This window comes from Erwinia sp. AK-PDG3-5, from assembly GCF_056821705.1.
In genome coordinates, this window is the sequence record NZ_CM165967.1 from 3,213,653 (window position 1) to 3,270,080 (window position 56,428).

Below are 56,428 nucleotides of genomic sequence, written 5' to 3' on the forward strand. Positions count from 1 at the left end.
TCTAACGGGGTATTTCGCCCAGGCGGACGGCGAGTTTTTTGAATGTACGCCCGAAGAAGGCAGCAAAGCTTTCCTGCATCGCTTTGCCGCAGCGGGTGCAGCCGTGCGCTATCACGCGGTGCATCATGATGAAGTGGAGGATATTCTGGCGCTGGATATCGCGCTGCGCCGTAACGATCGCGACTGGTTTGAACGTTTACCGGCAGAATTCGATGATGTGCTTGTGCACCGCCTCTATTACGGCCACTTCTTCTGCCATGTTTTCCATCAGGATTACATAGTCAAAAAAGGGGTGGATGTCCATGCGCTGAAAGAGAAGATGTTGGCGATGCTGGCCGATCGCGGTGCGGAGTACCCGGCTGAACATAACGTCGGGCATTTGTATGCCGCCAAACCGCAGCTTAAAGCGTTTTATCAGCAGTTGGATCCGACCAACAGCTTTAACCCGGGGATTGGGAAAACCACTAAAGCGAAATACTGGGGAGAATGTGGATGCGGTGCGCCGTCGGCTGTTCACAGCGGCGCACCGGACGAGGTTACTCCTCAGGATCCTTAACCACCAGATTGCCGTTACGTTGCTCGACAATCATGGTTTGCGGCGTGGATAACACCACGCCCTCTTTGCGCAGTCGGGTCAGGATATCAAACAGCAGATCGCTCTTCGCGCCGGACACCTGGCGCGGACTGGCGACGTTACCGGTGACTGACAGCACGATGCCCGCCGACGTCAGATCCTTGAACGAGACGGACGGTTCCGGGTTTTCCAGAATACGTTCGTTTTCGTTATAGACTTCCAGCAACAGATCGCGCACCTGCTCAGGATTGATATCCAGCGGGAAGGTTAGCGTAATGGTCGCCACCCCCTGCGCATTGCCCATGGTGGCGTTACGCACGTTCTGCGAGATCAGCTGCGAGTTCGGCACAATCACCGTCGATTTATCGCTCAGCTGAATTTCGGTGGCACGCACGTTGATACGGCGAATATCCCCTTCAATGCCGCTGATGCTGACCAGATCGCCGACCTTCACCGGACGTTCGGTCAACAGGATCAGACCGGAGATAAAGTTCTTCACAATCTCCTGCAAGCCAAAACCGATACCGACCGACAAGGCGCTGACGATCCAGGCCAGCTTGTTCCATTGCAGCCCCATAATCGACAGAGCCAGCAGGAACACCATCACGTAACCGAGGTTGCTGAACAGCGTAATCAGCGAGACGCGCATGCCCGCGTCCATGGTGGTTTTCGGCAGGAAATCGGTGTCCAGCCAGCGCTTAACTGACCGCAGCACGTAAATGCCGACCACCAGAGTGATCAACGCATTCAGCACGTGGGCCGGTACGATGTTCAGCGTTTCCAGGCCTTTGCCACCCCAGAATTCGATCGCCTTCTGCACCAGTTCAATCGGCGTTGAGCTACCGAAGGTGCCGTTCAACACCGCCATGGCGGCGGCCAGCACCAGCACCGTTTTACCGAGTCCAGCCAGCAGCGCAGCAACCTGCGCCAGATGACGTTCATCGATGTTCAGCGAGCGCTGAATACTTTTGCCGGACGCGTTGTTGGTGGAGAACAGGCTTTCGCAGCCGTCGGCCATCAGCTGGCTGAGAATATAGAACGAGCCGAAGACGATGCCCATCCAGATCAGCTCATAGCTCAGGAAACGCGCCAGGGTGACGTAACCGATCACCAGCGTCACCATGATCGAAATACCGAACAGGGTGATTGCCATCTGGATCAGCCCGACCAGCGTCGACTTGGCTTCCGGCTGCTGGCCGGCCAGCAACATTTTGCGGCGAACGCGGTTGGTGCGGAAGCTGATCGATAAGGCGGTAAAGCCGATCAGCAGCGCGGTTAAGCCGTTGGCGAAAATGGTGGTGCCGACGCTGGTGTTGGCGCTGCTGTTGAGGATCTCTACCGTCTGGAAAACAAACACCAGACCGGCGGTCAGCGGCGGGAACGGTTTTAACGCGGTGGCCACTTCATTCGAGATATTCGGCAGTCGCCACGACGGACGGCGCGTGGAGAGGAACGCCCTGCCCAGCCCGGCAATCAGGCCGCACAGAATACTCAGGCCGACCAGCTTGTCGGCAAAATCACGCACGTCATCCACCACGTTATCGTGACGGGTAAAGGCGAGATCGAGGAAATTAAACGCCAGCACCACCGCAGCGAGCGTGGTTAACGCGGTTGCCGCCGCGAGGAAGCTGCGACGCAGGCGGCCTTCCGGCAGCAAATGAATGCCAACCCAGGCCAGAAACTCTTCCAGATAGCGACGGCCTAAGGTGGCCACCAGCACGGACATCACCACCCACAATACGGTGCCGACACGCCAGCCGGGTTCCCAGGAAAGCACGGCGGTATCTTTCAGCTCATCAACAAAGTTGCTGACCTTATCGCCGTCATCGCTCTGGGTATTGAACAACGGAGACCAGAAACGCGGGCCAAAAATACTGCCGGCGTTCAGTGCCAGCTGGGTTTTCAGCGCATCGCGGCGCAGGTTAACAATTTGCGCAGAGAGGTTAATGGCACCGCTTTTGATCGCTTCGGCCTGCTTAACCTGGTCATCCATCTTGCTTTTCTGGCTTTCCAGATTTTTGCGTTTGCTGGTGACTTCCGCGGTTTCTTTTACCCCGCTTTCCGGCTTGGGTGCCGGGCCCAGGACGCCTAACTGCGCCTGCAGTTGGGCGCGCTGTGGAATAATGCCCTGCATCAGAGTATCGGCGTCGCCGGAGAGTTCCAGCGCCATATCGTTCAACGCACTGAGTTTGCTGTCGTTGCTCTCGCCAGAAACCTGCTGCTTAATTTTATCCAGCACCTTCTGCATTTTAGGCAGCTCAACCGCGGCGTTGACCTTTACAGGCGCATCGCTGGTTTGTTGCGTGGTGTCATCGGCAGCCTGTGCCATCACCGGGGAGAGGGTGACCAGACTTAAAAGGAGGATGCGAAAATAGATTAACAACGTAGACATGAAAATTTCCAGGTATCAGATATGGCCGGGCAATCCAGCAGCCTGCGTGCAAGTTTATGCTTTTGCCCGGCCCGACACTATAGGATTCACTAACGAAAACGTTACTCGACGATCTCGGTATTGCTGCCGGTACTGACCATCTCCGCCGCCTTCTGCTTTTTATAGCTCAGCGCGGCAGCGGGCACCGGGGAAATCTTGCCGGTTTCAATCCAGTCGCGCAGACGGTTAGCATCAGCAAAATGGGTATATTTGCCAAAGGCATCCATCACCACCAGCGCCACCGGACGTTGGTTGATCACCGTACGCATCACCAGGCAATGGCCCGCTTCATTGGTGAAGCCGGTTTTGGTCAGCTGGATATTCCAGTCCTGACGGTAGACCAGGTGGTTGGTGTTACGGAATGGCAAGGTGTAGTTCGGGCTCTTAAACACCGCCATGTCTTCGTGGGTGGTGCTGAGCTGGCCAATCAGCGGGTAGCGTTTGGTGGCGATCAGCAGTTTGGTCAGATCGCGCGCCGTTGAGACGTTTTCAATCGACAGCCCGGTTGGCTCCACGTAATGCGTATGGGTCATGCCCAGCGACTGTGCCTTGGCGTTCATCGCCCGGATAAAGGCGTCGTAGCCGCCAGGATAATGGTGGGCCAGGCTGGCTGCGGCACGGTTTTCAGAGGACATCAGCGCCAGCAGCATCATGTTTTTGCGGCTGATTTCACTGTTCAGGCGCACGCGGGAATAGACGCCGCGCATCTCTGGCGTATGGCTGATATCCACGTTGAGCATCTCATCCATCGGCAGATGGGCATCCAGCGTCACCATGACCGTCATCAGCTTGGTGATGGAGGCCATTGGGCGCACCAGATCGGGATGGCTGGCGAAGATCACTTTGTTGGTATTGAGATCGACAATCATCGCACTGCCAGACGCAATCTGCGGCTGTACGATTGGGGCAACATCAGCCAGTTTACTGCTGGCGACCGCCTGGCCCAGCGGGAGCTGAGCGGAGAAAACTAAAGCCAAACTCAGAAGAGACAAGCGAATTTTTGCAGGCATCTTATAAAAACTTAACCGGGAAGTGATTCAGGTGCGGAAAAAACGCACGCCGCCGCCGCGAAAAGTAGGCCACACGGGGGCTGGCAAGCGCATCATACGCTGGCCCCTAAGCATTTTCCTAGTGGATATTCGTTTCTGATGATGAATGAGATGCCGCCGGGATCCCGGCGGCGTAAAGCGTTAGAAAAGCTGATATCCATAGCCCCAAAGCACCACGGTCAGGGCCAGTAAAACCTCAAGAACCAACACCCCAATTGCCAGCGTCGATCCGGAAAAACGCATGCTCTCTTCTTTGTCAATATTGAGGAACAGCGGAATGCCGACGTACAGCAGATAACCGGTGTACACCAGCGCCAGCGTACCGACAAACAGGCACAGCCACACCAGCGGATACAGCGCCACTAACCCACTGATAAACAGCGGCGTGGCAACATAGCCGGCAAACACCGTACAGCGTTGCAGGCTGGGGCGCTGCGGATAATCCCGCGCCATCCAGTGGATCACCCGGCCCATCACCGCCACGCCGCCGAGGATCACCGCATAAAACAGGATTGCCAGGCCGAAGGCGGTGACCATCGATAAGGCGATGGTCTGTCGCGCGCCGAGATCCCAGCCAAGTTGAGTGGTGCCGATAAACGCGCAGATCACCGGGATTAGCGCCAGTAACAGGACGTGGTGAGTGTAATGGTGAGAGACGGTTTCGTTCTCTTGCTTGATGTCACGCATCTCACGGTCGGGATGCGCAAGAAGTCCCCATACATGGTTCATATCTTCACTCCTCTACTCGGAAAGGCCGCAATCAGCGCGGATTGTCTTCAAGTATAATTGGCCGTGAACTGTTTGTTTTTTCCACAGGGTAACTTTGTGCTAATCACTTCAATTTGCAGTGAAAATAAACCGCTTTCGTAACATCTTTCATCGCGGTTTAAGCCAAAGCAGTTAGACTTAGGGGTTTGTTGCGCATCCACCGGAGGAGATCATGCATATGGACGTCAACAGTCTGATATCACAATACGGTTACTGGGCGCTGTTTATCGGCTGTATAGCCGAAGGGGAAACCTTCACCTTGCTCGGCGGTATTGCCGCGCATGAAGGGTTATTACATTACGGCTGGGTGGTGCTGGTGGCGATGGCCGGTGGCATTATTGGTGACACCGCGCTGTTCTTTATTGGGCGTCACTACGGCGACAGCCTGCTAAAACGCTTTAAGAAACACCAGAAGCAGATTAATAAAGCCAACAAGCTGATCCGTAAACGGCCGGTGCTGTTTGTGATTGGCGTGCGCTTTATGTATGGCCTGCGCATTGTTGGCCCGATCATCATCGGGGCCAGCAAGCTGAAGCCGCAAAAGTTCCTGCTGCTGAACGTGATTGGCGCGGTGCTGTGGGCGGTGATCTTTGTTTCTCTCGGCTATCTCGGTGGCCAGGTGATTGCGCCATGGCTGCATACCATCGATCGCCATCTGAAGCAGATTTTCTGGGTGGTATTGAGCCTGGCGCTGGTGTGGGGCGTGCGTCTCTATCTGAAGCGCCGTTCAGACAATGAGAAAGATGACGAGGACAAGGATCAGGGTTCTCAGGACGAAAGCAGCAACCGACCGCAACACTAGCGCAGCCGGTTGCCCGGCGGTCAGTCTGATTTCTGCATAAAGAATTGCGGGTTCGCCAGCGTGAAGCCGCCATCAATCACAAAGGATTGCCCGGTGGTGTAGCTTGACCAATGCGAGCACAGCCAGGCGACCATACTGGCGATTTCGCGGGTGTCACCCGGACGGCCTGCCGGGATTTCCGGAATGGATACGGTGCGGGCATCGTCATTGGTCATTTGATTCATGGCGGTGGCAATCGCGCCGGGCGCCACCGAATTCACCAAAATATTGTGTTTGATCAGGCTGAGCGCCATCGATTTGGTTAACCCGCCCAGCGCGTGCTTGGCAGCGGTATAGGAAATGGATCCGGGCAACGGTGTGTGTTCATGCACCGAGGTGATGTTGATAATCCGCCCGCCTTCGCCCTGGGTAACCATATGCCGTGCGGCAATCTGCCCGCAGACAAACGCCCCGTCGACGTCGACGGAAAAGACTTTCCGCCACTCCTCAAAGCTGGTGTCGAGAAAGTCAGATTTGAAATTGGCCCCGGCATTGTTCACCAGCACGTCAATCCTGCCCAGTCGGGCAATCAGCGCCTGTAACGATTTGCCCCCTTCCTCGGGATCGCCCAAATCCAGCCATTCAATTTCGGCTTTTTTACCGCGCTCGCGCACCTGCCTTGCGGTTTCCTGCGCGCCTTTCTCATCGGAACGCCAGGTGATGCCAATATCGAAGCCTTGTTCCGCCAGCATGATGGCGCTGGCCTGGCCAATACCGGAACTTGATGCGGTGACAATAGCGACCTTATTTTGCGGTGTACTCATGGTTCTCTCCTGTAACGGGTTGAAGCCTCAGGCAAGTATAGAAGACGAAATGTCAGCCCGGTTTACATCTGGTTGCGGATGCGCGCCGCGAACGCCACGGTCCATGACTATAGTTAACCCTTCTGAAGGACGTTCTTAACGCCGGGGAGCAACATGAGTGACATTAAACGGAAAATTGAAGACCACGGCGTGATCGGTGATCTACGCACCTGCGCCTTAATCGCCAACGATGGCACGCTGGATTATTTTTGCTGGCCGGATCTGGACAGCCCGTCGGTCTTTACCGCCCTGCTGGACGGCGATGAGGCCGGCGTGTTCAGTATCGAACCTGACTGGCAGGATGTGCGCCGCCAGCAGCTTTACCTGCCGGATACCAACATTCTGCAAACCCGCTGGCTGGCCAAACAGGGTGTGGCGGAAATCACCGACTACATGCCGATTTGTCATCAGGATGAGGATCAGCCGCGCATTGTCCGCCGGATAAAAATGGTCCATGGCGAAGCCACCCTTTCCCTGCGCTGCTCGCCGGTCCATGACTATGCCCGCGCTGACACCCGCGCCAGCCTGAAAGACGGCAGCGTCGAGTTCAGCGCGGAGGGCCAGCCCACGCTACGCCTGTGCGGCAACGTCACCTTTAGCCTGGATGGCGCGGCAGCAGAGTCCCGCTTCACCCTGAAAGCTGGGGAGTCGCGCGAATTTATCCTCGGCAGCGCCGACGACAGGCATCTCGATGAAGAGAGCAGCGAACAGTGCTTCCAGCAGACCCTGCACTACTGGCGCCACTGGAGTTCCAAAAGCACCTATAAAGGGCGCTGGCAGGAGATGGTCACCCGTTCGGCGTTGGCCCTCAAGCTGCTGACGTCCCGCAAACATGGCTCGATCGCCGCCGCCGCCACCTTTGGCCTGCCGGAGGAACTGGGTGGTGGACGTAACTGGGATTATCGCGCCTCCTGGCTGCGCGACGCGTCGTTCAGCATGTATGCGCTGATGCGGCTCGGTTATATCGATGAAGCCAAGCACTTCACCCATTGGGTTGGGCGCTGCGTGGAAAACAGCCATCACGATATTGAAAAACTGCAGGTGATGTATCGCCTCGACAGCGGCACGGAGCTGCAGGAGAGCGAGCTGCTTAATCTGTCGGGTTATGCCAACTCCACGCCGGTCCGAATTGGTAACGATGCCTGGCGGCAGACCCAGCTGGATATTTATGGCGAGCTGATGGACGCCATCTATCTGGCCAATAAATACGGCGAAGCGATTTCGCATCGTGGCTGGACGCATGTCAGCAAGATGATCGATTACGTCAGCGAAAACTGGCAGCAGGCTGACGCCGGGATCTGGGAGATGCGCGGCGAGCCACAGCATTTCCTGCACTCGCGGCTGATGTGCTGGGTGGCGCTGGACCGGGCGGTGCGCCTCGGCGAGAAACGCTCGCTCTCCTTCCCGTACGACCGCTGGTGCCGGGCACGGGATGCGATCCGTGAGGATATCTGGACCAATTTCTGGAACGAAGAGCGCGGCCATTTTGTCGCCACCCGCCACGGTAACTTTGTTGATGCGTCGATGCTGCTGATGCCGCTGGTGCGCTTTGTCGGTGCCACCGACCCGGACTGGATCTCCACGCTGGATACCATCAAAGAGAAGCTGGTCAGCGACGGGCTGGTGCGCCGTTATAATCTTGAAGAGACCCCGGCCGACGGGCTGGAAGGCGATGAAGGCTCCTTTACCGCCTGTTCATTCTGGTACGTGGAGTGTCTGGCGCGGGCCGGTCGGGTGCAGGAAGCGCACTTTGAGTTTGAAAAGCTGTTGAGCTATGCCAATCCGCTGGGGCTGTATGCTGAAGAGTTTGACCATCAGGGACGCGCGCTGGGCAATACGCCGCAGGCCTTGAGTCACCTGGCCCTGATCAGTGCCGCCTTTTTCCTCAACCGAAAACTGAGTGGCGACGATCCGCTGTGGCAACCGTGACGGCAAATCGTGCGGTTTGCCCGGCGTCAGCCGTTTTCCCTGACCATTTTGCGTAAAGTTAGTTCAACTGTTACAAATCCTGGTTTCTTCCTGATGGGTTATGACCATATAATGTGCAGCCGGTTGAACCTGACCGGCCACAGGCTCATTTATCCACTGTTACAGGCGCTTCATTTTAAAGAATATGAAAAAAAGCATTCGCGCGTTAGCCACCTTAGTGCTGGCCTTTACGGCATACAGCCAGTCAGCCTCTGCGGTTGTTTATTCCCTGCCTGCGGCCAACAGCCGTGTGATCGGTGAGAACCTGCAGATCACCGTGCCCGAGGACAGTAAACTTCCGCTGGAAGCTTTTGCTGCACAGTACCAGATGGGCCTGAGCAACATCTTGGAAGCCAACCCAGGCGTTGATGTCTACCTGCCAAAAGCCGGAACCAAGCTGATCATTCCTCAGCAGCTGATCCTGCCAGACGCACCGCGCGAAGGCATTGTGATCAACAGCGCCGAAATGCGTCTGTACTACTACCCGAAAGGCACCAAAACCGTGGTTGTCCTGCCGGTCGGTGTGGGCGAGTTAGGCAAAGATACCCCAATCAACTGGACCACCACCGTTCAGCGTAAGAAAGATGGCCCAACCTGGACGCCAACCAAAAAAATGCATGAAGATTCTGTGGCTGCGGGCTCCCCTCTGCCAACCATCTTCCCTGCCGGCCCGGATAACCCGATGGGCCTTTACGCGCTGTATATCGGCCGCCTGTATGCTATCCACGGCACCAACGCCAACTTCGGTATTGGTCTGCGTGTGAGCCACGGCTGTGTGCGTCTGCGTGCTGACGACATCAAATGGCTGTTCGACAACGTGCCGGTCGGCACCCGCGTTCAGTTTATCGACCAGCCAATCAAAGCGACCGTTGAGCCAGACGGCTCTCGCCTGGTGGAAGTGCATAACCCACTTTCTCAGACCGAAGAGCAGTTTAACTCTCGTGAGCCGGTGCCGCTGTCTATCACTCCGGTGGTAAACAAAGTGATCAGCGATGCCAGCGTCGATACTGCGGCGATGGAAAACGCGCTGAAAGCCCGTACCGGTATGCCAACCAAAGTAAACGGTGCGGCGGATAACCAGCCTTCAGCACCACTGGTGGTGCAGGAGCAGGAAGGTGCGTTGCCGCATGAAGAACCAATGACGCCAGTGACCCCACAGGGCGCGAACGTGATGGATCCGAATGCCGCGCCGGCCGATGCCCAGCCTGCAGCCCCAGCGGACACCACTGCTCCGGCCGCACCCGTCAATCCAGAGAACGGCGATCCGGCGCAGCAGGCGCCGCAGAATGCGCAGCCAGCAGCCCCTGCACAGCCAAACGACAGCACCTTTGTGGTGCCGAAGCAGCCTGGTCCGATTTACGAATCTAAACCGGCTTCCGTACCGGCTAAAGCCACCGCGCCTGTTGCAGTTGCACCGGCAGCAAACACCCAGTCTTAAGCGACTGCGTGATATAAAAAACGGGCCTGATGGCCCGTTTTTTTTTGCTTACCACTTCACGCCCAGCCCGGTGGTGAAATCCCGCTCGTTAAGGGTATCCCGGGTGCCGCTGACCAGATTATGGCGGTAAGTGATATTCAGCGACGACCAGTTGTTAAGCTGGTAACGCAACCCCACTTCCGCATCGAGACTGACCACCCCGTCATCGTCCAGCGAGTGGCCAAGTTCACCATCGGTGAACAGGGACAGCTCCTTACCGCGCAGGAAGCGTTGATAATCCCAATGCACCGACGCGCCATAGTGACGGTCCGAACTGCCATCGCTGTAGGCATAGCCAAAGGCGCCGCCGAGTAGCGACAGTGAAAACGATCCCAGCTCATCATCCCAGAACTGATAGCCAGGCCCGGTGCCAATCAACGCCTGGCGGGAAAGGTCTTCCACCCAGTCACGTTTATAGGTTGCCCGCCCCTGCCAGAAATACTGGTCGCGAAACATATAGTCCAGCGAGTAACGCAGACTGTAGTTATCGGTATTCAGGCTGTCGTCTTCTTTCTCGCGATCGTAAGTGCCGCCGAGGTCGTTGCGCCACTTGCCCACGTTGATCTTGTTACTGAACGCCAGGTTGTAATCCTGAGTGTGCGTTGAGGCTTTTTTCAGGCTGACGCCGGCATCGACCTTACCTTGCCAATCCAGCTTATCGGACGCCTCTTTCGGCTTCATAAACTGTTCAAACTTGTCGACCGCCACCCGCTGCTGGTCATTGCCCCGACGCACGACGATATAGCCGGCATCGGCCGCTTCCAGCCGGGCCTGGATCTGGGGCGTATTTTTACCGGTGCTGACATCCAGCTTGTCGCTGGACAGCGTGCTGACCGCGCTCCAGTTGAGGGAAACCGTGCCGCCATAAGGGGTGTCGATCAGCAGCTTACCGTCACTCAGTGAACGTACCTTGCCGCTCAGGCGATCGCCGTTTTTCATCCAGACGGTATCGGCCTGCGCAAGGCCGGGTAGCAACAGGCAGCCAGCCAGCAGGTGAATGGGCTTAGGGACAAACATAACCGGTGATTTTACCTTCAGCTGACGAGATGAAAGACCTCCCTCTTTATACACCAGTGGATCGCAGGCGCGGTAATCTGAGGAAAATTTTCCGATAAATCAGATGGGCTTAGAGTTTATCCCGCCGCCGCAGCGTCAACCAGGCGGCGATACAGGTAAACAGCGTCACCAGTAACACCAGCAAAATAAAGCCGTGGGGATTGTTGGCCAGCGGAACGCCGCCAACGTTCATGCCAAAAAATCCGGCGATAATGTTGATCGGCAACGCCAGCACGGTGATCACCGTCAGGGTAAACAGCGTGCGGTTGCTCTGCTCCATCTGCCGCGAAGCGATCTCTTCCTGCAGCAGGCGAATGCGCTCGGTCAGGCCAATCAGGTCGTTCAGCACCACGGTAAACTCTTCGGTGAACTGGCGTAAATCCTGCACCACCTGGCGGTCCAGCCAGCCCGGCGGACGATTGATCAGCCGGAACAACGCTGCCGGTTCCGGTGCCAGTAAGCGTTGAAAACGTAACAGCATCCGCCGTAAACGCCCCAGCTCGCTGCGGTTGCTTTTGATATGGTGGCTGAGCAGCCGCTCTTCGATCTGATCGACCACCTGATTGGCCTGACGTACGATCTGCTCCAGCACCGTTTCCTGCTCTACCAGTAAATGGGTTAGCAGCTCGGTCGAGGAGTGCAGCACCAGCTCATCAAGCTTGTCGTTCAGCCGTTCAATCAACCGCACCGGCTTAAAGCGGGCGCTGACCACCAGCCCGGCGCGGCACCAGATCCACAGCGTGGCGTTCTGTTCGCTGTTTTCCCGCGCATCGAAAATCACGTCGTTCAGCACCGCCATCAGCGCATCGTTCTGCCGCTCGATGCGGGTACTGTGCGAGCCGTGTTGGATCTCATCGAAGAAGTCTTCATCCACCGCAAAATTGTTCTTCAGCCAGCGCGCAGAGGCGGCATGACTGAGGTTGACGTGCAGCCAGATAAATCCTTCACCCTGCTGCTGTTGCCAGGCCTGGCAGGCCTGCTGCGCCGTCAGCGGCCGCGGCTCCGCGCCGCTGTGGAAGCAATAGCCGTAAATCAATCCGGCGACATCATCGGTAAAGTCGGGTTTCTGAATGGTCAGTGGCTGGCGATGGGTCATAGTCAAGCGGGCCGTCAGTAAAGTGTCACCGGACTGTAACGCAACTCTATTACAGAGAGTTGACTGCCAACCGCCCTGCCGCAGATAAATTTCCGATCCAACCGTTTCTGGAGCCGCCGATCAACTTCATCTCTTTGTCACAAAACCTGCGTACACCGACTGTGAGACGTCATTCTCACCACAGCGTCAGGTCACTTTTCCTTAGCCAACCCGTTCACGAGGTTTTATGAGCCATAACAGTGCGATTCAGCAGGGCCAGGCCAGCGCCGGGCGCCCGCCTATTTATGGGAAAAATAGCCGCTTCTCGGTGATGTTGTTTATTCTTCTGGTGATCCTCGGGATTGCCTTCGCCGGGGTTAACCTGTTCAACGATGTCAGCGATGCCGGCGGCGTGGTCACCAGCTATGTTCCCTTCCTGCTGTTGGGAATGGCGCTGCTGATCGCCCTCGGCTTCGAGTTCGTTAACGGCTTTCATGACACCGCCAATGCGGTCGCGACCGTCATCTACACCCACTCAATGACGCCGAATATCGCGGTGATGTGGTCCGGCTTCTTCAACTTCCTTGGGGTGTTGATGTCCAGCGGCGTGGTCGCCTTCGGCATCATTTCCCTGCTGCCCGTCGAGTTAATCCTGCAGGCGGGAACCGGCACCGGCTTCGCCATGGTGTATGCCCTGCTGTTCTCAGCCATTATCTGGAACCTCGGCACCTGGTGGTTCGGCTTACCGGCCTCGTCATCCCATACGCTGATTGGCTCGATCATTGGCGTGGGCGTGGCGAATGCCCTGATCCATGGCCGCACCGGCACCAGCGGCGTGGACTGGGGACAGGCGCTGAAGGTGGGGTATGCGCTGCTGTTCTCGCCGATTATCGGCTTTGTGTTCTCCGCCGCGCTGCTGCTGATTATGAAACGGCTGGTTAAAAAGCCCGAACTGTATACCGCGCCCAAGAGCAACGAGAAGCCGCCGACCTGGATCCGCGGCTTGCTGATCCTCACCTGTACCGGCGTCTCCTTTGCCCACGGATCGAATGATGGTCAGAAAGGGATGGGCCTGATCATGCTGATCCTGGTCGGCACCATGCCCATTGCCTATGCGCTGAACCGCTCAATTCCGGCGGAACAAAGCCCACGCGTTGCCGCGCTGGCGACCGTGACCCAGCAGCAGCTGCTGCAACTGTCGCCTGGCGTCACGCCGTCCGCCGCACCGCATACCGTGCTGACGGATTATGTGCGGACCGGCACCATGAACGCCAACGTGATGCCCGCGCTGGCAGCGCTAACAGGCGCGATCGGTAATCAGATCCGCCAGTACGGGACGGTTGAAAAGATCCCTGCTCAGGCGGTGTCGAATACCCGAAACGATATGTATCTGGCCTCCGAAACCATCAAGCATATGAAAAGCGATGAGCAGATCACGATCCCGGCACAGACCCAGCATGACCTTGATGCGCTGAAGGTTGAGCTGGATAACGCCACCCGCTTTATCCCGTGGTGGGTGAAGGTGGTGGTGGCTATCGCGCTGGGCCTCGGCACCATGGTCGGCTGGCGTCGTATCGTGGTCACCGTGGGCGAAAAAATCGGTAAAACGCACCTGAATTATGCGCAGGGTGCCAGCGCAGAACTGGTGGCGATGGCCACCATCGGCGCGGCGGACGTCTTCGGCCTGCCGGTTTCCACCACCCACGTGCTCTCTTCTGGCGTCGCCGGCACCATGGCCGCCAACCGCTCCGGCCTGCAAATGTCGACCCTGCGCAATCTGCTGATGGCGTGGGTGCTGACGCTGCCGGTCTCCATTTTACTTTCGGCCACCCTTTACTGGCTGTTTACTCACTTCTAATCGGGAGAAAACTATGGCTATGCAAGGTAATGATTTCAGCAACGAGCATTTCCACCAGCGTCTGCTGCAGGAGTTTTACGACAGCTACGACGAAGAGCTGGAAATGGAACTCGATGATATTCGCTTTGGCGAGCAGCAGCAGGCCCCTGAACCGGGTGAAAAGGCCTGGCGTAAACACTACTTCCGCGAGCTGCTGCGTCTGCAGGGCGAGCTGGTGAAGTTACAGGACTGGGTAATGCGCACCGGTCACCGGATGGTGATCATTTTTGAAGGGCGGGATGCCGCCGGCAAAGGCGGCGTCATCAAGCGCATTACCCAGCGCCTGAACCCAAGAACCTGCCGGGTGGCGGCCCTGCCAGCGCCCAACGATCGCGAGCGCACCCAGTGGTATTTCCAGCGCTATATTGCGCACCTGCCCGCCGCAGGCGAAATCGTGCTGTTCGACCGCAGTTGGTATAACCGTGCCGGGGTGGAACGGGTGATGGGCTTTTGTAACGAGGCCGAAGTGGAGGAGTTTTTCCGCAGCGTTCCAGAGTTTGAAAAAATGCTGACCCGCAGCGGCGTGCAGATTGTGAAGTACTGGTTCTCGATTACCGACGAAGAACAGGAACTGCGCTTCTTAAGCCGCATCCACGATCCGCTTAAGCAGTGGAAGCTGAGCCCGATGGATCTGGAAAGTCGCCGCCTGTGGGAGGATTACACCGAAGCGAAAGAGATCATGTTGGCGCGCACCCATATCGACGAAGCGCCATGGTGGGTGGTTCAGGGCGTTGATAAAAAGAAGGCGCGACTGAATTGCATCAGCCATCTGCTGCGTCAGGTGCCTTACGAAGATGCGGAAGAGAAAAAAATTGCCCTGCCGCCGCGTGAGCGCAACGAAGATTACCGCCGCTCGCCGGTGCCGGACAATATGATCGTGCCGGAAATTTACTAAACAAAACGGGCGGAGAGCCAGCCGACGTGCCAGGGTCTGGTCGTGGTTGTCTCTCCGCCCGTTTAGTGATGCGACCGGGGAGAACGGCTAACCGGGAACCGTTTCTCTTTGGGCGATCAGCTGCAACCGCAGCGTCAGCGCAAAGGCAAACAGCACCACCACCGCTGCACCGAGATAGATCGAATCCACGCCCCAGTGTCCAATCAGCAAACCGGCAATCGGCCCGGTGATCCCCAGACCAAAATCGAGGAAGGCAGAATACAACCCCAATGCCGAGCCCTGATTTTGCGGTGCCACCTGACGGATGGCTTCCACGCCCAGCGCCGGGAATATCAGCGAGAAGCCGGAACCGGTCAGGAAGGCCCCGGCATCGACCATCAGCACCGAACCGCCCTTCCAGATCATCACCAGCCCGATACATTCAATCGCGAACGAGACCAGCGAAACGCGAATGCCGCCAAAGCGGCCAATATAGCTGCTGAACACCAGCCGCATGGCGATAAAACCGAGGCTGAACAGCGTCAGTGAGAAAGCGGCACCGCTCCAGTCATGGCTGGCGAAATACAGGGTAATAAAGGTGGCGATGGTGCCGAAACCGACGGTGCCCAATCCGAGGCACAAGCCGTATACCCAGATGCGGGAAAAGACCTGATTGAACGGGATGCGCTGCCCAACGGCAACCACCACCGCAGGCCGTCTGGTCGCCAGCCAAAAGCCGAAGATCGCCATCAGCATAATCAATACCGCAAAGCCGGGGATGCCGAACATCGAGTTGAGGATCACCCCCAGCGGCGCACCCACTGCCATCGCCAGATAGGTTGCCACGCCGTTCCACGAGATCACCCTCGCGCTCTGCACCGTGCCGACAATATTGATGCCCCAGAGTATCGAGCCGGTGGCGGTCAGGCTTTCGCCTAAACCGAGGAAGATACGGCCGATGGCCAGCAAAATCAGGCTGGTCAACGGCGTAGCCTCATACATCACCGCCAGCAGCGTGAACAGCCCGCTGGTGCCGCACAGCAGCAATCCCACCAGCACCACCTTTTTCGGTCCCAGCAGATCGGCATAGCGACCTGACTGCGGACGGCTAATCAGCGTAGCGAAATATTGCAGACTGATAATCAGGCCAGCCATAAACGAGCTGTAGCCGAGCTGGTTATGCACATAACCCGGCAGCACCGCCAGCGGCAGACCGATCGACAGGTAACAGAAGAAGGTGAAAACCACCACAGAGATGATGCGTTTATTGAGCTGTGCATTGGATAATGCGGGGGTCGAAGACATACCGGCGCCAGGAATTAGTGTGTGATGTAGCTCACATCATACCCTTAGCACGCTAAGATATCCCCTTAAGAATTGTGATAAATGTGACTGGCAGGTTGCCAGGCAGTAATGAACCGTTGGATCTCGTTCGAGGTTTTTAGCGCACGAATGTGACTGAACAACTCGCTGGCTTCGTCATACTCTTTACGCAGGTAGCTCAGCCACTGTTTGATGCGGGCAACGTGATACAGGCCGGTGTCACCTTCCTTCTCCAGCAGCACGTACTTTTTCAGCAGCATCACCACCTCGGGCCACGGCATACGCGGCTCGTTGTATTTGATCACCCGGCTCAGGTTCGGCACATTCAGCGCCCCACGGCCAATCATTACCGCATCACAGCCGGTCACCTGCATACACTCCTGCGCGCTCTGCCAGTCCCAGATTTCGCCGTTGGCGATCACCGGAATGGTCAGCCGCTGACGGATCTCGCCAATCGCCTGCCAGTTGATGCGCTCGGGTTTGTAGCCGTCTTCCTTGGTGCGGCCGTGCACCGCCAGCTCCGTCGCGCCAGCCTGTTGTACCGCATCGGCAATTTCAAACTGCTTAGCACCCGATTCCCAGCCCAACCGGACCTTGACCGTCACCGGCAGATGCGCCGGCACCGCCTCACGCATGGCTTTCGCCCCGCGATAAATCAGCTCGGGATCTTTCAGTAAGGTCGCCCCACCGCCGCTGCCGTTGACCGTTTTGGACGGGCAACCACAGTTGAGATCCACGCCCCACGACCCCAGTTCCACCGCACGCGCGGCATTTTCGGCCAGCCATTGCGGGTATTGCCCCAACAGCTGGATACGCACAAGCGTGCCAGAAGAGGTGCGGCTGGCATGATGAAGTTCAGGGCAAAGGCGTTGGAAGGATTTAACCGGCAATAGCTGGTCGACAACCCGGAGAAATTCCGTGATGCAGAGATCGTACTCGTTGACGTCGGTGAGCAGTTCGCGCACCAGTGAGTCCAGCACGCCCTCCATCGGGGCAAGTAAAACGCGCATGTCACAACCTGTTCGTAGCGTTGAGAAGGGGGATCTGGCGATCCCCCCGGAAGAAGTGCTTACGCTGGGTTAGAGCGGCGCTGACGGGTTTTGTTGGTACGTGGTGCCCCGTTGCTGCTGCCTTCAGTGCGGGCAGAACCCGAACCTGCGGCCGCCGGACGACGCTGACCGTTACCCTGGCTACGTTCGCCGGTGGCAGACTGGCTGCGCTCGCCGCCGTTGCCCCGACCGCCCTGACCGCTGCGATTTCCGCCGCCGCCTGGGGCACCGCGACCACGACCGCCGCCGCCTGCACCGCCACGCTGCTGCTGGCGACCGTTGATGATCGGCTCAGCTTTGATGGACGGATCCGGCTCATAGCCTTCAATCGCCATACGTGGGATTTCACGCTTCAGCACGCGCTCGATATCACGCAGCAGTTTCAGCTCATCAACACAGACCAGAGACAACGCTTCACCGGTGGCTGCCGCACGGCCGGTACGGCCAATACGGTGCACGTAGTCTTCCGGTACGTTTGGCAGCTCAAAGTTCACCACGTGTGGCAACTCGGAGATATCGATGCCGCGCGCGGCGATATCGGTCGCCACCAGCACACGGATTTTGCCTTCTTTAAAGTCGCTCAGCGCGCGCGTACGGGCGCCCTGGCTCTTGTTGCCGTGGATGGCCGCAGACGTAATGCCATCTTTGTTCAGCTGCTCAGCAAGGTGGTTAGCACCGTGCTTGGTACGGGTGAAGACCAGCACCTGCTGCCAGTTATCACGGCCAATCAGGAACGACAGCAGTTCACGCTTACGCTTCTTATCAACCATGTGAACGTGCTGAGTGATCTGCTCGGAAGCGGTGTTGCGGCGCGCCACAGACACTTCTTCTGGATTGTGCAGCAGCTTCTCGGCCAGGCCTTTGATCTCGTCTGAGAAGGTGGCGGAGAACAGCAGGTTCTGACGCTTGGCAGGCAGTTTGGCCAGCACGCGACGGATATCGTGGATGAAGCCCATATCCAGCATACGGTCGGCTTCATCCAGCACCAGGATCTCAACTTTAGAGAGGTCCAGTGCGTTCTGATGTTCCAGATCCAGCAGACGGCCAGGTGTCGCCACCAGCACGTCAACGCCGCTGCGCAGTTTCATCATCTGCGGGTTGATGCTCACGCCGCCGAAGACCACCAGCGAACGCAGATCCAGGTACTTAGAGTAATCCTGGACGTTTTCCCCGATCTGAGCCGCAAGCTCACGGGTTGGGGTTAAGATCAGCGCACGAACCGGGCGACGACCTTTTGGATGCGGGTTATGGTTGCTCAGCAGCTGTAGAACCGGCAGCGTAAAGCCGGCGGTTTTACCGGTACCGGTCTGGGCGCTGGCCATCAGGTCGCGACCTGCCAACACTACCGGGATTGCCTGACGCTGGATCGGCGTAGGCTCGTCGTAACCCTGTTCTGCAACAGCACGCAAAATATCGGCATTCAGGCCGAGAGAATCAAATGACATAAAATTGACTGACTCCGGATCCGCCCTGATCGCGGTAAGCGATGTAGTTTCCAGGGGGAGAATATGACGCCAGGCTTCGCCTGACGTTTGAAAGGGAGCACAAACCACGGTGCGTAAGCGCCGGATTATAACAGATGTTATGCCCACACAGAGAGAGTTTCTTTGTGTGAGTCAATTCTGCCCCCTTCCCCGACCTTAAAACGGGCCGTTTCAGACCGCGGCCGACAGGCTGCTGGCGACCCTACGTAGCTCTGCCACGGGCTTGTGGCCTATCAGCATAAAGCTGTGCTGTTGCTGCTGCCAGTACACCACGTTCATGCCACGGCGTTGCTCTTCGGCAAATCCGCGATCCGTCGGGTGAACCGCGCCGGTAATGCACAGCGCCAACGGCCCGCTGTTTGGGTCATCCCAGACAATCTGCGCGATGGCCTTGTCATCGTAATTCAGCATTCTTGCGCCCTTAAACGCGCTGCCGGGAAGCGTTACTGCGCTGGCGGAGAGCGACAGGCCCAGATGACCGCTGACGGTGGCTAACTGCTGTTGCATGGCGCTGTCAGAAGGCGAGACCCCTTCAAAGGTCTGATGGGTGTACAGCGCCATATATTGCGCCACGGTATCCCGCCAGCCATCATCATTATCAAACAGCCGTCTGCCTTTCATGCCGCCGACCACGCCCAGCGCCAGCGCAGATACCGTCGCGGCAATCAGGGTTCTGCGGCTGATGCCAGCAGATGGTGGCGTCTGCGGCTGCGCCAGCGCGGTGCTCAGCCTTTGCTGCAGGCGATCCTTCGGCGCTTCCTGCAGCAAAGGCGCAAAGGCAGCCGAAAAATCCACGCTGGCGCGATCGAGCTCGGCCAGTCGCTCGGCCAGCTCCGGGTCATCACTGAGCATTTTTTCCACCTGCTGATACTGTTGAACCGTGAGTTGCTTATCAAGCCAGGCCACCAGCACCTCGTCGGAAACCGGTGCACCGTTCTGCCACTGGGTCATACTTCCCCCCTTTTATTACGTCTGACGCCCAGCACCACGCCTTTGGCCAGCGTCTGTCTGGCGTTTGCCAGTCGGCTCATGATGGTGCCAATCGGCACCGCCAGCGTGTCGGCGGCTTCCTGATAGGTAAATCCCTCAACGTAGACCAGAAACACCGCATTGCGCTGGGCTTCCGGCAGGCGGTTGATCCGTTCACGCACCTGCTGCGCCCAGAGGTGATCGGCTTCACCTTCGCTTAGCTGAAACGCCTGCTCATCCACGTCATCAATATTTTGCTGTTGCGTCAGATGGGTGGCCCGAACCTGATTGATCCACACCGAATGCAGAATGGTAAACAGCCAGCGGTCCAGGCGCGTGCCGGGAACATACTGGCTGCTTTTTTCCAGCGCGCGCAGGCAGGTCGCCTGCACCAGATCTTCGGCCACATCCCGTTTGCGGGACAGCACCAGCCCGTAGCGCCATAATCGCGCCAAATAAAGCGGCAGTTCAGCGCGAATATCGTGGTGATTCACCGGTGCTCCTTGGGCTGCCGTGGATTAACTTTCCGGGTGGCCATCGATGGCGGCAGAGAGATCGCGGTACTCTTCGCAACCGGTGCCACAGATGCCTTTGATAATATTCAGCTGCTCACGCGCCATCGCCGGCTGCTGCTTGACCATATAAGCCTCACCGAGGTATTCCCGGACTTTGGCGTAATGCGGATCGAGGGCGATGGATTTCTGATAATAGCCAATCCCTTCGTCGGTGCGACCCAGCTTGCGGGTGGCGTAACCGCGATAGTTCCAGGCTTTGGCAGTATTGGGTTCTATCAGCTTATTCAGCGTTTGCAGCGCCTCATCATAGCGGCCGGCTTTCGCCAGCGCGTAGGCATAGGCGGTGCGGTCATTATCATTGATCATACTGGTTTTATCGGCCACACAACTTTTGGCTTTTTTATCGTAGATTTGTCCTTTCGGACAGGTTGGCGGCTTGTCATCATCATCGCCCATGGCGTGAACCATTCCGCTCACCAGCACGCCCGATAAGGCGGCCAGGCATAACACACGACTGATTTTCATTTTTGTGACTCCGGTAGAGTACAGCAGAGGGTTACTTCAGTTTTGGGATCATGCGTTTTAACGTGCCGTCGCGCAGCGCGTAATGGTGCAATAACGCCACCACGGCGTGGCCGCCGGCCAGCACAATAATCAGCCAGGCGTTGTAGTAATGCAGCGATCCCAACAGCTTACGCAATGAACTTTCGATATACACCAGATCGGACAGATCGCCGAAGCCGAAGAAGGCGAACGGTTCGCCCTGCGCCCAGCGAAACATAAAACCTAATACCACCTGCGCAATCAGCAATAAATAGAGCAGGCCGTGGACGGATTTCGCGCCGACATGCGCCGCGCGGGAAGCGCTGGCCGGCGGCAGGCGGCGACCTTTGCTGATGCGCCAGACAATGCGCACCACCATCAACAGCGCCAGCAGCAGGCCAAAAGAGATATGCAGTGATTGCAGGTCATGGCGCAGCGGCGTGCCTTTTTCCAGTCGTGACCACACCTGATAGCTGGCAAAGAGAAAAATGACGTCAAGCGCCGTCAGCCAGTGCAGGGCAATGGTGAGCCGGTCGTAATGAACAGGAGCGGAAGTCTGGTGCATGATGATGTTCCCCGTGAGTAATTACAGGGTTAACGGTTAAGGGCAGGATTTTATTCAGGTCGTTTTGTTCTAAGGAAGGCGTTTCTTATAAAGAACAGGCCACTTTCGTGGCCTGTTGTGCTTAGCGGTGACGCTGGCGAGCGCGAACAGGCTCTTTAGCCAGCAGAGAGACCACACAGGGTCCGGTCAGCATTAGCACACCAACACAACCCAGCAGCAGGTTGTTGTGGATCACGCGGGAGAGCATATAAAGCACCAACATCGCTGCGCCAAAATAGTAGGTGGTGGTGACGTCTTCTAAGAAGTCGCCCACCCGGCGCAGTCGTGGCAGTCGCTGAGTCAACAACATGGCGGTAAACACGCTGGCATACATCGCCAGAAATACCGTGCTGACCTGCAGCAATGCCTGGTGCTTCCAACCCCACACCAACCCTGCAATCAGCAGAAGGTGGAGCGCGATATGTACACAGGTTTGTCCGGTGACAATCTGAATACGGTTAGACCATTTCATTTTCTTCTCCTGGCAGACCCAACAGAGGTCGCCCAGCCTTGTTAACACAGTAAGTGATAACGAATTTCCTCAGACTAACGTAGTTTTCGGATAATGCAGCAAAGAACGCCGTTTCAGGGCACTCTTTTGTGACAAAGACTACACTTTACCTTTCGTACATTGAAAAGGAGAGCGCGCACAGTATGGCACAAAATGCTCAAGGATTTTCATTAAAAGTCCTGACGATCAATACACACAAAGGTTTTGCCGCTTTTAATCGCCGCTTTATCCTGCCTGAACTGCGTGATGCAGTGCGTGCAACCGCGGCGGATATTGTCTTCTTACAAGAGGTGATGGGAGCGCCTGCCATCAACCAGTTGAAGGTTGAGGACTGGCCAGACACACCTCATTACGAATTTTTGGCCGACACCATGTGGAACGACTATGCCTATGGCCGCAATGCGGTTTATCCCGAAGGACATCATGGTAACGCCATCCTGTCCCGCTACCCGATCCTGAAGTTTGAAAACCGCGATATTTCGGTGGAAGGCACCGAAAAACGCGGGCTGCTGCATTGTCAGGTGGCCATTCCCAGCCACGAGCAGCCGCTGCATGCCATCTGCGTGCACCTCGGCCTGAAGGATGCCCACCGCCATGCGCAACTGAAACTGCTGTGCGATCTGGTCAACAGCCTGCCGGCTGATGCGCCGGTGGTAGTCGCTGGCGATTTCAACGACTGGCAGCAAAAAGCGAACGCGGTGCTGAAAAAAGGGGCGGCGCTGGAAGAGGTGTTCAGCCGCAAGTTTGGCCGTCCGGCGCGCACCTTCCCTGCCCGTTTCCCGCTGCTGCGCCTTGACCGGATCTATGTCCGTAATGCCGGGATCAGCCACCCGCAGACTATTCCGCTGCGGCCCTGGTCCCACCTGTCCGATCATGCCCCGCTGGCTGTGGAGATCCACCTATGAAAATGGAATGGCGTGACGGTAACCGCCTGCGCCTGCTGGAAAATGGCGAACAGTATTTTCCGCGAGTCTTTGAAGCCATTCGGCGGGCGAAGGAAACCGTGCTGCTGGAAACCTTTATCCTGTTTGAGGACGAGGTGGGAAATGCGCTCCATGAGGTGCTGCTGGACGCGGCCAATCGCGGCGTCAAAGTGGAGATGATGCTGGATGGCTACGGCTCCAACGATCTCTCAACCGAATTTATCCAAAGCCTGACCGCGGCCGGCGTGCGTTTCCTTTATTACGATCCGCGCCCGCTGATTTTTGGTATGCGCACCAATATCTTCCGTCGTCTGCACCGTAAAATCGTGGTCTGCGACGGAGAGATTGCCTTTGTCGGCGGCATCAACTTCTCCGCTGAGCACAACTCCAGCTACGGCGCAGAAGCCAAGCAGGATTATGCGGTGGAAGTGAAAGGCCCGATCGTTGATGACATCACGCTGTTTGTGCAGCAGGCCATCAACAGCAAACAGGTGACTCGCCGCTGGTGGGGCGCCCGCTCCCATCGCCCGGCAAAAAATGCCACGCCCGGCGATGCGCAAATCCTGTTTGTCTGGCGGGACAATGACCAGCACCGTGATGACATTGAGCAGCACTATATCGACATGCTGCGCAGCGCAAAGCAGGAAGTGATTATCGCCAATGCCTACTTCTTCCCCGGCTACAAGCTGCTGCGGGAGATGCGCAGTGCCGCACAGCGCGGCGTGTCGGTGAAACTGATTGTGCAGGGCGAACCGGACATGCCGATTGTTAAGGTGGGCGCCGAGCTGCTGTACAACTATCTGGTGGGCGGCGGTGTGGAAGTGTATGAATATATCCGCCGTCCGCTGCATGCCAAAATTGCCGTGCAGGATAACCACTGGTCTACGGTCGGTTCCAGCAATCTGGATCCGTTGAGCCTGTCGTTAAACCTTGAAGCTAACCTGATGATCCACGACCGCACCTTTAACGAAGTGATGCGTGGCAATCTCAACCGCCTGCTGACTCAGGATTGCCAGCGGGTGGAAGAGAGCCAGTTACCTAAACAGAACTGGCGCCAGCTGGCAAAAAGCATCGTGGTGTTCCATTTCCTGCGTCATTTCCCGGCCATTGCTGGCTGGCTGCCCGCGCACACGCCGAAACTGGCGCAGGTTGCGCCGCCGGTCCAGCCAGAGCTGGAAACCCAGGACCGTGTTGAATCCGACAATGAGCGAGTAAAACCCTGATGTCTGCTGCGCATTCCCGCTGGAAGTGGGTGAAGAAAATTCTCACCTGGCTGTTCTTTATCGCCGTTATCGTGCTGTTGGTTATTTACGCGCGCAAGGTCAACTGGCACGACGTGGTTGAGGTGATCAGCAACTATAACCGCTTCGCTATTTTCGCTTCGATCGCGCTGGTGGTGGTCAGCTACCTCACCTATGGCGTGTACGATCTGATTGGCCAGGCCTATTGCGGTCACAAGCTGCAAAAACGCCAGGTGATGCTGGTGTCGTTTATTTGTTATGCCTTTAACCTGACGCTCAGCACATGGGTTGGCGGCGTGGCGATGCGCTACCGGCTCTATTCCCGGTTAGGGCTGGATAGCAGCACCATCACTCGTATTTTCTCGCTCAGTATTGCCACTAACTGGTTGGGTTACGTGCTGGTGGCCGGCGTGGTGTTCACCTCCGGTTGGGTGCCGATCCCCTCAGGCTGGTTTATAGGCGAAGGCACGCTGAGAACCATCGGTGCGGCGCTGCTGGTGTTTGTGGTGATCTATCTGGCGCTGTGCGCCTTCTCTAAACGCCGCCGCTGGACCGTTAAGGGTCACAAGCTGGCGCTGCCCTCTTTCCGCATGGCGATGTTGCAGTTTGCGGTATCCAGCGCCAACTGGCTGGTGATGGGCGCGATTATCTGGCTACTGCTGGCGCAGAAGGTCGACTATCCGCAGGTGCTGGGCGTGTTGTTAATCAGCAGCATTGCGGGCGTGATTATCCATATTCCGGCGGGGATTGGCGTGCTTGAAGCGGTGTTCCTCGCCTTGCTCAGCGGCGAGCATCTGTCACACGGCTCGATCATTGCCGCGCTGCTGGCGTATCGCGTGATCTATTTTATTGCCCCGCTGCTGCTGGCGCTGGTGCTCTATTTGTGGCTGGAGAGTCGGGCGAAGTCATTGCGGGCGATGAACGAGCGAGAGAGAGAGAAACAGGCGTAAACAAAGGGGGCGATGGGAATCGCCCCCTCTATCTTAGCGGCGGTTACCGAAAATACGCAGCAGCATCAGGAACAGGTTAATAAAGTCCAGATACAGCGTTAATGCGCCCATAATGGAATAACGACGCAGGTTCTCTTTATCTTCAACATTGATCCCCTCACCGATATTTTTCAGTTTCTGCGTGTCATACGCCGTCAGCCCGACAAACACCAGCACGCCGATATAGGTCACGGCCCACATCAGCGCGGTGCTTTTCAGCCAGATGTTCACCACGGACGCCAGCACGATCCCGATCAGCGCCATAAACAGCATGCTGCCCATGCCGCTCAGGTCGCGCTTGGTGGTGTAACCCCAGAAGCTCATCACACCAAACATGCCGCCCGCCACCAGGAATGTTCCGGCGATGGAGGAGTAGGTGTAGACGAGGAAAATGCTTGCCATGGTTAAACCGGTCAGCGCGGAGTACAGCATAAACAGGCCGGTGGCGACCGCCCCGCTCAGCTTATGCACCATACCGGACAGCACGAACACCAGACCCAGCTGCACAATAATCAGGCCATAGAAGGTGATGCGGTTAGCGAAAACCATCTCCATCACCGCAGGCGTGTTGGCGGCAAACCACGAGACAAACGCGGTCAGCAACAGACCACAGGTCATCCAGCCATACACCTGTGCCATATAGGTCTGCAGGCCGGTATTGGCCTGCGAAACCATAGAACTGTCGGAACGTGGATATCGATCCATGATGCTCTCCTGATGCTTAAATTAACGATGTGAACACAGGGAAAGGGCGCAACGCGCCCCGCCCCGGTCGTGGTTAAGTCTGGCACACTCAGGGGAAGATAAGCCAGTCTTGCCCCGGGCTTTTTACGTAAGCGTTTATCCGGCATGGACGTTATCGGCGGAAACCGCTCTCGCCCGCATAAAGATTGTCCATATTTTGCCGATAGAGTGAACAGATGGAGAACAGCTAACAGGAAGTTAATACGCGTCATCTCTTACATCGGGGAAGCCAGAATGCAGACCACGCCGTTACCTAAGCGGAAAATGAGCACGCGCACGCTTATGCTCCTGACCGGAGCCCTGACTATCACGCTGGGCTTCACTATCACCATTGGTTTTCTCAGCTGGGAGTCCAGCCAGCAGCAGCGCAAGCTGGCAGAGAATTATCTCGGCCAGATTGCCGAGAGCAAGGCGTTAAGCGTACAGAAGGACCTGGATTATGCCCGCACGGTCGCACGCAATCTTGGCCAGAGTTTGATTGCCCTGCCCCCGGCCGGGATCACCGACCGTAAGATCGGCGAAGAGCTGATGAAGTATTCCCTGAAACAAAACCCTGACTATCTGTCGATGTCGGTAATTTTCGAAGAGAACGCCTTTGATGGCCGCGATGCCGAGTTCGCGCAGCAGCCTGACGCGGCGCCTAAAGGCCGTTTTGCACGCTTTGTCGATCGCGACAGCAGCGGCAATTTCGCCCTGCATAACCTCGACTCAATCTTCAAGCCCGGTCAGGGCGACTACTATCTGATCCCACAGAAACTGCAGCAGGATATGTTAATTGAGCCATACAGCTACGCCTATAACGGCGTGCCGACCCTGCTGACCTCGGTCGCAGCGGTGGTGATGGACGATAACAAGCTGAAAGCGGTGATCACTTCCGATATTTCGCTGGCGTCGCTGCAGAAAACCGTCGGGGCCATCAAGCCGTGGGAAGGCGTGGGTTACGCTCTGCTGCTGTCCAACAAGGGACTGGTGGTTTCCAGCCCGGATAAAGCCATGTCCGGCAAGCCGTATAAAGGGGAAACCGACAAATTTACCACGCAGGTCGTGGAGCATTTTGACGACTCGCTCGGTGAAAAGGTGCTGGAAACCTGGCGACCGGTCACCGTCGGCAACAGCCAGTTCCCGTGGTATCTGGGCATCGTCACTCCGGTCAGCGTGGTGATGGCTGAAGCCAACCGTCAGCTGATAAACGCGCTGATTATGATGATTCTCAGCATTGTCATCGTGTGCTCGGTGCTGGGTCTGCTGTTCAGCCGTAAGATTTCTAAACCGATCGGCGGCGAACCTTCACAGGCCGCAGCGATTGCGCTGGGCGTCTCCGAAGGCAATCTGACTGCCGACATCCCGGTGGGCGATCGTGACCGCCAGAGCATTTTCTTTGCCATGCAGACCATGCAGCAGCAGCTGAGAACCATGGTCGGCGAGATTATTTCCGCCAGTGATTCGGTCCGTCAGGGTGCCGAAGAGATTGCTTCCGGCAATCTGGATTTGGCCTCACGCACTGAACAACAGGCGGCAGCGCTGGAAGAGACGGCGGCCAGCATGGAGCAGTTAACCGCCACGGTGAAGCACAATGCCGATAACGCCCATCAGGCCACCTCGTTAACCGAGAACGCCACCGATATCGCGCAACGCGGCGAGTCGCTGGTGCAGCAGGTGGTGCAGATCATGCAGCAGATTGACGAGAGTTCCCGCAAAATTGGCGCAATCACCAGCATCATCAACGGCATTGCCTTCCAGACCAATATTCTGGCGCTGAACGCGGCGGTAGAAGCGGCTCGCGCAGGGGAACAGGGTCGTGGATTTGCGGTGGTGGCGGCAGAAGTTCGCAGCCTGGCGCAGCGCAGCGCCAACGCGGTTAAAGACATTTCCGCGCTGATTGGCGAATCCACCCTACGCGTTAATCAAGGGGTGTCGCTGGTGCAGGATGCGGGTAAGACCATGCAGGAGATGACCACCGCGGTGAACTCGGTGAAAACCATTATTGGCGAGATTGTGCATGCGTCCGATGAGCAGTCGCAGGGAATTGGTCAGGTAACGGTGGCGGTCAATCAGATGGATGGCGCCACCCAGCAGAACTCGGCGCTGGTTCAGCAGATGTCTGCTGCCGCCGCTTCGCTGGAGGACCAGGCGAAGCAGCTGGCGCAAACCGTGCAGATTTTCCGGCTGGATGCCGCTTAAGGCGTCGGTTACTTCCCGCGTGCCAGGCAGCTCTGGTAACGACCGTCGACGCGCTGGGCAAACCAGGCGGTGGTCAGATTGCGGGTGATTTTTGGGCTTTCCAGCTTAATGCCTGGCAGCATCTCACGCGGTTGAGGTCTGCCAGCATTAATATCTGCCAACGCAAACACCTGCTTCCACAAATCAGTTTTAACAAAGTCTTCACTGTCGCCCTTCTCCAGCGCGCTGCGGATGCTGCGGTTGCTCATATCCAGACGCTTACTTAGCGTCCTGACCGCCAGCTCCGTCGATCCCGCCGCATCTGAACCGTACTGAATCAAATCCCCGTCCAGCGCCAGCTTAATGCCGCTTAACCGCGAAACGGCGGCCTGGAAGGCGGCGTTACGGCTGGCATACCATCCGGCATTGAAGTCAGCAAAACGGTAGATCTGGCGGCTGTAATCCGCCGGATAGCCCAGCAGGTGCATAGTGCCGAACCACACGCCGCCACGCCGGCTGAACACTTCGCGGCGGATCGAGCCATCAACCGGATACGGGTAGCCTTTGGCATGGGCTTCGGCAAACTCAATGCTGACCTGCATCGGGCCGCCGGTATGGATCGGATTCAGATTGCCAAACAGCTTCTGGCCCATCGGCACCATATCGATAAAGTCATCGAAAATGGCGCTCAGCTCTTTTTCGCTGCGCACGTTGTCCAGGCGATCGGTGTAGCTTTTGCCATTCGGCGATTTAATCATCAGCGCGGTACGCACCACGAACGACGGGATATGCAGCTTGCCTGCGCGGCGATCGATTTCGCCCCAGGCAATTTTCGGCAGCCCAGGCACATTGGCATCGGCATTAAAGGTCGATTCCTGATCGGTGACCGCAATCACCGAACAGAGATTGCTGACCGACGGCTCAAGCCCCTGGCCATTAAAAGCGACGAAGATATCGTTGCTCCAGCCCTGACGATCGCTCACTTTGGCCGGTAACAGGCGCGAAATCTGCGCCTTCACGTCCACCGGACGCTGCTCGGGGAGGGACTTTTTAGGCTGGCTGCTACAGCCCGCGAGCACCATCAGTGCCAGCAGAGAGAGGCGTTTGGAGAGGGAACCGATCATGACTTTCCTTGTTCTGTAATAACGACCGCCCCGAGGTTACACAGCGCAGCGGCAATAATCCATCGGAGGCGGCTGAATGCGGGCGGTTACTTCCAGCGCGCGGCGGACTGACGATCGCTGTCACGCGATTCAACCCAGCGATCGCCTTCCGGCGTGGCTTCACGCTTCCAGAACGGGGCTTTGGTTTTCAGGTAATCCATAATGAATTCGGCGGCGGCAAAGGCCCCGGCACGGTGCGCGCCGCTGACGCCGACCATCACAATCTCATCACCGGGAAACAGCTCGCCAATGCGGTGGATCACCGTGACGCGCTGCATTGGCCAGCGTTCGCGCGCCTCAGCCACGATCCCGGCCAGCGCTTTTTCGGTCATTCCCGGATAGTGCTCCAGCGTCAGCGCCGACACGGTATCCCCCAGGTTGTGATTGCGCACTTTGCCGGTAAAGGTCACGACCGCGCCGTCTTCATCACAGGCCGCCAGCCAGCGATACTCTTCGCCCATATCAAAAGGCGCCTGCCCGACTCTGATCCGCGTTTCCATCTTACCCTCCGGTAACCGGCGGGAAGAAAGCCACTTCATCCCCCGCTTTCAGCGCATGCTGTGGCGACACCAGCGTCTGGTTAACCGCCGACAGCACTTTGCCGGACTCCAGCGCCAGCGACCAGCGGTCGCCCTTCGCCGCCAGCACTGCACGCAGCTCGTCCACCGTGGCATAATCCCGGGTGACGGTGATGCTGCCGGTACCGACCAGCTCACGCGTCTGGGCAAAAAACAGCACGTTAATCATCAGACACCGCCTTAAAATCGCCGGACTTACCGCCGCTTTTGCTCAGCAAACGGCACATCTCAATGCTGATATCTTTCTGCACCGCTTTGCACATATCGTAAATCGTCAACGCGGCCACGGAGGCGGCGGTCAGCGCTTCCATCTCGACCCCGGTTTTCCCCGTGAGACGGCACAGCGACTCAATGCGGACCTGGCTGTTTTCCACATCCGCCGTCAGCGTCACTTCCACTTTGCTCAGCAACAGCGGATGGCACAGCGGGATCAGCTCCCAGGTGCGCTTGGCGGCCTGGATGCCGGCGATGCGCGCGGTGGCGAACACGTCGCCTTTATGATGGCTGCCGTCGACAATCATCTTCAGCGTCTCGGGACGCATCTTCACAAAGGCTTCTGCACGGGCTTCACGCACCGTTTCGGCCTTGGCGGAGACGTCCACCATGTGCGCCTCGCCAGAGGCATTAATATGGGTCAGTTGCGACATAAGTTCAGGGCTTCTTCACATGCGAAACAAAATTACAGGGACGGGTGCGGGCATCCAGCTGATCCTGAATGATCCGCTCCCACGCGCTCTGGCAGGCATTGGTTGAACCCGGCACGGCAAAAATCACCGTGCCGTTGGCCACACCGGCCACGGCGCGTGACTGCAGGGTTGAGGTGCCGATATCTTCATACGAGATCATGCGGAACAGTTCGCCGAACCCTTCAATCTCGCGGTCAAACAGCGGCAGCAGGGCTTCTGGCGTGCAGTTTTTAGTGTTAAAGCCGGTGCCGCCGTTAATCAACACCACCTGAACATCGCTGCTGGCAATCCAGCTGGAGACCACCGCGCGGATGCGGTAACGGTCATCTTTCACCAGCGCATGGTCCAGCACCTGGTGACCCGCTTCGGTCAGCGCTTCACGCAGATAGTCGCCGGAGCTGTCACTGGTCGCATCGCGGCTGTCGGAAACGGTGAGTACTGCTACGTTGAGCGGCATAAATTCAGCCGAAGGTTTGCCCATTTTAACGTCCTTAGTGTTAACCGCCGATATAAGAGAGATTCTGGGTAATGCCGGTATTGCCCTGATGCAGGAAATGCGTCTGCTTTTTGGTGCGCAGGCTGGCGGCAATCCGCTCCTGTAACGCATCCTGCTGATCGTCATTTTGCAGCAGGTCACGCAGCGACACGCCGCCATCGCCAAACAGGCACAGATGCAGTTTGCCGGTGGCGGAAACCCGCAGACGGTTACAGGTGGCACAGAAATCTTTTTCGTAAGGCATGATCAGGCCAATCTCGCCCTGATAATCCGGATGACGGAACACCTGCGCCGGTCCGGCACTGCGTTCAGTGACCTGCCACTCCCAGCCCTGTAGCAACAGGCTGGCGCGGATCACCTCGCCGGAAATATGGTGTTTGCGGAACAGGTCGCCGCCGTCGCCGGTCTCCATCAGCTCGATAAAGCGTAGCTGAATGGGACGGGTGCGGATCCAGTCGAGGAAGGTTTGCAGGCTGTTATGATTGACGTCGCGCATCAACACGGTATTGACTTTCACCTTGCTGAAACCCGCCTCAAACGCCGCATCGATGCCGTTCATCACCTGCTGGAATTTATCCTGACCGGTGATGGCATGAAACTGACGGGCATCCAGACTGTCTATGCTGACGTTGAGCGCCGTCAGACCGGCGTCGCGCCACTGGGCAACGTCACGCGCCAGGCGATAGCCATTGGTGGTGACGGCCAGCTGGCGGATTGCGCTGTTTTCACGCACCGCCGCGATAATCTCGGTGAAGTCGCGGCGCAACGAGGGTTCGCCGCCGGTCAGACGCACTTTTTCCGTCCCTGCGGCCGCAAAGGCACGGGTAACACGCCGGATTTCATCCAGCGACAGGAAGCTTTTATTGCTGTTGCCCTGCGGCTTGTAACCGTCAGGCAGGCAATAGTTGCAACGGAAATTGCAGACGTCAGTGATCGACAGACGCAGGTAGTAAAACTTGCGATCGAAGCTATCTTGAAATTGTGACACCAGAACACCTTCCAAATCGGGAGATGCAGGCATTTCTTTCTGCACCCTGGCAACGCGAGGTTGCGGCCAGGACACCGTATCAGGAGACTTAGGTGTCAGGGCTAAGTGTGATTTACCGAACACCGGTAAATCATGGTGGTAAAATTCTACCGCTAACCGGAAAGTCTTACCACAACAGACTTTCGCTATGTATTTTGATATATAACGTTTTTTGTCGGCAGATCACCGTTACTTTCGCTAAAATTGCCGTACTGCCAGTAGCTTGGCTGATTCATCAATAAAGCATCAACATAATGAAGGATTTTTATGCGTAATCGCACATTAGCCGATCTCGACAGAGTGGTGGCTTTAGGTGGCGGACATGGCCTGGGCCGTGTGATGTCTGCCCTTTCCCCTTTGGGTTCCCGCCTTACCGGCATTGTTACCACCACCGACAACGGCGGCTCCACCGGACGCATCCGCCGTTCTGAAGGCGGCATCGCCTGGGGCGACATGCGCAACTGCCTGAATCAGCTGATCGCCGAACCGAGCGTCGCCTCGGCGATGTTCGAATATCGCTTTAGCGGTAACGGTGAACTGGCCGGTCACAATCTCGGCAACCTGATGCTGAAAGCGCTGGATCACCTGAGCGTGCGGCCGTTTGAAGCCATCAACCTGATCCGCAATCTGCTGAATGTCGACGCCTTTCTGATCCCGATGTCCGAGCAGCCGGTCGATCTGGTGGCGGTCGACAGCGAAGGCAACCAGATCTACGGCGAAACCGAGATTGACCAGATGCAGCTTCCGCCGCAGGAACTGCTGCTTTCCCCGAACGTCAGCGCCACCCGTGAAGCGATTGAAGCGGTGGGCGAAGCGGATTTGATCCTGATTGGCCCCGGCAGCTTTTACACCAGCCTGATGCCGCTGCTGCTGATGCCGGATATGGCACAGGCACTGCGCCGCACCCCTGCCACCATGGTCTTTATCGGCAACCTCGGGAAAGAATTAAGCCCGGCTGCCGCGCAGCTGACGCTGGCGGGCAAGCTGGAGATGATGGAGAAGTATATTGGCAAGAAAGTGATTGATGCGGTGGTGGTTGGCCCGGCGGTGGACATCAGCAATGTCAGCGGCCGGCTGATTATTCAGGAACCGCTGGAAGCGGCGGATATCAAATACCGCCACGATCGCCAGCTGCTACATATCGCGCTGGAACACGCAATTCAGGCCATTCAGTAAAGCTCTTCACTAAGGCCAGAGCGGGGAAAAGCATCCGGCGTTTCCCCGCGCATCTGCCCGCTGCCCCGCCGCCACGGCTGACCGATCAGGACGCGGCGATAAACAGCTCCCTCACCTTATGCAGCTGGTCACGGATATTGGCGGCCTCTTCAAACTCCAGATTCTGCGCATGCTCCTGCATTTGCGCTTCCAGCTGGTGAATTTTCTTCTGCAGTCCTTTCGGTGACAGATCCAGGTACGGTGCATCATCTTCCACAATGCGTCCGGCCTTGGCGCGTCCACGGGATTTGTTTTTCGCCAGCCCCTGGCCCAGTTCAAGAATGTCAGCAATCTTCTTGTTCAGTCCCTGCGGCACAATGCCGTTCTCCGCGTTGTAGATTTCCTGCTTAGCGCGGCGGCGCTCGGTTTCGCCGATGGCGCGCTCCATCGACGGCGTGATTTTATCGCCGTAGAGAATGGCCTTACCGTTCAGGTTACGCGCGGCGCGACCAATGGTCTGGATCAGCGAGCGGTCGGAACGCAGGAAGCCCTCTTTATCAGCATCCAGAATCGCCACCAGCGACACTTCCGGCATATCCAGACCTTCTCGCAGTAAGTTGATGCCGACCAGCACATCAAACTCGCCCAGACGCAGGTCACGGATGATCTCCACGCGCTCGACGGTGTCGATATCCGAATGCAGGTAACGCACCCGCTCACCGTGCTCTTCCAGATACTCGGTGAGATCCTCGGCCATACGTTTGGTTAACACCGTCACCAGCACGCGCTCATTGATTGCCACGCGTTTACGAATCTCAGACAGCAGGTCATCCACCTGAGTGCTGACCGGACGCACTTCGATCAGCGGATCCAGCAGGCCGGTTGGGCGCACCACCTGATCGATCACTTCACCGCCGGATTTCTCCAGCTCATATTTACCCGGCGTTGCCGAGACATAAATGGTCTGCGGCGCCAGCGCCTCAAACTCTTCGAACTTCATTGGGCGGTTATCCAGCGCCGAAGGCAGACGAAAACCGTATTCCACCAGCGTCTCTTTACGCGCGCGGTCGCCTTTGTACATCCCGCCGATTTGCGGAATGGTGACGTGGGATTCGTCGACCACCAGCAGGCCGTCCGCCGGTAAATAGTCAAACAGGGTTGGCGGCGCTTCCCCCGGCCCGCGCGCGGAGAGATAGCGCGAGTAGTTCTCAATACCGGAGCAGTAGCCCAGCTCGTTCATCATCTCCAGATCGAACTGGGTACGCTGAGAGATGCGCTGCTCTTCCAGCAGCTTGTTGTTGTTCAGCAGCACCTTGCGCCGGTCGGCCAACTCAACTTTGATCTCTTCCATCGCCTGCAAAATGCGCTCGCGCGGGGTCACGTAGTGGGTTTTCGGGTAGATTGTGTAGCGCGGGACCACGGAAGTGACCTGCCCGGTGAGCGGATCGAAGATCGACAGACGCTCAACCTCTTCGTCAAACAGTTCGACGCGCAGCGCATAATCGTCCGATTCCGCCGGGAAGATATCAATCACTTCGCCGCGCACGCGGAAGGTGCCGCGCTGGAACGCCTGATCGTTGCGGGAATACTGCAATTCCGACAGACGGCGCAGGATAGAACGCTGATCGATCACCATGCCACGGGTCAGGTGAAGCATCATCTTCAGATACAGGTCAGGATCGCCCAGACCATAGATGGCCGACACCGAGGCGACCACAATCACATCCCGTCGCTCCAGCAGCGCTTTGGTTGCTGACAGACGCATCTGCTCGATATGTTCGTTTACCGAGGCATCCTTTTCGATAAAGGTGTCGGAACTGGGCACATACGCTTCCGGCTGATAGTAGTCGTAGTAAGAGACGAAGTACTCCACCGCGTTATCCGGGAAGAACTCTTTCATTTCGCCGTACAGCTGCGCCGCCAGCGTTTTATTCGGTGCCAGCACCATGGTTGGCCGGTTTAAGTCGGCAATCACGTTGGCCACGGTGAAGGTTTTACCTGAGCCGGTTACCCCGAGCAGCGTCTGGTGCGCCAGCCCGTCTTCCAGCCCCTCTTCCAGACGACGGATCGCCTCGGGCTGGTCACCAGCGGGTTTGAATTCGGAGTTGAGTTTAAAGACTTTGCTCATTGAGTGGCTACCTGGTAATGAATGACGCGAACAGGATCCTAATTTTACTCTGCTACTGCGAATTTACCAGAAAAAAAGACTGGATATAATTACAGTAATTTTGCAAGATATTGCTTATGCGTTCAGCGATGCCCTTTGCTGACCCAATGGGCAATCAGCAATGCGGCAGGTCGGACAGGTTATCCCCAAAAGAGGAAGCGCTTTAACATTTGTCAAGCAGCACTGACAAAATGCGGCGGGCCAGGCAACTGAGATTTTTCGGGTGCTTGATTTTAACTAACATATTGATAAATCACCCTTTGCGCTCAGAGATGAGTTTCGCGTCAACTCGTGCTCAACCCGCGTCCGCTCTCGCCTGCCGTAAGTTTTCAGACGCTCATGCACATGGTTATCCACAGGAATGGTGGATAACTGATTTGAGCGCCCGAGCCGTCTGATGTGTATAAAACGTCATTGCCCTGAGAACGGGGCCGCAAATATTTTTTTTTGCATTATTTTCGCCTGACGCTTGAGGATTAATGGTCCTGAAAGGCATATTTCCCCCGTTGCCGCTAGCCCTATTTCGACGTTTTTTTCACTTTGATGACAGTCGCGGGTTGCCACTGAGACAGGCAACTGCACCAGAAATGATTCGTCCATAGCACTGACAAAGTGCAGCGGAATATTACCCCGGGCAATTGTTTAAGTTTTATTACTAATTACTGGTGCTAATCATCAGGCGGGCGGGCGTTTTCTGAGACTTTTGCCAGGTTGGCCTGCCAATTGCAAGACTCTGTCTAACCGCCTCACGCTTTCATAACACCAGAGCGAGGAGCACAAAGCCGCAGGCGTCTCGCAGGAGACGTTGACGACTGTTTGCCACACGACGTAGAGCGGATGCAACCAGGTGCGATCGAAAACTGTCTGGAGGAGAGTGTCAGATGCTCAGCTTACGTTCAATCAACCAATTTTATGGACAAAATCACATCCTGTGGGATGTTGATCTGGATCTCGCCCCTGGCACCTGTACCGGCGTACTGGGACGTCCCGGCATGGGAAAAACCACGCTGGTCAACTGCATCATGGGCCATCTGCCGATTAACAGCGGTTCGATGACCTGGCAGGAAGCCAACCGCCCGCCGCAGGATCTGCTGCTACAGCCGATGGAGCAACGGGCTGCGCTGGGCATTGGCTATGTGCCGCAAGGACGACAGCTTTTCTCCCAGCTTAGCGTGGAAGATAACCTGCAAATTGCCCTGCTGGCCGGCGCGGGTCTGGAACGCCACCGGGCTATCCCGCAGATGGTCTATGACCTGTTTCCTGCCCTCTACTCCCTGCGCCATCAGCGCAGCGGCGATTTACAGATTGAGCAGCAGCAACAACTGGCACTGGCCAGAGCGCTGGTATTGCAACCTAAGCTGTTGATCCTTGATGAGCCAACCGAAGGCATGTCGCCGTGGCTGGAAGAGGAGATGGGCAATCTGATCCATCGTCTGAATCACGATTTCGGCCTGACGATCCTGCTGCTTGAGCAGCGCATTTCGTTTATCCGTAAGGTGGCGGATTACTTCCTGCTGCTGCATCGGGGCCGCAACGTGGCGCACGGCAAAGTCGCCCAGCTGGACGAAAGCATGCTCAATACCTGGATGACGGTGTCTTGACGGTAAGGTGGGCGGAGGAAACTCCGCCCGAAGGGTTAACCGTTATAACGGCAGCTGAACGTACTGTGCCAGCTGGTCGAACTGTTCTGGCTGCGTCAGATAGGGGATCTCCCCCAACATTGGCACCGGCAGTCGCTGTTTAAGCGCCGCCAGATACTCGCTGTGGCGTTTTCCCGGCGGTTGTATGTCATTGGCTATCCAACCCGCCAGACGCAATCCGCTGGCCTGAATTGCCTGTGCGGTCAGCACCGCATGATTGATACAGCCTAACTTCACTCCCACCACCAAAATCACCGGCAGCTGTTCCGCTACCGCCCAATCGGCAAAGGTGGTCTGCTCAGAGAGCGGCGTAAACCAGCCACCGGCCCCTTCCGTCAACACCCAATCAGACTGCGCGGTTAACGCAGCCAGGCCGGCAGAAAGCTGCTCAAAGGTAATCGGCCGGCCTTCTTCGGCACTGACGATATGCGGCGAGGTCGGCTCTTCGAAAGCGAGCGGGTTGACGCTGTCATAAGGCAGTTGCAGCACGCTGTACTTTTGTAGCGCCAGCGCATCCTCATTTCTCAACCCGTCTGCCGTCATCTCGCAGCCTGAAGCGACCGGCTTGTAACCCACGCTGCGAAATCCCGCCGCGTTGGCGGCCTGAAGCAGGGCTGAACTGGCAACCGTTTTGCCCACTTCCGTATCCGTTCCGGTGATAAACCAGCGTTCAATCACGATGCATAACTCCATAAACCAGATGATAACTCAATAAATATCCCCGCCGATCGCGCGGCCAGTGCTGCTCCAGCTGTTGCAGATGCCGGCGGCTAAGCAGTCCACCGTGACGGCCCTGATGCAAATGCGTGGCACCAATGCCTTTCAGTGAACGCAGCGCGCGCAGCACGTCCGGAAATCCGACGGTCAGCGTTTGTTGCATCAGTTTCAGCGGCAGATGCTGGCCCGCGTGGGCGATAGCGTCGAAAGGCAAAAAGCGGTTCACCGGGGCGGGTAAATCCAGCGGTTGCCAGGCGGCGGACAGCTCATGTAATGAGTCGGCGGACAGCGTCGAGAACAGCACCTGACCGCCTGGCGAGGTCACCCTGTAAAGTTCTGTCAGTGCCAGCGATAAGTCACTGCACCATTGCACCGCAAGGTTGCTCCAGCACAGATCAAAGGTCGCATCACTGAACGGCAGCGCTTCGATATCGCCCGGCTGATAGCAATCCGCGGTGTGCAACGCCTGCGCCTGAACCAGCATTTCTGCGGACAAATCAAGCGCGGTCACATGGTTACCGGCGGCGCGCCAGTGCTGGCTGAACCAGCCCGGACCGCATCCCGCATCCAACACTTTCTGCCCCTGCTGTCGGGTGGCATAGCTGGCCAGTGCTTCGCCACAGAGGCGCTGCAAGCCGGCATGTTGATTGTAGCTCTGCGCCGCCCGGCCAAACGCCTGCGCGATCGCCTGTTTATTAACGGTTTGCATGTTGCAGTCCCTCCAGCAGGCGATGAATATCTTCCGGCCGATGCGCCGCACTCAAGGTGATCCGTAAACGGGCGGTGCCGGGCGGAACGGTCGGTGGCCGGATAGCCGTCACCCAGCATCCCTGCTGTTGCAGCCTGTCCGCCAGTGCCAGCGCCTGCTGCTCTTCGCCGACGATCAACGGCTGGATCGCCGTGGCCGACGGCAGTAAAGCCAGCCCCAGCGCCTGCGCGCCCTGACGGAACAGCGCGATATTGTGCTGCAGCCGCTGACGCAGTTCGTCACCCTGCTGGATGCAGGCCAGCGCGGTCTGCAATGCCCAGGCCTGCGCCGGTGGCATCGCCGTGCTGTAGATCAGATGGCGGGCAAACTGCAACAGATAATCAGCGGTGTCATCATCACACAACACCGCCGCCCCGCTCAGGCCAAAGGCTTTACCAAAGGTGACCACCAGCAGCTCCGGTTTAACCTGCTGCTGCCAACAGCTGCCGCGTCCCTGCTCGCCGGTGGTGCCAATGCCATGCGCATCGTCTACCATCAGCCAGCCTCCCTCACGCTGAGATAAGCGGTGAAGCTCCGCCAGCGGCGCGCTGTCGCCATCCATGCTGAAGACGCCTTCGGTGACCACCAGCGTCTCGCCCTCCGGCGGACGTTGCAGAAGTTTTTCCAGCGCAGCCGGTTCATTATGTGCGAAGCGACGCAGGGTGGCGGGACGGTGAGCCGCCGCCTCCAGCAACGAGGCGTGCGCCAGCTTATCGGCGAAGATGCGGTCATTTTTCGCCAGCATCGCCGCAATCACCGCCTGATTGGCGGCAAAGCCGGAAATAAATACCAGGGCGCGTGGATAGCCCAGCCAGTCGGCAAGCTGCTGCTCAAATTCCGCCTGTGGGGCATGATAACCGGTGACGTGCGCCGATCCGCCGGCCCCGACGCCATAACGTTCCGCGCCCTGTTGCCAGGCCTGAACCAGCCTCGGGTCATGACTCAAGCCGAGATAGTCATTGGCGGCAAAGTTCAGATAACGCGTGCCGTCAATCTGCAGGGTTCGCGCATCGCTGTGCTGATTGACCCGACGCGTGCGCAACTGCCCTTTTTGCTGGCGCTCGGTCAGCGCCAGAGTGATTCGATGCTGCCAGCTCACTTACACGGCCGCGTTGTAGAACTGGTCGGTATCAGCGGTCATCAACTGGCCTGCCAACGCCTGCTGCTGCTCGTTGTCACCCGCTTCGGTGGTGGTGTGGCGCGGATTCAGTCCCAGCTTGTGGAACAGCTGCAGGTCTTTGTCTTCTTCCGGGTTCGGGGTGGTCAGCAGTTTGCAGCCGTAGAAGATGGAGTTTGCCCCGGCCATAAAGCACATGGCCTGCGTTTGCTCGCTCATCTGCTCACGTCCGGCAGACAGGCGCACGTGCGAGGTGGGCATCATGATGCGGGCAACCGCGATGGCGCGGATAAAATCAAACGGATCGACATCGTCGTTATCGGCCAGCGGCGTGCCTTTGACTTTCACCAGCATATTGATCGGTACGCTTTCCGGCGGCGTCGGCAGATTCGCCAACTGCACCAGCAGGCCCGCGCGATCGTTGACGGTTTCGCCAAGGCCGAGGATGCCGCCTGAACAGACTTTGATCCCGGCATCACGCACTTTGCCCAGCGTATCCAGGCGTTCCTGATAGCTGCGGGTGGTGATGATGCTGCCATAGAATTCCGGCGAGGTATCCAGGTTATGGTTGTAGTAATCCAGTCCGGCGTGCGCCAGACGTTGCGCCTGGTCTTCGCTCAGCGTGCCCAGCGTCATACAGGTTTCCAGCCCCATTTCACGCACGCCTTTCACCATCTGCTCAAGGTAAGGCATGTCACGTTCGTGCGGGTTTTTCCAGGCTGCGCCCATACAGAAGCGATCCGAACCGGCCGCTTTCGCTTTGCGGGCCGAGGTCAGCACTTCTTCCACTTCCATCAGCCGCTCGGTGGCGAGGCCGGTTTTATAGCGTGAGCTCTGCGGACAGTATTTACAGTCTTCCGGGCAGGCGCCCGTTTTGATCGACAGCAAGGTGCTGACCTGCACCTGGCGGGGATCGAAGTGCTGGCGATGCACCTGCTGAGCTTCAAACATCAGTTCCAGAAAGGGTTTATCAAACAGGGCCTGAGCCTGTGGGATCGTCCAACGAGTTGCCATTGCGTGCTCCAAAAAAAATCTGTCGTTAATCATCTTTGCGTGGTTATACTTGTAAACTAATTTTTTTGAATTTGGTTTACAAGTAATTTATGACGCCTGCTGACCTCGCTTTTGATCGTGACCATATCTGGCACCCTTACACCTCCATGAGCCAACCGCTGCCGGTCTATCCGGTGGTCGCCGCGCAGGAGACGTCCCTGAAACTGGCCGACGGTCGTAAGCTGGTGGATGGCATGTCTTCATGGTGGGCAGCGATCCATGGCTACAACCATCCGCGCCTGAACCGGGCGATGACCGCGCAAATTGAACAGATGTCGCACGTAATGTTTGGCGGCATCACCCACCCTTCCGCCGTGGCGCTGTGCCGCAAGCTGGTTGAGATGACGCCGCAAGGGCTGGAGTGCGTGTTCCTGGCCGATTCGGGATCGGTGGCGGTTGAAGTGTCGATGAAGATGGCGCTGCAATACTGGCAGGCCCGAGGCGAGCGCCGCCAGCGTTTCCTGACGCTGCGAAATGGCTACCATGGCGATACCTTCGCCGCGATGTCGGTGTGCGATCCGCATAATTCGATGCACAGCCTGTATCAGGGCTATCTGCCGTCACACCTGTTTGCTGCCGCACCCGCCTGTGGCTTTGCCGATGAATGGCAGGCGCATGACACTGACGACTTTGAGCGACTGATCCGCCTGCATGCCGGTGAGCTGGCGGCGGTGATCCTTGAGCCGATTGTTCAGGGTGCGGGCGGCATGCGTTTCTATCATCCGCGCTATCTGCAAAAAGTGCGTGAGCTGTGCGATCGCCACAACGTTCTGCTGATCGCTGATGAGATTGCCACCGGCTTTGGCCGTACCGGCAAGCTGTTCGCCTGCGAACATGCCGGGATTTCCCCGGACATACTGTGCATTGGCAAAGCGCTGACCGGCGGCACCATGACCCTGTCCGCTACCCTGACCACCCGCGAAGTTGCCAATACCATCAGTAACGGTGAGGCCGGCTGCTTTATGCACGGCCCGACCTTTATGGGCAATCCGCTGGCCTGCGCGGTCGCCACTGAAAGCCTGGCGATGTTGCAGGAAGGTCACTGGCAACAGCAGGTCGCGACCATTGAAGCGCAGCTGAAAGCCGCCCTGCTGCCGCTGCAGGAAATGGCTGAAGTGGCCCACGCCCGCGTGCTGGGCACCATCGGGGTGATCGAGACCCACCGGCCGGTAAATATGGCCGCGCTGCAGGCGTTCTTTGTCGAGCGCGGCGTGTGGATCCGCCCGTTTGGCAAACTGATTTACCTGATGCCGCCGTACATTATTCAGCCCGACGCCTTAACCCAGCTCACCGAGGCAATTGACGCCGCACTGGCGCGTCCCGAGCTGTTTCTCAGCGCCTGACGCTGACTAATGCGCGTCACAGCAAAGCAGCGAGGCCGCTGATGCACTACGCTTTTACGGGGCAACATCCCGTAAAGGAGCAAATTTATGCCACAAGATAAACAGACTAACCGCCGTATCGTGCTGGCTTCCCGCCCGCACGGTGCGCCTACGGAAGCCAATTTCCGTCTTGAATCGCAGCACGTTCCCACCCCAGGAAAAGGCGAAGTGTTACTTCGTACCGTCTGGCTGTCATTAGATCCCTATATGCGTGGCCGGATGAGCGACGCGCCTTCCTACGTTCCGCCGATTGGCATCAATGAAGTGATGGGCGCCGGCACCGTCGCCATCGTCGAACAGTCCAACAATGAAAACTATGCCCCGGGTGACTGGGTGGTCAGCCAGAGCGGCTGGCAGGATTTTGCCGTCTCGAACGGTAAGGATCTGTTCAAGCTTTCCGGTCCGGTCCTGAAGCACCCTTCCTGGGCATTAGGCCTGCTGGGGATGACCGGCTTCACCGCCTATATGGGCTTGCTGGATATCGGTAACCCGCAGCCGGGCGAAACCGTGGTGGTCGCAGCCGCGACCGGTGCAGTGGGCTCAATGGTTGGTCAGATTGCCAAGCTGAAAGGTTGTTACGTGGTCGGCATTGCCGGCGGCGAAGAGAAATGCCGTTACGCCGAAGAGGTGCTCGGCTTTGACCGCTGCCTCGATCACCGCGCAGCCGATCTGGCGGAAGCGCTGAAACGCTACTGCCGCGACGGTATTGACGTCTATTTCGAAAGCGTTGGCGGCAAGGTCTTTAACGCGGTTCTGCCGCTGATGAATACCAAAGGTCGCATTCCCGTGTGTGGTCTGATTGCCGACTACAACAGCACCGAAGCCGCCAAAGGCCCGGATCTTCTGCCGCAGTTCCAGAGCGCGATCCTGCGTAAACGTCTGCGGGTCGAGGGCTTTATCATCACCCAGGATTATGGTCACCGTTTCGGTGAATTCTTCAGCCAGATGAGCCAGTGGGTGGAGCAGGAACGCTTTGTCTTCCGGGAAGACTGCGTCGACGGGCTGGATAACGCGCCGGAAACCTTTATCGGCATGCTCGAAGGTAACAACTTCGGCAAAGTGCTGATCCGGGTGGCGGGCGATAAACCTTCAGGAGCCGTAAAATGAAACTCTTAATGGTGCTTACCTCACACGATCGGCTGGGTGAAACCGGGAAGAAAACCGGTTTCTGGCTCGAAGAGTTCGCCGCACCTTATTACGTGTTCCGCGATGCCGGGGTAAACGTGGTGCTGGCCTCGCCGGCCGGCGGACAGCCTCCGCTGGATCCGGTCAGCGATGAACCCGATGCGCAAACCACCGACACCGATCGCTTCCGTGGCGATCTCCCGGCCCAGCAGGCGCTGGCCCATACGCAGAAACTGGAAACCATCGATACCACGCAGTTCGATGCGGTGTTTTATCCCGGCGGTCACGGTCCGCTGTGGGACCTGGCCGAAGATCGGGTCAGCATCGATCTGATCGAAAACTTCTTTGCCAACGGCAAGCCGGTCGGTGCGGTCTGCCATGCGCCTGGCGTGCTGCGCCATGTGAAAAAACCGGACGGCACGCCGCTGGTTGCCGGTAAGCGGGTCACCGGTTTCAGCAACACGGAAGAGGAAGCCGTGGGGCTGACAGATGTGGTACCTTTCCTGGTTGAGGATGTGCTTAAGTCATTGGGCGCCGAGTATGAAAAAACCGATAACTGGGGCGTTTATACGCTGACCGATGGCCATCTGGTCACCGGACAGAACCCGGCATCCTCCGCAGCAGCAGCCGAAGAGCTGCTTAAATTACTTCATCGTTAACCGCAGGAGAGGGAATGAAACTGATTAGCCAAAATTTTAACGACGGCGATAAGCTGCCGGAGCGCCAGGTCTTTAATGGCATGGGGTATGAGGGAGACAATTTGTCGCCACACCTCGCCTGGGACGACGTGCCGGCGGGTACCAAAAGCTTTGTCGTCACCTGCTACGATCCTGATGCGCCGACCGGTTCAGGCTGGTGGCACTGGGGCGTGGCCAATCTGCCGGCCGATACCCGTTCTCTGCCACAGGGCGCGGGGTCCGGCGCGGCCGGACTGCCTTCTGGCGCAGTTCAGACACGCACCGACTTTGGTAAAAGCGGCTACGGCGGCGCGGCACCGCCTAAGGGCGAAAGCCACCGCTATATCTTCACCGTTTACGCCATTGATGTGGAAAAACTGGAGGTCGATGAGCAGGCCAGCGGCGCTTATCTGGGCTTCAACGTCCATTTCCATCAGTTGGACAGCGCGTCAATCACCGCGATGTACAGCTAGCGGGAAAGATCGGCTTTTCAGCGCATAAAAAAAGGGGGCGAGAAATCGCCCCCTTTTGCTGTCTGAAACAGCCTTACAGTGCGGCGATCGCCACCCACATTGGGCCCTGACCGACCGCGTAGCGCGCCAGCGGTTGCAGTAACCCCTGCTCGCCGGCAATTTTATACACTTCGATATGGTGCGATTTCTGCCCCGCCGCCACCAGATACTGTCCGGTGTTATCGATATTGAAGCCGCGTGGCTGCGTTTCGGTAGGCTGATGCCCCTCAACGGTCAGCACCGCACCATCCTCGCTGACGCTAAAGATGGTCAGCAGGCTGGCGGTACGATCGCAGCTATACAGATGGCGACCATCTGGCGTCAGATGAATATCGGCTGCCCAGCGGGTTTCGCTGAAGCCAGCTGGCATGGTATCCAGGCTTTGCACCCGCTCAACCACACCCTGCGCATTGTTCAATTTCCAGACGTCAACCGTGCTGTCCAGCTCATTGATGCAGTAGGCGTATTGCTGGTTCGGGTGGAACACCATATGACGCGGACCCGCGCCTTCCACCGTGGTGACCTGCGCCTGTTTATGCGTCTGCAGCTGGCCGTTTTCCTGCAAGTCAAACAGGCAGATGCGATCCTGTTTCAATGCCGGGACAAACAGGGTTTTGTTATCAAGCGTGATATTGGCGGAGTGACAGCCGTCCATGCCGTCGATTACCTGCACCGGTTCGCCCGGCAGGCCATCGGCACCAATCGGCGTCACGCTGACGCAGGCATCGTTATACGAACCGACGAAGACAAAGCGGCCCTGACGATCGGTCGAAATATGGGTCGGGCTGCCTGGCAATGATGCGTGCCCGGCTTCCTTCAGTTTGCCTTCCGCGTCAATCTGATAGGCGACGACCCGGAAATCAGGGCGCACGCCCACATAGAGAAAACGTTTGTCGGGGCTGACGACCATCGGCTGAACCTGGCCCGGCGCGTCAACCACCTGCAGCAAGGTTAGCGCGCCGTCATCGGCTAACTGCCAGGCATGGATCTGCTGGCTCTCCGGGCTGGCGGTATATACGACTTGTTTCATGAATTCTCCTTTTTCTGAGTAAGCTGACCTGTGGCAAAGCGTAGCGTGTTTTTCCTTCCCGCGTGGGGGGATTTGTGGCGCGTCATTTTGTTAACCCCGTCACAAGGTGTACACTCGCTGGTTCTTGTTTAGCCACTTCCGGAACTGTTTATGAGTTATCGCATCATTGCTTTGGACCTGGACGGCACCCTGTTAACGCCGCGCAAAACCATCCTTCCCGAATCGCTGGAAGCCCTGAAAAAAGCCCAACAGGCTGGGGTAAAGGTGGCCATTGTCACCGGTCGTCATCATGTTGCTATCCATCCTTTTTATCAGGCACTGGCATTAGATACACCTGCAATCTGCTGTAATGGCACCTATTTGTATGATTATCATGCAAAAAAGGTCCTGCAAGCCGATCCGCTGCCGAAAGAGCAGGCGTTGCGGGTGATTGAGATGCTCGACGAAGCCGGGATCCACGGTCTGCTGTACGTCGACGATGCTATGCTCTATCAGACTGAAACTGGCCACGTGACGCGCACCATCGACTGGGGGTTATCTCTGCCAGCACATCAGCGTCCGGTGTTCAATAAGGTCGAGAGCCTGGCGCAGGCAGCCAAAGACGCCGGCTCAATCTGGAAGTTTGCCCTTTCCCATCCTGACACCGTCGCATTACAGCACTTCGCCGAACGGGTCGAAAAAGAGATGGGGCTGGCCTGTGAGTGGTCCTGGCACGATCAGGTGGACATCGCCAAAGCGGGCAACAGTAAAGGCAAGCGTCTGGCACAGTGGGTGGAATCCGAGGGTTACCAGATGAGTGACGTGCTGGCCTTTGGCGATAACTACAATGACCTGAGCATGCTGGAAACGGTGGGATTGGGTGTGGCGATGGGTAATGCCGACGAGGCGATCAAAGCCCGTGCCGGCCGGGTAATCGGCACCAACCTTGAGCCGGGCATTGCGGAAACTATCTACCGCGAAGTGCTGTGAGTTGGCGCGATAATCGCCACGCTTTTAATCTGGGCATATAACCACATGCCCGGTTTGATCATCAGTTCATCGCGAGCCCAGGGCGTGATCCGCGCCCACAGCTCGCTTAGTCCCACCATCAGCTTCACTTCAATCTGATCGTCAATCTCCAGCAACTCCGCCACATGGGCCGGGATCACGTTGCGAATGCTGCTGTTGACCGGCGGCTGCAGGCTTAACGACACGTCGGCGGACTGAATACGCAAACGCAGCGGCGTCTTCGCCGGCGCATCCACCCGGCTGACCCAGATATGCTGATCGCCCAGCGACAACGCGGTCATCGCATAGTGCGGATGCTGCTCCAGCACCTGCACCCGCAGCACGCTGCTTAGTTCGGATCGCGGTAACCACGGCCGCATCGCGCTGCTGGCCCAGACTTTTTCCACGCTGCCCATCGCCTTGACCTGACCGTTATCCAGTACCAGCACGTTATCGGCCAGCTGCAGGATTTCATCCAGGCTGTGACTGACATACAAAATCGGGATATCCACCGTTTTCGCCAGCTTGTGCAGGTAAGGCAACAGTTCACGCTTGCGCGGCAAATCCAGCGAGGCCAGCGGTTCATCCATCAACAGAATTTCGGGTGCGGTCAGCAACGCCCGGCCGATAGCGACACGCTGTTTTTCACCGCCAGAAAGCGACGCCGGAAAGCGCGTCAGCAGATCTTCAATGCCCAATAACCTGACCAGCTGATCGAACTCTGGGCGCTGGCTTTTTGCCATGCCGTACTCCAGATTACCCCGCACGCGATAGTGCGGGAACAGGCGGGCATCCTGGAACACATAGCCAATCCGACGTTTTTCTGGCGGCAGATGAAGTTGGTTCTCCGCATCGCTTAACACCCGGCCATTCAGCACGATGCGGCCCTGCTGCGGCGAGGTCAGCCCGCCGATAGCGTTGATCAGTGAGGTTTTCCCGGCTCCCGAGACGCCGAAAATCGCGGTGATGCCTCTGGCGGGCAGCTGTGTGTCGAGGGTCAGGGTATGATCGCCCAACCGCTGAGTGAAATTGAGTTCCAGCATTACAATCCCAACCTTTTGCGGCCCCAGCGTGCCAGCCACTCAGAAATCAGCAGTGAAGCCAGCGCCAGTAAAATCGCAATGACGCAGAGCCGCGCGGCGGCATTTTCAGCACCGGGTGTTTCAATCAGCGTGTACATCGCGGAGGGAAGCGTGCGGGTTTCACCCGGAATATTCGAGACGAAGGTAATGGTGGCACCAAACTCACCCAGCGAGCGGGCAAAGGCCAGCACGGTGCCGGCAATAATGCCCGGCAGGGTCAGCGGTAAGGTGATGGTGAAAAAGACGCGCCAGCGCCCGGCACCCAGCGTGCGGGCGGCCAGCTCCAGCTTGCTGTCGACACCTTCCAGCGCCAGGCGGATGGCCCTGACCATCAGCGGGAAAGCAATCACCGCCGAGGCCAGCGCCGCGCCGCGCCAGCTGAAGGCGAAGGTGAAGCCAAACCAGTCATACAGGTATTCGCCGATAAATCCGCGACGGCCAAAAGCGATCAGTAGTAAATAGCCCACCACCACCGGCGGCAGCACCAGCGGCAGATGGATCAGGCTGTCCAGCAACGTTTTACCGGGAAAACGGCAGCGGACGAGGACCCATGCCATCAGGATCCCGAAGGGCAGGCTAAAAATTACCGCCACTGACGCAACTTTCAGGCTCAGGGCAACGGCCTGCCATTCGGGCTCACTCAGGATCATTTTTCAGGCGTAAATCCGTAACGTTTGAACACGGCCGCGGCTTCTGGCCCTTTCAAATAATTGTAGAAAGCGGTTACGGTGGCAGAGTTATGATCTTTCACCATAGCCATCGGGTATTCGACCGGTTTGTGGCTGTCTTCCGGGAAGATGCCAACCACCTTCACCTTTTTACTGGCAACGGCATCAGAGCCATAGACGATGCCGTAAGGCGCTTCGTTGCGCTCAACCAGTGCCAGCGCGACGCGAACGCTGTTGCCCGGTGCGAGTTGGCCAGACAGCGTTTCCCACGCGCCTAAATTCTGCAACGCTTCTTTAGCATAGATACCGGCCGGGACATGATCCGGATCGCCCACTGACAGACGCTGTCCTTTTAACAGGCTTTTCCAGTCGGTATTTTTGGAAATCGTCACTTGCTCAGGGTTCGTCTCGGCGGGTGCCACCAGCACCAGCTCGTTACCCAGCAGCGTAAAACGGCTGGCGTCATCAATGGTTTTCTTCTGCACCGCGTAGTCCATCCACTGCTGATCGGCAGAGATAAACAGATCCGCCGGCGCGCCCTGCTCAATCTGCCGCGCCAGCGTCGATGACGAGGCGAAGGAAGAAACCACCTGCACGTTTTTGCCTTTCTGATAGCTGTCGCCAATTTCCTGCAGGGCATTGGTCAACGAGGCCGCGGCAAACACGGTGATCTTATCGGCGGCAACCGCGTGGCCGGCAAAGCTGGCGCTGAGCACGGCACCAACGAAGAAATGGCGTAATTTTACAGACATGGTGATCTCCAAAGGGTTCGTTATGTAGTTCGTAATATAACGATTTTATCTACCCTGTCATGGAGTTTATCGGTTGGAAGGGGGAAAAGCTTAAGGGGGATCGACAAAAAACGAACGCCCGGCAGGTGCCGGGCGTTTCAGGAAAGCTTAATGACGGGATTGTTCCGTCTGGTCCTTTTTATGACCGATTGTTGAGATAACGTTAAATACTTCACCCAGTCCCCAAATCAGACCGAGGATAATCGCCATCACAACAGGCACCATCAGGATTGCTTCGCCAAGACCTATCAGTAATTCAAGCATGGTCGCCTCCATTGCAGCGTAAAAAAGCCATTGTATCTACAGCCAAAAAAAGTGCACTGCCCTTTTGTGCCTTTTACCTGTTTTTACGCCCGACCAGCCAAAGGTGTACACTGCACCCCACCATTATTTAATCCCGGAGCGAGAGCCATTATGCAGGCAGAACTTACCCTGATCCTGAAACTACAGCAGCGGCTGTTTGCCGACCCACGGCGCATTGAGTTGCTGAAGCAGGTTCAACAAACGGGCTCGATCAGCCAGGGCGCAAAACTCGCCGGCATCAGCTATAAAAGCGCCTGGGATGCCATTAACGAAATGAATACCCTCGCCGACCGCACGCTGGTGGACCGTGCTACCGGCGGCAAAGGCGGTGGCGGTGCCAAAGTCACCCCTTACGGTGAGCGGCTGATCCAGCTGTTTGTGCTGATGGAACAGATCCAGCAGAAGGCGTTTGATGTGCTGCAGGACGATGTGCCGTTAGGCAGCCTGCTGGGGGCCATCGCCCGTTTCTCGCTGCAAACCAGCGCGCGTAACCAGCTGTTTGGCACGATCACCGACCGCGACGATCGGGCCGTGGTGCAGCATGTTGAAGTGCTGCTGGCCGATGGCAGTACAAAAATCTCGGTGGCGTTAACCGAGCAGAGCGCCAACCGGCTGGCGTTGATCAGCGGCAAAGAGGTGCTGGTGTTGATCAAAGCGCCGTGGATTGACGTGAGCACCGGCGCTTCCGAAGCGGATAACCAACTCAGCGGCATCATCAGCAACATTGAGCAGGGCGAGAGTCAGAGCGAAGTGCTTATCACTTTACCTGGCGGCGAAACGCTGTGCGCGACCCTGAGCAATGAACGCGTAGCAGAGCAAAACCTGCAGCAGGATCTGCCGGTCACAGCACATTTTAATGCCGACAAGGTGATCATCGCCACACTGCTCTGAAAGCGGGCAGGAGATTTGACAGCAAGGGCATTGCGGATCCATAGTTTGCTTACAATGCATAAAATGGAATGAACAATGTCGACGTTGCAAATTTTGCAAGGCATGTTTCACCTTAGTGAGACGAAAAACCTGACCCTGGGTGAGCTAACCCTGCAGGCCGGTGAAAGTTGGGCCTTTGTTGGCGCCAACGGCAGCGGTAAATCTTCGCTGGCTCGCGTGCTGGCGGGTGAACTGAATGCGGCTAAAGGCCAACTGACCAACAGCTTCCTCCGCCCGGTCCGCCTCTCCCTTGAGCAGTTACAGAAACTGGTGGCGGAAGAGTGGGAGCGCAATAACACCGATTTGCTCAGTCCCGGTGAAGACGATACCGGCCGCACCACCGCGGAAATCATTCAGGAAAATACCAAAGATCCGCAACGCTGCCAGCAGCTGGCCGCGTTATTCGGCATCACGCGGCTGTTGGATCGCCGCTTCAAGTACCTCTCCACCGGCGAAACGCGTAAAACCCTATTGTGCCAGACGTTGATGTCGCAACCGGACCTGCTGGTGCTTGATGAGCCGTTTGACGGTCTGGACGTTGATTCCCGCGCCAATCTGGCACAGGTGCTGGCCGGGCTGCATCAGCAAAACTGCACGCTGGTGCTGGTGCTGAACCGCTTTGATGATATCCCTGATTTCATCGACAAAGTGGGCGTGCTGGCTGAATGCACGCTGACCCACGTCGGCCCCCGTAGTGAAATCCTCGCCGAAGCTTTAATCGCCCAGCTCGCTCACAGTGAGCAGCTGGCAGGAATGGCCTTGCCGGAAGCCGATGACGCGGGAAGCAAGCCAGCGCTTGTCTCCGGCGATCCGCTGATTGTGCTGCGCGATGGCGTCGTCTCCTATAACGATAAGCCGATCCTCAATCATCTCAGCTGGGAAGTGAAACCCGGCGAACACTGGCAGATCGTCGGGCCGAACGGCGCAGGAAAATCCACGCTGCTGAGCCTGGTGACCGGCGATCATCCGCAGGGCTACAGCAACGATCTGACGCTGTTTGGCCGCCGCCGCGGCAGTGGTGAAACCATCTGGGATATCAAGCAGCATATTGGTTACGTTAGCAGTAGCCTGCACCTGGATTACCGGGTCAGCAGCAGCGTGCGCAACGTGATCCTCTCCGGCTATTTTGACTCCATTGGCATTTATCAGGCGGTGTCCGATCGCCAGCAATCGCTGGCTAAGCAGTGGCTGAATTTGCTGGGGATGGAAAAGCTCGGCGATGCGCCGTTCCATGGCCTTTCCTGGGGACAGCAGCGGCTGGTCCTGATCGCCCGCGCGTTAGTTAAACATCCGGCGCTGCTGATCCTCGATGAGCCGTTGCAGGGACTGGATCCGATCAATCGTCAGCTGGTTCGCCGTTTTGTCGATGTGCTGATTGGCGAAGGCGAAACGCAGCTGCTGTTCGTCTCCCACCACGCCGAAGATGCGCCGCACTGTATTACCGATCGCCTGACCTTTGTCGCCGAAGGCGAAAGCTATCGCTATCAGCTGGACAAAATGATGTAACCGCTACCACTAATTATTGCTTACCACGATCGACGCATGGATTATTTTGCCGTTTTTACTGACAGTTCGGATTATTCAACTTGTGTAAACGATTCCATTTATACAGACTTGATCACGCTTTATTCCTCCGCGCTGTGCTATTTTTCTTTAAGGCTATCGACGCATAAAGAAGGTTATCAGGACTCAACATGCAAAAATTTAATCCGGTCGATCACCCGCATCGCCGTTATAACCCACTGTCAGATCAGTGGATTTTGGTTTCTCCTCACCGCGCCAAACGCCCATGGCAAGGCGCGCAGGAAACCGCTTCCCAGGAAAAACTGCCTGCCCACGATCCGGACTGCTTCCTGTGTCCTGGAAACACCCGTGTAACAGGCGATAAAAACCCCGATTACAGCAGCACCTATGTCTTCACCAACGATTTTGCGGCGCTGATGACCGACACGCCAGACGCGCCGGAAAGCGAAGACATGCTGATGCGTTGCGAAAGCGCGCGCGGCACCAGCCGGGTGATCTGCTTCTCGCCGGATCACAGCAAAACCCTGCCTGAACTGACCGTTGCCGGTATCGAGCAGGTGGTCAGAACCTGGCAGGAACAGACCGCCGATCTGGGTCAACACTATCCGTGGGTGCAGGTTTTTGAGAACAAAGGTGCGGCCATGGGCTGCTCCAACCCGCATCCGCACGGCCAGGTGTGGGCTAACAGCTTCCTGCCAAATGAAGTGAAACGCGAAGATGATTTGCAGCGCGCTTACTTTGAGCAGCACGGCTCACCGATGCTGGTGGATTACAGCGCGCGCGAATTGAAAGACGGCAGCCGCACGGTGGTAGAAACCGAACACTGGCTGGCTGTCGTGCCATGGTGGGCGGCATGGCCATTCGAAACCCTGCTGTTGCCTAAAGCCCATATCAAACGCCTGGTCGATCTGACCGATGCACAGCGTACCGATCTGGCGCTGGCGCTGAAAAAACTGACCAGCCGTTATGACAACCTGTTCCAGTGCTCCTTCCCGTATTCGATGGGCTGGCACGCCGCGCCTTTCAACGGCGAAGCCAACGATCACTGGCAGTTACACGCCCATTTCTACCCGCCGCTGCTGCGTTCCGCTACGGTACGTAAATTTATGGTTGGCTATGAAATGCTGGCCGAAACACAACGTGATTTAACAGCGGAACAGGCAGCAGAACGTCTGCGTTCCGTCAGTGATATTCATTTCCGCGAGACGGGAGCATAACAATGACCTTACAGACCTCAACCCACAACATTTTCCAGGAAAAGTTTGGTTACGCCGCTGACCATACTATTCAGGCGCCAGGCCGTGTGAATCTGATTGGTGAACATACCGATTACAACGATGGCTTCGTGCTGCCGTGCGCCATCGACTATCAGACGGTGATTGCCTGCGCGAAACGCGACGATCGTCAGGTGCGCGTTATTGCGGCGGATTACGACAACGAGCAGGATATCTTCTCGCTGGATGAGCCGATCGCGCCGCTGAACGACAAGATGTGGGCGAACTATGTCCGTGGCGTGGTGAAGCATCTGCAGAAGCGCAACAGCGATTTTGCTGGCGTGGATATGGTGATTGCCGGTGATGTGCCTCAGGGCGCAGGTCTCAGCTCTTCCGCCTCGCTGGAAGTGGCGGTCGGCACCGTGTTCCAGCAGCTGTACGGTCTGCCTTTAGACGGTGCGGAGATTGCGGTGAACGGCCAGGAAGCAGAGAACCAGTTTGTTGGCTGTAACTGCGGCATCATGGACCAGCTGATTTCGGCGCTGGGTAAAAAAGATCACGCCATGCTGCTCGATTGCCGCACGCTGGGTACGCGCCCGGTGCCTATGCCGGAAGACATTGCGGTGGTGATTATCAACACCAACTTCCGTCGTAGCCTGGTCGGCAGCGAATATAACGTGCGTCGTGAACAGTGTGAGGCGGGTGCGGCGTTCTTTGGTCAGACCTCACTGCGTGACGTCGAACTGGAGCAGTTCAGAGCGGCGGAAGCCAAACTCGACCCGGTCGTCGCCAAGCGCGTGCGTCATGTGCTGACCGAAAATGCCCGTACGCTGGAAGCCGCTGACGTGCTGGCACGCGGCGATTTGGCGCGTCTGGCGGTGCTGATGGCCGAATCTCATGCTTCAATGCGAGATGACTTTGAAATCACCGTGCCACCGGTCGATATGCTGGTTGAGATCGTTAAGGCCTCGCTGGGCGATCGTGGCGGCGTGCGTATGACCGGCGGCGGTTTCGGCGGCTGCGTGGTCGCACTGATGCCGCTGGAGATGGTGGAGTCGGTGAAAGCTGCCGTTGAGCAGCAATACGAAGCCAAATCGGGCATCAAAGAAACCTTCTACGTCTGCAAAGCCTCTGAAGGAGCGGGTCAATGCTAACCGAACCCACTTCCCGTGCGCCGGATGGTCAACCGTGGCATATCACCACGCTGCGCAATGCGGGCGGCATGGTTGCCACCTTTATGAGCTGGGGCGCCACCTGGCTCTCCGCCCGCGTGCCAATGAAAGATGGCACCGTACGTGAAGCCCTGCTCGGCTGCGCCACACCGGCGGATTATCTGCATCAGACGGCTTACCTCGGTGCCACCGTCGGTCGCTATGCCAACCGTATTGCCCATTCCACGTTCAGCAGTGAAGGCAAAACCTGGCAGGTTGCGGCCAATCAGGGACCGCATCAGCTCCACGGCGGCCCGGAAGGGTTTAGCAGCCGTCGCTGGCAGATCGTCCGCCAGGCAGAGCATGAAGTGGAATATCAACTGGATTCGCCCGATGGCGATCAGGGCTATCCTGGCAATCTGCTGGTGACCCTGCTCTACCGTCTGGAAGATGACAACACGCTGACCATCCAGTATCACGCCACCACGGATAAAGCCTGCCCGGTGAACCTGACCAACCATGCTTATTTTAATCTGGATGCCCGGCATGGCGACGCCCGTGACCATAAATTGCAGCTGAATGCTGAACGGTATCTGCCGGTTGACAGTGAAGGCATCCCGAATGCCGATCTGAAAGCCGTTGCCGGCACCAGCTTTGACTTCCGCCAGCCAAAAACGGTTGCCGCCGAGTTCCTGCAGGATGACGATCAGCGTGCGGTCAAAGGCTACGACCACGCCTTCCTGCTGAACACCCAGGATGAAAGCCAGCCCGCGGCCGAACTCTGGTCGGCAGATGGTCAGCTACAGCTGAGCGTATTTACCTCGGCCCCGGCGCTGCAGTTTTACTCTGGCAATTATCTGCAAGGCACCCCTGCTCGTGAGCAGGGCGTCTATAATGCCTTTCAGGGTATCGCACTGGAGAGCGAGTTTTTACCCGACTCGCCGAATCATCCCGAGTGGCCGCAGCCTGACTGCTGGCTTAAACCGGGTGAATCGTATCAGTCGATTACGCGCTACCGCCTGACAGCGGTTTGATTCAGCGCATGAAAAACGCGCATCGGAGAAGCGACAGGCTTACGCGGTGCGCAGATTTCCGTTATGGTAATGGCCTATAAAATTGCCGCCAGGGTGCTACCGGCAATTTACGGTTTACCATTATCATAGAAACGTCAGATTATTAAGGAGTTAAGCTATGGCTGTAACTAAGCTGGTTCTGGTACGTCACGGCGAAAGCCAGTGGAATAATGAAAACCGCTTTACCGGTTGGTACGATGTTGACCTGTCCGATAAAGGCCGTACCGAAGCGAAAGCCGCAGGTCAGCTGCTGAAAAAAGAAGGCTTCACCTTCGATTTCGCTTACACCTCCGTGCTGAAACGTGCCATCCACACGCTGTGGAACATCCTGGACGAAGTTGACCAGGTCTGGCTGCCAGTGGAGAAATCCTGGCGTCTGAACGAGCGTCACTACGGTGCGCTGCAGGGTCTGGATAAAGCCGAAACCGCACAGAAGTACGGTGACGAGCAGGTTAAACAATGGCGTCGCGGCTTCGCGGTAACCCCGCCAGAGCTGGATCGTGCCGATGAGCGTTTCCCCGGCCATGACCCACGTTACGCGGCACTGACTGCTGAGCAGCTGCCAACCACAGAAAGCCTGGCGCTGACCATCGACCGCGTGTTGCCATACTGGAACGAATCTATTCTGCCACGTATGAAAAGCGGCGAGAAAGTGATCATCGCCGCCCACGGTAACTCCCTGCGTGCGCTGGTGAAATACCTGGACAACATGAGTGAAGAAGCCATCCTTGAACTGAATATCCCAACTGGCGTGCCACTGGTGTATGAGTTTGATGAAAACTTCAAACCAATCAAACATTACTATCTGGGCGATGCTGACGAAATTGCTGCGAAAGCGGCGGCAGTCGCCAACCAGGGCAAAGCGAAGTAATTCCCTCCCCTTCCCTGCGGGAAAAGAGAGAATGCTGAGCACAAAAAATCCGCCGAAAGGCGGATTTTTTTATGGCTAATGCGCTGAGAAAAAGCTGCCCGCCTTTAATCGGGCAGATTTAGCCTCAATGCCGAAGCTTAGTGGGCGCGACGCGCCTTCACGGCATCCGCCAGCTGGCGAAGCACTTTCTCAGTGTCTTCCCAACCAATACAGGCATCGGTGACGCTCTTACCGTAAACCAGCGGCTCACCGCTTTCGAGGCTCTGATTACCTTCCACCAGATGGCTCTCGATCATCACGCCAATAATCGCCTTGTCGCCGCCGGCAATCTGCTGCGATACATCATCCGACACCACCAGCTGCTTCTGGAACTGCTTGCTGCTGTTGGCATGGCTGAAGTCGATCATCACCTGCGGATCCAGACCGGCCTTCTCCAGGCCGGCTTTAACGGCGCTGACATGGTGGGCGCTGTAGTTCGGCTCTTTGCCGCCGCGCAGGATGATATGGCAGTCGCCGTTGCCGCTGGTTTCAACAATGGCAGAGTGGCCGTACTTGGTCACTGACAGGAAGCAATGCGGCGCGCTGGCGGCATTGATGGCATCGATAGCCACCTTAATCGTCCCGTCGGTGCCGTTTTTGAAGCCTACCGGGCAGGAAAGACCCGAAGAGAGTTCACGGTGTACCTGCGATTCG

General features: G+C 57.3%; 55 protein-coding genes and 1 riboswitch (2 of these 56 cut by a window edge). Of the genes, 23 read left to right on the forward strand and 32 right to left on the reverse strand.

Annotated elements, in window-relative coordinates:
- A protein-coding gene (gene dld / locus AC1UKS_RS14860; RefSeq protein WP_482434267.1) for a D-lactate dehydrogenase crosses the window boundary here: on the forward strand, positions 1-556 show its 3' end. Its footprint begins 1,214 nt before the window's first position; the window shows 556 of its 1,770 coding nt (coding positions 1,215-1,770); its start codon lies beyond the left edge, outside the window; its stop codon occupies positions 554-556.
- Here the strand turns inward: dld and AC1UKS_RS14865 are convergent.
- The 3 genes from AC1UKS_RS14865 to AC1UKS_RS14875 form a co-directional block, all read right to left on the reverse strand.
- Positions 537-2,966 (reverse strand): DUF3772 domain-containing protein, encoded by a 2,430-nt coding sequence (locus AC1UKS_RS14865; protein WP_482434269.1) that lies wholly within the window; start codon positions 2,964-2,966, stop codon positions 537-539. The genes dld and AC1UKS_RS14865 overlap by 20 nt on opposite strands.
- A gap of 101 nt (positions 2,967-3,067) precedes the next feature.
- Positions 3,068-4,015 (reverse strand): D-alanyl-D-alanine endopeptidase, encoded by a 948-nt coding sequence (gene pbpG / locus AC1UKS_RS14870; protein WP_105759437.1) that lies wholly within the window; start codon positions 4,013-4,015, stop codon positions 3,068-3,070.
- A gap of 180 nt (positions 4,016-4,195) precedes the next feature.
- A complete protein-coding gene (locus AC1UKS_RS14875) occupies positions 4,196-4,783 on the reverse strand; it encodes a Yip1 family protein (protein ID WP_053145971.1) in 588 nt (195 codons plus the stop codon).
- 211 nt (positions 4,784-4,994) lie between these two features.
- Between AC1UKS_RS14875 and AC1UKS_RS14880 the strand changes: the two genes are divergently transcribed.
- A complete protein-coding gene (locus tag AC1UKS_RS14880) occupies positions 4,995-5,624 on the forward strand; it encodes a DedA family protein (RefSeq protein ID WP_482434272.1) in 630 nt (209 codons plus the stop codon).
- A 20-nt stretch (positions 5,625-5,644) separates the two neighbouring features.
- Here AC1UKS_RS14880 and AC1UKS_RS14885 read toward each other — a convergent pair whose 3' ends face one another.
- Positions 5,645-6,427, reverse strand: a complete 783-nt coding sequence (locus AC1UKS_RS14885) for an SDR family oxidoreductase (protein ID WP_482434273.1) — start codon at positions 6,425-6,427, stop codon at positions 5,645-5,647.
- Positions 6,428-6,580: 153 nt separating this feature from the next.
- On the opposite strand from AC1UKS_RS14885, the gene AC1UKS_RS14890 reads away from it, so the two are divergent.
- On the forward strand, positions 6,581-8,395 hold the full coding sequence (locus AC1UKS_RS14890) for a glycoside hydrolase family 15 protein (protein ID WP_482434275.1): 1,815 nt from the start codon (positions 6,581-6,583) through the stop codon (positions 8,393-8,395).
- Positions 8,396-8,579: 184 nt separating this feature from the next.
- Positions 8,580-9,872, forward strand: coding sequence for a L,D-transpeptidase family protein (locus AC1UKS_RS14895; protein ID WP_482434276.1), 1,293 nt, complete (start codon positions 8,580-8,582; stop codon positions 9,870-9,872).
- A gap of 48 nt (positions 9,873-9,920) precedes the next feature.
- On the opposite strand, the gene AC1UKS_RS14900 is transcribed toward AC1UKS_RS14895, so the two are convergent.
- Together AC1UKS_RS14900 and AC1UKS_RS14905 are read right to left on the reverse strand one after the other, a co-directional pair.
- Positions 9,921-10,928, reverse strand: coding sequence for a DUF481 domain-containing protein (locus AC1UKS_RS14900; protein ID WP_482434278.1), 1,008 nt, complete (start codon positions 10,926-10,928; stop codon positions 9,921-9,923).
- A gap of 109 nt (positions 10,929-11,037) precedes the next feature.
- Positions 11,038-12,063 carry a CorA family divalent cation transporter gene (locus AC1UKS_RS14905; RefSeq protein ID WP_041692244.1) on the reverse strand — a complete coding sequence of 342 codons (1,026 nt, stop codon included), beginning with the start codon at positions 12,061-12,063 and terminating at the stop codon, positions 11,038-11,040.
- 226 nt (positions 12,064-12,289) lie between these two features.
- On the opposite strand from AC1UKS_RS14905, the gene AC1UKS_RS14910 reads away from it, so the two are divergent.
- Positions 12,290-13,900: an inorganic phosphate transporter gene (locus AC1UKS_RS14910; RefSeq protein WP_482434280.1), complete on the forward strand. Its 1,611-nt coding sequence runs from the start codon at positions 12,290-12,292 to the stop codon at positions 13,898-13,900.
- 13 nt (positions 13,901-13,913) lie between these two features.
- Positions 13,914-14,834, forward strand: a complete 921-nt coding sequence (ppk2, locus tag AC1UKS_RS14915; protein ID WP_265911805.1) for a polyphosphate kinase 2 — start codon at positions 13,914-13,916, stop codon at positions 14,832-14,834.
- An 87-nt stretch (positions 14,835-14,921) separates the two neighbouring features.
- On the opposite strand, the gene AC1UKS_RS14920 is transcribed toward ppk2, so the two are convergent.
- The 8 genes from AC1UKS_RS14920 to AC1UKS_RS14955 all read right to left on the reverse strand — a co-directional run bounded on the left by AC1UKS_RS14920 (position 14,922) and on the right by AC1UKS_RS14955 (position 21,772).
- Complete coding sequence (locus tag AC1UKS_RS14920; protein ID WP_265911804.1) at positions 14,922-16,118, reverse strand: MFS transporter; 1,197 nt, start codon at positions 16,116-16,118, stop codon at positions 14,922-14,924.
- A 65-nt stretch (positions 16,119-16,183) separates the two neighbouring features.
- Positions 16,184-17,146 carry a tRNA dihydrouridine(16) synthase DusC gene (gene dusC, locus AC1UKS_RS14925; protein WP_482434282.1) on the reverse strand — a complete coding sequence of 321 codons (963 nt, stop codon included), beginning with the start codon at positions 17,144-17,146 and terminating at the stop codon, positions 16,184-16,186.
- Positions 17,147-17,205: 59 nt separating this feature from the next.
- Entirely contained in the window at positions 17,206-18,630 is a 1,425-nt protein-coding gene (gene rhlE, locus AC1UKS_RS14930) for an ATP-dependent RNA helicase RhlE (protein WP_482434284.1), read from the reverse strand.
- A 210-nt stretch (positions 18,631-18,840) separates the two neighbouring features.
- A complete protein-coding gene (locus AC1UKS_RS14935) occupies positions 18,841-19,620 on the reverse strand; it encodes an anti-sigma factor family protein (RefSeq protein WP_482434286.1) in 780 nt (259 codons plus the stop codon).
- A complete protein-coding gene (locus tag AC1UKS_RS14940; protein ID WP_265911799.1) occupies positions 19,617-20,132 on the reverse strand; it encodes an RNA polymerase sigma factor in 516 nt (171 codons plus the stop codon). The genes AC1UKS_RS14935 and AC1UKS_RS14940 overlap by 4 nt, the downstream gene beginning before the upstream one ends.
- Positions 20,133-20,156: 24 nt before the next feature.
- The gene (locus tag AC1UKS_RS14945) at positions 20,157-20,678 is read right to left on the reverse strand and encodes a tetratricopeptide repeat protein (RefSeq protein ID WP_482434289.1); all 522 of its coding nucleotides are present in this window, start codon (positions 20,676-20,678) and stop codon (positions 20,157-20,159) included.
- A 31-nt stretch (positions 20,679-20,709) separates the two neighbouring features.
- On the reverse strand, positions 20,710-21,261 hold the full coding sequence (locus AC1UKS_RS14950; protein ID WP_482434291.1) for a cytochrome b: 552 nt from the start codon (positions 21,259-21,261) through the stop codon (positions 20,710-20,712).
- A gap of 121 nt (positions 21,262-21,382) precedes the next feature.
- Positions 21,383-21,772 carry a YbhQ family protein gene (locus AC1UKS_RS14955; protein WP_013201381.1) on the reverse strand — a complete coding sequence of 130 codons (390 nt, stop codon included), beginning with the start codon at positions 21,770-21,772 and terminating at the stop codon, positions 21,383-21,385.
- A 182-nt stretch (positions 21,773-21,954) separates the two neighbouring features.
- On the opposite strand from AC1UKS_RS14955, the gene AC1UKS_RS14960 reads away from it, so the two are divergent.
- The 3 genes from AC1UKS_RS14960 to AC1UKS_RS14970 are packed head-to-tail and all read left to right on the forward strand — an operon-like array spanning position 21,955 to position 24,925.
- Positions 21,955-22,716 (forward strand): endonuclease/exonuclease/phosphatase family protein, encoded by a 762-nt coding sequence (locus AC1UKS_RS14960; RefSeq protein ID WP_265911794.1) that lies wholly within the window; start codon positions 21,955-21,957, stop codon positions 22,714-22,716.
- The gene (clsB, locus tag AC1UKS_RS14965; RefSeq protein ID WP_265911793.1) at positions 22,713-23,957 is read left to right on the forward strand and encodes a cardiolipin synthase ClsB; all 1,245 of its coding nucleotides are present in this window, start codon (positions 22,713-22,715) and stop codon (positions 23,955-23,957) included. The genes AC1UKS_RS14960 and clsB overlap by 4 nt, the downstream gene beginning before the upstream one ends.
- Positions 23,957-24,925, forward strand: a complete 969-nt coding sequence (locus tag AC1UKS_RS14970; protein ID WP_482434293.1) for a lysylphosphatidylglycerol synthase domain-containing protein — start codon at positions 23,957-23,959, stop codon at positions 24,923-24,925. Before clsB ends, AC1UKS_RS14970 begins: the two co-directional genes overlap by 1 nt.
- A gap of 33 nt (positions 24,926-24,958) precedes the next feature.
- Here the strand turns inward: AC1UKS_RS14970 and AC1UKS_RS14975 are convergent, their stop codons facing one another.
- Positions 24,959-25,669: a Bax inhibitor-1/YccA family protein gene (locus AC1UKS_RS14975; RefSeq protein ID WP_013201377.1), complete on the reverse strand. Its 711-nt coding sequence runs from the start codon at positions 25,667-25,669 to the stop codon at positions 24,959-24,961.
- A gap of 273 nt (positions 25,670-25,942) precedes the next feature.
- Between AC1UKS_RS14975 and AC1UKS_RS14980 the strand changes: the two genes are divergently transcribed.
- Positions 25,943-27,889, forward strand: a complete 1,947-nt coding sequence (locus AC1UKS_RS14980) for a methyl-accepting chemotaxis protein (protein WP_482434295.1) — start codon at positions 25,943-25,945, stop codon at positions 27,887-27,889.
- An 8-nt stretch (positions 27,890-27,897) separates the two neighbouring features.
- On the opposite strand, the gene AC1UKS_RS14985 is transcribed toward AC1UKS_RS14980, so the two are convergent.
- The 6 genes from AC1UKS_RS14985 to moaA all read right to left on the reverse strand — a co-directional run bounded on the left by AC1UKS_RS14985 (position 27,898) and on the right by moaA (position 31,782).
- Positions 27,898-28,992: a DUF1615 domain-containing protein gene (locus AC1UKS_RS14985; protein WP_482434297.1), complete on the reverse strand. Its 1,095-nt coding sequence runs from the start codon at positions 28,990-28,992 to the stop codon at positions 27,898-27,900.
- A gap of 86 nt (positions 28,993-29,078) precedes the next feature.
- Complete coding sequence (gene moaE / locus AC1UKS_RS14990) at positions 29,079-29,531, reverse strand: molybdopterin synthase catalytic subunit MoaE (RefSeq protein ID WP_265911788.1); 453 nt, start codon at positions 29,529-29,531, stop codon at positions 29,079-29,081.
- 1 nt (position 29,532) lies between these two features.
- Entirely contained in the window at positions 29,533-29,778 is a 246-nt protein-coding gene (gene moaD / locus AC1UKS_RS14995; protein ID WP_013201373.1) for a molybdopterin synthase sulfur carrier subunit, read from the reverse strand.
- Positions 29,771-30,256, reverse strand: coding sequence for a cyclic pyranopterin monophosphate synthase MoaC (gene moaC, locus AC1UKS_RS15000; protein WP_013201372.1), 486 nt, complete (start codon positions 30,254-30,256; stop codon positions 29,771-29,773). The genes moaD and moaC overlap by 8 nt, the downstream gene beginning before the upstream one ends.
- A gap of 4 nt (positions 30,257-30,260) precedes the next feature.
- Positions 30,261-30,776 carry a molybdenum cofactor biosynthesis protein B gene (moaB, locus tag AC1UKS_RS15005; RefSeq protein WP_105759452.1) on the reverse strand — a complete coding sequence of 172 codons (516 nt, stop codon included), beginning with the start codon at positions 30,774-30,776 and terminating at the stop codon, positions 30,261-30,263.
- A 16-nt stretch (positions 30,777-30,792) separates the two neighbouring features.
- Positions 30,793-31,782: a GTP 3',8-cyclase MoaA gene (gene moaA, locus AC1UKS_RS15010; protein ID WP_482437006.1), complete on the reverse strand. Its 990-nt coding sequence runs from the start codon at positions 31,780-31,782 to the stop codon at positions 30,793-30,795.
- Positions 31,769-31,899: riboswitch (molybdenum cofactor riboswitch) on the reverse strand. Its footprint overlaps the gene before it by 14 nt.
- Before the next feature lie 186 nt (positions 31,900-32,085).
- Here moaA and AC1UKS_RS15015 point away from each other — a divergent pair.
- The gene (locus tag AC1UKS_RS15015) at positions 32,086-32,994 is read left to right on the forward strand and encodes a gluconeogenesis factor YvcK family protein (RefSeq protein WP_482434299.1); all 909 of its coding nucleotides are present in this window, start codon (positions 32,086-32,088) and stop codon (positions 32,992-32,994) included.
- A gap of 85 nt (positions 32,995-33,079) precedes the next feature.
- Here AC1UKS_RS15015 and uvrB read toward each other — a convergent pair whose 3' ends face one another.
- Positions 33,080-35,101, reverse strand: coding sequence for an excinuclease ABC subunit UvrB (gene uvrB, locus AC1UKS_RS15020; RefSeq protein WP_013201368.1), 2,022 nt, complete (start codon positions 35,099-35,101; stop codon positions 33,080-33,082).
- A 920-nt stretch (positions 35,102-36,021) separates the two neighbouring features.
- On the opposite strand from uvrB, the gene AC1UKS_RS15025 reads away from it, so the two are divergent.
- Positions 36,022-36,741, forward strand: a complete 720-nt coding sequence (locus tag AC1UKS_RS15025; protein WP_013201367.1) for an ABC transporter ATP-binding protein — start codon at positions 36,022-36,024, stop codon at positions 36,739-36,741.
- Positions 36,742-36,783: 42 nt separating this feature from the next.
- Here AC1UKS_RS15025 and bioD read toward each other — a convergent pair whose 3' ends face one another.
- The 4 genes from bioD to bioB are packed head-to-tail and all read right to left on the reverse strand — an operon-like array spanning position 36,784 to position 40,376.
- Positions 36,784-37,458, reverse strand: a complete 675-nt coding sequence (bioD, locus tag AC1UKS_RS15030) for a dethiobiotin synthase (RefSeq protein ID WP_482434301.1) — start codon at positions 37,456-37,458, stop codon at positions 36,784-36,786.
- The gene (bioC, locus tag AC1UKS_RS15035) at positions 37,451-38,206 is read right to left on the reverse strand and encodes a malonyl-ACP O-methyltransferase BioC (protein WP_482434303.1); all 756 of its coding nucleotides are present in this window, start codon (positions 38,204-38,206) and stop codon (positions 37,451-37,453) included. Before bioC ends, bioD begins: the two co-directional genes overlap by 8 nt.
- Positions 38,193-39,344, reverse strand: coding sequence for an 8-amino-7-oxononanoate synthase (bioF, locus tag AC1UKS_RS15040; protein WP_482434304.1), 1,152 nt, complete (start codon positions 39,342-39,344; stop codon positions 38,193-38,195). The genes bioC and bioF overlap by 14 nt, the downstream gene beginning before the upstream one ends.
- On the reverse strand, positions 39,345-40,376 hold the full coding sequence (gene bioB / locus AC1UKS_RS15045) for a biotin synthase BioB (RefSeq protein ID WP_482434306.1): 1,032 nt from the start codon (positions 40,374-40,376) through the stop codon (positions 39,345-39,347).
- Positions 40,377-40,465: 89 nt separating this feature from the next.
- Between bioB and bioA the strand changes: the two genes are divergently transcribed.
- The 4 genes from bioA (at position 40,466) to AC1UKS_RS15065 (ending at position 44,072) form a co-directional block, all read left to right on the forward strand.
- Positions 40,466-41,758 (forward strand): adenosylmethionine--8-amino-7-oxononanoate transaminase, encoded by a 1,293-nt coding sequence (gene bioA, locus AC1UKS_RS15050; protein ID WP_482434308.1) that lies wholly within the window; start codon positions 40,466-40,468, stop codon positions 41,756-41,758.
- Positions 41,759-41,845: 87 nt separating this feature from the next.
- Entirely contained in the window at positions 41,846-42,904 is a 1,059-nt protein-coding gene (locus tag AC1UKS_RS15055; protein ID WP_265911783.1) for an NADP-dependent oxidoreductase, read from the forward strand.
- Positions 42,901-43,581: a type 1 glutamine amidotransferase domain-containing protein gene (locus AC1UKS_RS15060; protein ID WP_105759457.1), complete on the forward strand. Its 681-nt coding sequence runs from the start codon at positions 42,901-42,903 to the stop codon at positions 43,579-43,581. The genes AC1UKS_RS15055 and AC1UKS_RS15060 overlap by 4 nt, the downstream gene beginning before the upstream one ends.
- Before the next feature lie 14 nt (positions 43,582-43,595).
- A complete protein-coding gene (locus tag AC1UKS_RS15065; RefSeq protein ID WP_482434309.1) occupies positions 43,596-44,072 on the forward strand; it encodes a kinase inhibitor in 477 nt (158 codons plus the stop codon).
- Between the two features lie 73 nt (positions 44,073-44,145).
- Here AC1UKS_RS15065 and pgl read toward each other — a convergent pair whose 3' ends face one another.
- Positions 44,146-45,141 carry a 6-phosphogluconolactonase gene (gene pgl / locus AC1UKS_RS15070; protein ID WP_482434310.1) on the reverse strand — a complete coding sequence of 332 codons (996 nt, stop codon included), beginning with the start codon at positions 45,139-45,141 and terminating at the stop codon, positions 44,146-44,148.
- 150 nt (positions 45,142-45,291) lie between these two features.
- Here pgl and AC1UKS_RS15075 point away from each other — a divergent pair, with 150 nt between their 5' ends.
- Complete coding sequence (locus AC1UKS_RS15075) at positions 45,292-46,110, forward strand: pyridoxal phosphatase (RefSeq protein ID WP_265911775.1); 819 nt, start codon at positions 45,292-45,294, stop codon at positions 46,108-46,110.
- On the opposite strand, the gene modC is transcribed toward AC1UKS_RS15075, so the two are convergent.
- The 4 genes from modC to AC1UKS_RS15095 all read right to left on the reverse strand — a co-directional run bounded on the left by modC (position 46,092) and on the right by AC1UKS_RS15095 (position 48,933).
- Entirely contained in the window at positions 46,092-47,171 is a 1,080-nt protein-coding gene (modC, locus tag AC1UKS_RS15080; protein WP_482434312.1) for a molybdenum ABC transporter ATP-binding protein ModC, read from the reverse strand. The genes AC1UKS_RS15075 and modC overlap by 19 nt on opposite strands.
- Entirely contained in the window at positions 47,171-47,860 is a 690-nt protein-coding gene (modB, locus tag AC1UKS_RS15085) for a molybdate ABC transporter permease subunit (protein ID WP_482434314.1), read from the reverse strand. The genes modC and modB overlap by 1 nt, the downstream gene beginning before the upstream one ends.
- On the reverse strand, positions 47,857-48,630 hold the full coding sequence (gene modA / locus AC1UKS_RS15090; protein ID WP_482434315.1) for a molybdate ABC transporter substrate-binding protein: 774 nt from the start codon (positions 48,628-48,630) through the stop codon (positions 47,857-47,859). The genes modB and modA overlap by 4 nt, the downstream gene beginning before the upstream one ends.
- Before the next feature lie 147 nt (positions 48,631-48,777).
- On the reverse strand, positions 48,778-48,933 hold the full coding sequence (locus AC1UKS_RS15095) for an AcrZ family multidrug efflux pump-associated protein (RefSeq protein WP_013201353.1): 156 nt from the start codon (positions 48,931-48,933) through the stop codon (positions 48,778-48,780).
- Positions 48,934-49,083: 150 nt separating this feature from the next.
- Here AC1UKS_RS15095 and modE point away from each other — a divergent pair, with 150 nt between their 5' ends.
- The 6 genes from modE to gpmA all read left to right on the forward strand — a co-directional run bounded on the left by modE (position 49,084) and on the right by gpmA (position 55,735).
- The gene (gene modE / locus AC1UKS_RS15100) at positions 49,084-49,863 is read left to right on the forward strand and encodes a molybdenum-dependent transcriptional regulator (RefSeq protein ID WP_482434317.1); all 780 of its coding nucleotides are present in this window, start codon (positions 49,084-49,086) and stop codon (positions 49,861-49,863) included.
- A gap of 75 nt (positions 49,864-49,938) precedes the next feature.
- A complete protein-coding gene (modF, locus tag AC1UKS_RS15105; protein WP_482434319.1) occupies positions 49,939-51,408 on the forward strand; it encodes a molybdate ABC transporter ATP-binding protein ModF in 1,470 nt (489 codons plus the stop codon).
- A gap of 188 nt (positions 51,409-51,596) precedes the next feature.
- Entirely contained in the window at positions 51,597-52,643 is a 1,047-nt protein-coding gene (gene galT, locus AC1UKS_RS15110; protein ID WP_013201350.1) for a galactose-1-phosphate uridylyltransferase, read from the forward strand.
- A 2-nt stretch (positions 52,644-52,645) separates the two neighbouring features.
- Positions 52,646-53,794 (forward strand): galactokinase, encoded by a 1,149-nt coding sequence (gene galK, locus AC1UKS_RS15115; protein ID WP_482434320.1) that lies wholly within the window; start codon positions 52,646-52,648, stop codon positions 53,792-53,794.
- Positions 53,788-54,825 carry a galactose-1-epimerase gene (gene galM / locus AC1UKS_RS15120; protein WP_482434322.1) on the forward strand — a complete coding sequence of 346 codons (1,038 nt, stop codon included), beginning with the start codon at positions 53,788-53,790 and terminating at the stop codon, positions 54,823-54,825. The genes galK and galM overlap by 7 nt, the downstream gene beginning before the upstream one ends.
- 157 nt (positions 54,826-54,982) lie before the next feature.
- Entirely contained in the window at positions 54,983-55,735 is a 753-nt protein-coding gene (gpmA, locus tag AC1UKS_RS15125) for a 2,3-diphosphoglycerate-dependent phosphoglycerate mutase (protein WP_013201347.1), read from the forward strand.
- Positions 55,736-55,872: 137 nt separating this feature from the next.
- Here gpmA and aroG read toward each other — a convergent pair whose 3' ends face one another.
- Positions 55,873-56,428 carry the 3' portion of a 3-deoxy-7-phosphoheptulonate synthase AroG gene (gene aroG, locus AC1UKS_RS15130; RefSeq protein WP_482434324.1) on the reverse strand. 500 nt of this gene lie beyond the right edge of the window, so 556 of the gene's 1,056 nt are visible here — the last part of the coding sequence; its start codon lies beyond the right edge, outside the window — the gene reads right to left on this strand; its stop codon occupies positions 55,873-55,875.

Excerpts from the sequence above, each read along its gene's own strand:
- bioA (WP_482434308.1), top strand. The coding sequence starts at position 40,466 with ATGACGCCTGCTGACCTCGCTTTTGATCGTGACCATATCTGGCACCCT.
- AC1UKS_RS15095 (WP_013201353.1), bottom strand. The coding sequence starts at position 48,933 with ATGCTTGAATTACTGATAGGTCTTGGCGAAGCAATCCTGATGGTGCCT.
- AC1UKS_RS14920 (WP_265911804.1), bottom strand. The coding sequence starts at position 16,118 with ATGTCTTCGACCCCCGCATTATCCAATGCACAGCTCAATAAACGCATC.
- AC1UKS_RS14880 (WP_482434272.1), top strand. The coding sequence starts at position 4,995 with ATGCATATGGACGTCAACAGTCTGATATCACAATACGGTTACTGGGCG.
- moaE (WP_265911788.1), bottom strand. The coding sequence starts at position 29,531 with ATGGAAACGCGGATCAGAGTCGGGCAGGCGCCTTTTGATATGGGCGAA.
- pbpG (WP_105759437.1), bottom strand. The coding sequence starts at position 4,015 with ATGCCTGCAAAAATTCGCTTGTCTCTTCTGAGTTTGGCTTTAGTTTTC.
- modC (WP_482434312.1), bottom strand. The coding sequence starts at position 47,171 with ATGCTGGAACTCAATTTCACTCAGCGGTTGGGCGATCATACCCTGACC.
- dusC (WP_482434282.1), bottom strand. The coding sequence starts at position 17,146 with ATGCGCGTTTTACTTGCCCCGATGGAGGGCGTGCTGGACTCACTGGTG.
- AC1UKS_RS14950 (WP_482434291.1), bottom strand. The coding sequence starts at position 21,261 with ATGCACCAGACTTCCGCTCCTGTTCATTACGACCGGCTCACCATTGCC.
- AC1UKS_RS15060 (WP_105759457.1), top strand. The coding sequence starts at position 42,901 with ATGAAACTCTTAATGGTGCTTACCTCACACGATCGGCTGGGTGAAACC.
- AC1UKS_RS14955 (WP_013201381.1), bottom strand. The coding sequence starts at position 21,772 with ATGAAATGGTCTAACCGTATTCAGATTGTCACCGGACAAACCTGTGTA.
- AC1UKS_RS15015 (WP_482434299.1), top strand. The coding sequence starts at position 32,086 with ATGCGTAATCGCACATTAGCCGATCTCGACAGAGTGGTGGCTTTAGGT.
- gpmA (WP_013201347.1), top strand. The coding sequence starts at position 54,983 with ATGGCTGTAACTAAGCTGGTTCTGGTACGTCACGGCGAAAGCCAGTGG.
- AC1UKS_RS14935 (WP_482434286.1), bottom strand. The coding sequence starts at position 19,620 with ATGACCCAGTGGCAGAACGGTGCACCGGTTTCCGACGAGGTGCTGGTG.
- modB (WP_482434314.1), bottom strand. The coding sequence starts at position 47,860 with ATGATCCTGAGTGAGCCCGAATGGCAGGCCGTTGCCCTGAGCCTGAAA.
- AC1UKS_RS14865 (WP_482434269.1), bottom strand. The coding sequence starts at position 2,966 with ATGTCTACGTTGTTAATCTATTTTCGCATCCTCCTTTTAAGTCTGGTC.
- AC1UKS_RS14905 (WP_041692244.1), bottom strand. The coding sequence starts at position 12,063 with ATGACCCATCGCCAGCCACTGACCATTCAGAAACCCGACTTTACCGAT.
- galM (WP_482434322.1), top strand. The coding sequence starts at position 53,788 with ATGCTAACCGAACCCACTTCCCGTGCGCCGGATGGTCAACCGTGGCAT.
- AC1UKS_RS15065 (WP_482434309.1), top strand. The coding sequence starts at position 43,596 with ATGAAACTGATTAGCCAAAATTTTAACGACGGCGATAAGCTGCCGGAG.
- moaC (WP_013201372.1), bottom strand. The coding sequence starts at position 30,256 with ATGTCGCAACTGACCCATATTAATGCCTCTGGCGAGGCGCACATGGTG.
- moaB (WP_105759452.1), bottom strand. The coding sequence starts at position 30,776 with ATGGGCAAACCTTCGGCTGAATTTATGCCGCTCAACGTAGCAGTACTC.
- moaD (WP_013201373.1), bottom strand. The coding sequence starts at position 29,778 with ATGATTAACGTGCTGTTTTTTGCCCAGACGCGTGAGCTGGTCGGTACC.
- AC1UKS_RS14910 (WP_482434280.1), top strand. The coding sequence starts at position 12,290 with ATGAGCCATAACAGTGCGATTCAGCAGGGCCAGGCCAGCGCCGGGCGC.
- AC1UKS_RS15055 (WP_265911783.1), top strand. The coding sequence starts at position 41,846 with ATGCCACAAGATAAACAGACTAACCGCCGTATCGTGCTGGCTTCCCGC.
- AC1UKS_RS14975 (WP_013201377.1), bottom strand. The coding sequence starts at position 25,669 with ATGGATCGATATCCACGTTCCGACAGTTCTATGGTTTCGCAGGCCAAT.
- rhlE (WP_482434284.1), bottom strand. The coding sequence starts at position 18,630 with ATGTCATTTGATTCTCTCGGCCTGAATGCCGATATTTTGCGTGCTGTT.
- modE (WP_482434317.1), top strand. The coding sequence starts at position 49,084 with ATGCAGGCAGAACTTACCCTGATCCTGAAACTACAGCAGCGGCTGTTT.
- galT (WP_013201350.1), top strand. The coding sequence starts at position 51,597 with ATGCAAAAATTTAATCCGGTCGATCACCCGCATCGCCGTTATAACCCA.
- AC1UKS_RS15025 (WP_013201367.1), top strand. The coding sequence starts at position 36,022 with ATGCTCAGCTTACGTTCAATCAACCAATTTTATGGACAAAATCACATC.
- AC1UKS_RS14890 (WP_482434275.1), top strand. The coding sequence starts at position 6,581 with ATGAGTGACATTAAACGGAAAATTGAAGACCACGGCGTGATCGGTGAT.
- AC1UKS_RS15075 (WP_265911775.1), top strand. The coding sequence starts at position 45,292 with ATGAGTTATCGCATCATTGCTTTGGACCTGGACGGCACCCTGTTAACG.
- AC1UKS_RS14900 (WP_482434278.1), bottom strand. The coding sequence starts at position 10,928 with ATGTTTGTCCCTAAGCCCATTCACCTGCTGGCTGGCTGCCTGTTGCTA.
- AC1UKS_RS14960 (WP_265911794.1), top strand. The coding sequence starts at position 21,955 with ATGGCACAAAATGCTCAAGGATTTTCATTAAAAGTCCTGACGATCAAT.
- bioB (WP_482434306.1), bottom strand. The coding sequence starts at position 40,376 with ATGGCAACTCGTTGGACGATCCCACAGGCTCAGGCCCTGTTTGATAAA.
- AC1UKS_RS14945 (WP_482434289.1), bottom strand. The coding sequence starts at position 20,678 with ATGAAAATCAGTCGTGTGTTATGCCTGGCCGCCTTATCGGGCGTGCTG.
- galK (WP_482434320.1), top strand. The coding sequence starts at position 52,646 with ATGACCTTACAGACCTCAACCCACAACATTTTCCAGGAAAAGTTTGGT.
- AC1UKS_RS14980 (WP_482434295.1), top strand. The coding sequence starts at position 25,943 with ATGCAGACCACGCCGTTACCTAAGCGGAAAATGAGCACGCGCACGCTT.
- pgl (WP_482434310.1), bottom strand. The coding sequence starts at position 45,141 with ATGAAACAAGTCGTATATACCGCCAGCCCGGAGAGCCAGCAGATCCAT.
- AC1UKS_RS14970 (WP_482434293.1), top strand. The coding sequence starts at position 23,957 with ATGTCTGCTGCGCATTCCCGCTGGAAGTGGGTGAAGAAAATTCTCACC.
- bioC (WP_482434303.1), bottom strand. The coding sequence starts at position 38,206 with ATGCAAACCGTTAATAAACAGGCGATCGCGCAGGCGTTTGGCCGGGCG.
- modF (WP_482434319.1), top strand. The coding sequence starts at position 49,939 with ATGTCGACGTTGCAAATTTTGCAAGGCATGTTTCACCTTAGTGAGACG.
- uvrB (WP_013201368.1), bottom strand. The coding sequence starts at position 35,101 with ATGAGCAAAGTCTTTAAACTCAACTCCGAATTCAAACCCGCTGGTGAC.
- AC1UKS_RS14985 (WP_482434297.1), bottom strand. The coding sequence starts at position 28,992 with ATGATCGGTTCCCTCTCCAAACGCCTCTCTCTGCTGGCACTGATGGTG.
- clsB (WP_265911793.1), top strand. The coding sequence starts at position 22,713 with ATGAAAATGGAATGGCGTGACGGTAACCGCCTGCGCCTGCTGGAAAAT.
- AC1UKS_RS14885 (WP_482434273.1), bottom strand. The coding sequence starts at position 6,427 with ATGAGTACACCGCAAAATAAGGTCGCTATTGTCACCGCATCAAGTTCC.
- AC1UKS_RS14875 (WP_053145971.1), bottom strand. The coding sequence starts at position 4,783 with ATGAACCATGTATGGGGACTTCTTGCGCATCCCGACCGTGAGATGCGT.
- ppk2 (WP_265911805.1), top strand. The coding sequence starts at position 13,914 with ATGGCTATGCAAGGTAATGATTTCAGCAACGAGCATTTCCACCAGCGT.
- modA (WP_482434315.1), bottom strand. The coding sequence starts at position 48,630 with ATGTCTGTAAAATTACGCCATTTCTTCGTTGGTGCCGTGCTCAGCGCC.
- AC1UKS_RS14895 (WP_482434276.1), top strand. The coding sequence starts at position 8,580 with ATGAAAAAAAGCATTCGCGCGTTAGCCACCTTAGTGCTGGCCTTTACG.